Origin of the sequence: Microbispora sp. CSR-4 (assembly GCF_008033685.1) — a bacterium.
GTDB lineage: Bacteria > Actinomycetota > Actinomycetes > Streptosporangiales > Streptosporangiaceae > Microbispora.
Genome location: NZ_VJVX01000026.1, coordinates 1 through 55889, shown reverse-complemented (window position 1 = coordinate 55889; position 55889 = coordinate 1). Strand labels below are relative to the sequence as shown.

The window sequence follows — 55889 nt, the reverse complement described above, 5'->3', positions numbered from 1 at the left end:
AGGAGCCCGCGAAGACGGGGCTGGGCGAAGAGGACGGCGGCACGACGACCACGCTGCCGCCGCCCGCGCCCCCGATCGAAGAGCTGATCAAGGCTCCCGAGATCGAGGTCCCGCCGCCGTCGGCCGGCCGGATGGTGCGGCTGCGCGGCAGGCTCGCCCGTTCCCAGAACGTCCTCGGCCGGGGCCTGCTCGAACTGCTGTCGCGTGACCGGCTCGACGACGAGGTCTGGGACGAGATCGAGGAGACTCTGATCACCGCCGACGTCGGCGTGGCCCCCACCCGCGCGATGGTGGAGGAACTGCGGACGAAGGTGAAGGTGCTCGGCACGCGCACCCCCGAGGAGGTGCGCAAGCTGCTGCGGGAGGAACTGCTCACGCAGATCGCGCCGGACCTCGACCGCACCCTGCACACCCAGCCGCACGGCGAGCGGCCGGCCGTCGTCCTCGTCGTCGGGGTCAACGGCACCGGCAAGACCACGACCTCGGGCAAGCTCGCCCGGGTCCTGGTCGGCGACGGCAGGAAGGTCGTGCTCGGCGCCGCCGACACCTTCCGCGCGGCGGCCACCGACCAGCTCCAGACGTGGGGCGACCGCGTCGGCGCGGGCGTGGTGCGCGGCCCGGAGGGCGGCGACCCGGCGTCCGTGGCGTTCGACGCCGTGGCCAAGGGCATCGAGGACAAGGCGGACACCGTCATCATCGACACGGCGGGACGGCTGCACACCAAGACCGGCCTCATGGACGAGCTGGGCAAGGTCAAGCGGGTCATCGAGAAGAAGGCGGCGGTGGACGAGGTGCTCCTCGTCCTCGACGCGACCACCGGGCAGAACGGCATGCGCCAGGCGCAGGTCTTCGCCGAGGTGGTCAACGTCACCGGCATCGCGCTGACCAAGCTGGACGGCACGGCCAAGGGCGGCATCGTGATCTCGGTCCAGCGTGAGCTGGGCGTGCCGGTGAAGCTGGTGGGCCTCGGCGAGGGGCCGGACGACCTCGCGCCGTTCGACCCCGAGGTCTTCGTCGACGCCCTGCTCGGCGACTGACCCGGAGGCGGCGACCGACGCACGCGAGGCGGCGACTGACACACGAGGAGAAGCGCGGGCCGGGGATCCCCCGGCCCGCACTCATGTCGGCTCGGTCAGCTCCGCAGGAAGGCGCGTAGTTCTTCGATGTGGGGGGTGATGTCGATGCCCCGCTCCGACAGCCAGTGCGGGTCGCCGTACGTGTCGCGGTAACGCTCGGCGCCGTCGCAGATCAGCGTGACCACGCTGCCGCGCTCGCCCCGTTCCCGCATCTCCCTGATGATCTGCACCGCCGCCGCGATGTTGGTGCCGGTCGAGCCGCCGACCTCCCTGCGGGTGACCTCCCTGACCCAGTGCATGGCCGCGATCGACAGGGCGTCCGGCACCTGGGTCATCCGGTCGATGACCGTCGGCAGGAACGACGGCTCGACCCGCGGCCGGCCGATGCCCTCGATACGCGAACCGGCGCCGCCGTGCTCCTCACCCGAGACCCAGGACGGATAGAACGCCGAGCCCTCCGGGTCGGCCACGCACAGCCGCGTCTGGTGGCGGCGGTAGCGGATGTAGCGGCCGATCGTGGCGGAGGTGCCGCCGGTGCCCGCGCCGACCACGATCCACGCGGGCTCCGGGTGCCGTTCGAGCTCCATCTGCTGGAAGATGCTCTCGGCGATGTTGTTGTTGCCCCGCCAGTCCGTCGCCCGTTCGGCGTAGGTGAACTGGTCCATGTAGTGCCCGCCGGTCTCGGCGGCGAGCCGGTGCGACTCGTCGTAGATCGCTCTCGGGTCGTCCACCAGGTGGCACTTGCCGCCGTAGAACTCGATGATCTCCCGCTTCTCCGGCGAGGTGCTCGCCGGGATCACCGCGATGAACGGCAGGCCGAGCAGCCGGGCGAAGTACGCCTCGCTCACGGCCGTGGACCCGCTCGACGCCTCGATGATCGTGGTGGTGGGCCCGATCCAGCCGTTCGCCAGGCCGTACAGGAAAAGGGATCGGGCGAGACGATGCTTCAGTGAACCGGTGGGGTGCACCGACTCGTCTTTCAGATAGAGGTCGACACCCCAGTGCGAGGGGAGCGGGAACACATGCAGATGCGTGTCGCAGCTTCGGTTGGCGTCGGCCTCGACGGCCTGGATGGCGTCGGCCACCCATGCCCTCGTGACCGGATCGTGCCGATCCAGGTGGTTCATGCCCGCAACTCTGACATGTCGCGTGGCATGAACACCAAAGACGCCTATCGGGCTCCACTGGTCCGCATCCCGGGGTGGCCAGTGAGATCTGCCACATTTTACTCTGGATTGAAGCTGCGATGTTACGCTAATGAGACTTGTTCGGCTTGCGCGTGACCTGGCCGCGCGGGCCTGGTCTCCACAGCGATGACGCTGATCAGGCGGAACGACATTAACACCGTGCTTAGGCCCCAAGCGGCACGATGTTCCTTGGCACAACGATGAACGAGTGACCTCGCATGTGTTCCGGCCGGACGGGTAACGGGGGAGAAGTTCCGTAGGGGGAAGAGATGATCTCGACCGACGAGCAGCGGCAGGCATGGTTCGAGCGTGAGGTCGTGCCGGTCACGAGCCAGCTCTACGCGTCCGCCATGCGTCTGACGCGCAACCCCGCCGACGCCGAGGACCTGGTCCAGGAGACCGTCGCGAAGGCGTACACGTCATATCACCAGTTCCGTGAGGGCACGAACCTCAAGGCCTGGCTGCACCGCATCCTCACCAACAACTTCATCAACGACTACCGGAAGAAGCAGCGCTCGCCCAAGCTGTCGGCCGCCGAGGAGATCGAGGACTGGCAGCTCGCCGCGGCCGAGTCGCACATGTCGACCGGGCTGCGCTCGGCCGAGAGCGAGGCGCTCGACCAGATTCCGGACAACGTCGTGATGAACGCCCTGCGGGCCCTTCCGGAGGACTTCCGGGTGGCCGTCTATCTGGCCGACGTCGAGGGCTTCGCATACAAGGAGATCGCCGACCGGATGGGCACCCCGATCGGCACCGTCATGTCCAGGCTGCACCGGGGCCGCCGCCAGCTCCGGGGGATGCTGGAGGACTACGCCCGCGAGGAGGGCGTCGTACGCGTCCCCGAGCAGGCGTGCGCGGCCTGACCCCTGCCTGAGGCACCTGACGGGCCCCTGACCGGGCGCGGGAACATGGTCCCTCGCCCGCGTCATCGGCCCCCAGGGTTCAGACGGCGGTTAAGGCGGGGGGCCAAGGCGGCGGGGGTTCAGGCGGCGGCGATCAGCGCGATCGCGCCGAGCGCGAACCCGACCCCGGTGATCTGTACGGCACTCAGCCGCTCGCCGAGGACGTACCGCGCGAGCAGCAGCGTGCTCGCCGGATAGAGCGACACCAGAACGGCCACCAGGGTGAGCATCCCCCGCTGCGCCGCGAAGAGATAGAGCACGTTGGCGGCCATGTCGAGCACCCCGGCCGCGATCGTCACCGTGAGACTGCCGGGCACCGGGCGCAGGCTCCTGCGCGTCACGAGGGCCAGCAGCGCGACCAGCGCGATCGACGCGATCCTCGCGCCGAGCAGCGGCCACGTGCCGGAGTCGGCCGGGGCCAGCTTGAGCAGCACGAAGAATCCGCCGAAACCCGCCCCCGACACCAGGGCGGCGAGGATCGGCCCGGCCTTCGGGCCGCGGGCCCCGCCGTTGTCCGGCTCGCGGCTGACCAGCAGGACGGCGAACAGTCCGAGCACGACGCCCACGAGCGCCAGAGGGGAGGGCCGGTCGCCGGTGAGAAGCCCGAACACCACGGGGACCGCCATCGCGGTCGTGGCCGTGGTCGGGGCGATCACGGACATCATGCCGGTGGCCAGGCCGCGGTAGAACAGCACGATGCCGAAGGCGCCGGCGACTCCGGAGGCCATTCCCCAGGCCAGCGCGGCCGTGCTCGGGTGGCCCGGCAGCGCCGGCAGGAGGGCGGCGACCAGCAGCAGGCCGCCGAGCTGGGAGAGCACGACGACGGCCAGCACCTTCGACCGCCTGGTGGCGAGCCCTCCGAAGAAGTCTGCCGTGCCGAAGATCACCGCGCATGCCGTCGCGAGGGCCACCGCCGTCACAGATCCCCCAAGAGATTGCCTTGATAGTGCAATGGATTGTAGTAGCAGATCACTAGGCTGTACTCATGGCTGATCCTGCGACCATCACCGCGGCCATCGCCGCGAACGTACGCGGCCAGCGGGCCCATCGGGGGCTGACCCTCGACGAGCTCGCGGCCAGGTCGAACGTGAGCCGCGGCATGCTCATCCAGATCGAGCAGGGCCGCACCAACCCGAGCGTCAACACGCTCACCCGGATCGCCGACGCGCTGGGCGTGACCCTCGCGCGGCTGGTGGAGGTCGCCGACACCCCGGTCGTCCGGGTCGTGCACGAGTCGGAGGTGGTGACCTTCCGGCATCCCGGGGGAGGATCGGCGCGCCTGCTCGTGGGGACGGACGCGCCCGCGATCCTGGAGCTGTGGGACTGGCGGCTGGAGCCGGGCGAGCATCACGACGGCGACGCGCACCCCGCCGGCACCCGCGAGATGCTCACCGTGCTTGAGGGACGGCTCACGCTGACCGTGTACGGCAGGAGCCACGTCATGGGCCCCGGCGACGCCGTCGTGTTCAGCGCCGACCGGCCGCACCGCTACGCCAACGAGCACGGCGAACCGCTGCGGTTCGTGATGGTGGTCACCGAGCCACCCGTACCTCCGGACGGCGCAGCACCTCCGGACGGGGCCGGGGTCGCCGAGGACGCCCGTGAGCCCTCCTGATCTCGGAGAACCCGTACATGACTGACGAGTAAGGGCTGCGTGGTGACGCTTAGTAGCCGATGATTACAGAATGAATCCGCAAGCGCCGCTCCAAGGTTGGGTACATCCCTTTTTGTGCGTGTCTGCTGTGCAGGGGGCGGTGGCCGGTGAGTGAGTCGCGAGTCGCGGTGGAAAAACTTCGCGCGGAACTCGCCGCGCTCGGGGTGGCCGACGCCTACGAGATCGGCGACGAGGCTACTCTCTCCGTCTGGATAGGCCTGGTCGTGACCTTCCGTGAGGGCTTTTACCGTTGGCGCGAGGGTGCCGTGAAGTGCCGGCACCTGGGTACGGACCCAGCAGGATGCGCCATCCGGGTGGCTCGCAGATATGCCGAGCTCAAGGCGGATGTGCCGCCCTGGTGGGAGGAGCTGGAAAAGGTTCTGCGGGGGGGAGCGGCCGGAGGCTATCCGTAGCGTTCGTGGCCCCCCGCCTGCTCCGGGGGGTCGTATGCGGATCGGATCCGTGCTGCTGTCGTTGCTGTTGCTCGGCGGGTGTGGGCAGGTCAGGACCGTGCCGGTCTCGGGGGAACGGCACGGGGCCGCGGCACCGCATCCGCGCTTCGGCACACAGCGGCATCTCGACCCCGATCTGCTGCGCTTCCGGCTCGCGGGGACACAACGGGGAGCACCGGGGCCGCGCCTGCCCGCGGTGCCGCCGCCCCGGCACGTCGACTGCAAGCGGCACAAGTGCGTGGCGCTGACGTTCGACGACGGGCCGGGCGAACAGACCGGGCACGTCCTCGACCTGCTCGCGGCCCACCACGCCCGGGCCACGTTCTTCCTGCTCGGGCAGATGATCACCGATAAGACGCGGGACCTCGTGCGGCGGATGGCCGCCGAGGGCCACGAGATCGGCAACCACTCCTGGGACCACGCCTCACTGCCCGGATTGTCGTCCGACGCCCTGCGCCGGGAGCTCGACCGTACGCAGGAGGCCGTGCGGAAGGCGACCGGCGTGACGATGCGGCTCATGCGCCCGCCGTACGGCGCGACGAGCCAGGCGGTGGACCACGAGACCAAGCAGAGCGGGCTCGCGCAGATCCTGTGGGCAGTCGACACCCTCGACTGGCTCAACCGCAACCCCAAGGTGATCGCGCAGCGCAGCGTCGCGGCCAAACCGGGCGACATCGTGCTCATGCACGACATCCACCCGACAACCGTGGAGGCAGTGCCCCGGCTGCTCGACGAGCTCGACCGCAAGGGCTTCACGTACGTGACCGTCTCGGAGCTGCTCGGCGGCACCACGCCCGGAAAGAAGTACACGAACCGATGAAGGGCTACGACTTCGAGGGACCGGCCCTGGAGCTGGGCGCGCTCGTTCGCGGGGACGGGACCGCCGACGCCTCCGAGCGCATCCGCATCCCGGTGTGCATGATGAACCGGCACGGCCTGGTGGCCGGGGCGACCGGCACGGGGAAGACCAAGACGCTGCAGCTCATGGCCGAGCAGCTCGCCGGTCACGGCGTGCCGGTGTTCCTCGCGGACATCAAGGGCGACCTGTCCGGTCTGGCCTCGCCCGGCAAGCCGGGCGACCGCATCGCCCGCCGGGCCGCCGAGGTGGGCCAGGACTGGACACCCCAGGGCTGCGTGACGGAGTTCTTCTCCCTCGGCGGCGTGGGGGAAGGCATCCCGCTGCGCGCCACCATGAGCGCGTTCGGGCCGACGCTGCTGTCGCGGGTGCTCGAACTCAACGAGACCCAGGAGTCGTCGCTCGGGCTGATCTTCTACTTCGCCGACAAGCACGGGCTGCCGCTGCTGGACCTCAAGGACCTGATCGCGGTCATCCGCTATCTGACCGAGACGCCGGAGGCGTTGAGCGGCATCGGCGGGCTGTCGGCGTCCACCGCGGGCGTCATCCTCCGCGCCCTGGTGAACTTCCAGGCCCAGGGGGCGGAGGCGTTCTTCGGCGAACCCGAGTTCGACGTACGCGACCTGCTGCGGACCACGCCGGACGGCCGCGGCGTGATCTCCATCCTGGAGCTGCCGGCGGTGCAGGAGCGGCCGCAGCTGTTCTCCACGTTCCTGATGTGGCTGCTCGCGGACCTGTTCGAGACGCTGCCCGAGGTGGGCGACCCCGACAAGCCGTCGCTCGTGTTCTTCTTCGACGAGGCGCACCTGCTGTTCGAGGGCGCGTCCAAGGCGTTCCTCCGATCGATCACCCAGACCGTGCGGCTGATCCGGTCGAAGGGAGTCGGGGTCTTCTTCGTCACCCAGACGCCCAAGGACGTGCCGGCCGACGTCCTCGCCCAGCTCGGCTCGCGCGTGCAGCACGCCCTGCGCGCCTTCACCCCGCAGGACGCCAAGGCGCTGAAGGCGACCGTCTCGACGTTCCCCGAGTCCTCCTACGACCTCGAACGGCTGCTCACCGAGCTCGGCATCGGGGAGGCGGTCGTCACGGTCCTGTCCGAGACGGGTGCCCCGACGCCGGTCGCCTGGACCCGGCTGCGGGCGCCGCAGTCGCTCATGGCGCCGTCCGACCCGGCGGTCGTCCAACGGGTGATCGCCGCGTCCCCGCTCCTGGCCAAGTACGGCACCGCCGTGGACCGGCAGTCGGCGTACGAGATCCTCACCGCGCGACTGGCCTCCCAGCGGGAGCCCGAGCGGGAGGCGCCGGCCGAGAGACCGGCGGACCGGTCGGCGGACCGGCCGGTTGACAGGCCCTCCGAGGCGCGCCGGCAGTCGGTGCTCGAAGGGATGCTCGCCTCGAAGGAGTTCCGGTCGCTGGCCCGCACCGCCGCGACCGCCCTCGGCCGGGAGATCACCAGGACGATCTTCGGCACCGCGAGACGGCGGCGCTGAACGCGTCCGCGCTGTACGGGTCCTGATCCCCGACTCGGTCGTGGTCGTGGCCCCGGTCATGGCCGTGGTCCCGGTGCCTGTGCCGGTCTCGGTCCCGGTGCTTGTGCTGGTCGCGGTCCCTGTCCCGGTCCCTGTCCCGGTCCCTGTCCCGGTCCCTGTCCCGGTCATGGCCGTGGTCCCGGTGCTTGTGCTGGTCGCTCTCTCGGTGCTTGCCCCGGTGCCGGTCTCGATCGTGATCCCGGCCCCGGCCCCGGTGCCTGTGCCGGTCCCGGTCCCGGTCCCGGGACTGTCGGTGGGGCGTGCGAAGGTGGGTGGCATGGGTTTCAGCGGGTTCCCTGACGAGGCGCTCATCTTCTACGAGGGCCTCGTCGCCGACAATTCGAAGGCGTACTGGACGGCCCACAAGGGGTTCTACGAGACGGGTGTGCGCGGGCCGATGCTCGCGCTCATGGACGAGCTGGAGCCGGAGTTCGGACCGGCCCACCTGTTCCGGCCGTACCGCGACGTCCGGTTCTCCAAGGACAAGTCGCCATACAAGACGCATCAGGGGGCCTACTGCGGCGTGGGCGTGGAGGGCGTGGGCTACTACGTCCAGGTGGACGCCGACGGTCTCTACGTGGCGGCGGGCTGGTGGGGGTCGGGCGACCAGGTCGCACGTTTCCGCGAGGCCGTGGACGACGACACCGCCGGGCCCCTGCTGGAGGAGATCCTCGGGGCCCTGCCCGGCGATATCGAGGTCGGCGGCGACCGGCTCAAGACCCGTCCCCGCGGCGCGCCGGAGGACCATCCCCGGCTCGACCTTCTCCGGCACAAGACGCTGCACGCCGGGCGGCGGTTCGAGCCGGAGCCATGGCTGCACACCCCCGAGACCCTCGACCGGGTCCGTTCGACCTGGCGAGCGCTGGTCCCGCTGGTCGACTGGCTGCGCCGCCACATCTCCTGAGGCTGCCCGCGAGTGAGGCTGCCCGCGAGGCGGCGGACCCGGATCAGGCGTGGACCTTGACGACGCCGCAGCCGATCCGGGCACCGGCGTCGCCGGTCTTGCGCGTGGTCGCGTCCGGGCCCACGGCGCCGCCGGCATCGGGGCGGTGGAAGTACCGGTCCGGGATGTGCGCGAAGTTGTCCGGCGCGGCGTGCACCACGAACGCGCTGCCGTTGGCGTCGCCCAGCTGCTCCAGGGTGAACCGGTCGGTCACGAACGACGCGGAGGCGGTGCCGTCCGCGGCCGCCAGCAGCGGGGGCATGTCGCCGGCTCCGCCGCCGTGCTGCCCCGGGCCGAGGTGGCTTCCGGCGCTGGAGAAGGCGCTGCCCGTCGCCCGGTCGACGGAGTGCGCGTCGCACACCCCGGTGGAGTGGACGTGGAAGCCGTGGAACCCGGGAGTGAGCCCCCGCACGCTGACGCTGACCCGCGACTTCTTCGCGTCGTATCGCTCGACCCGGACGGTGCCGAGGGTCCGCCCGGTGACGTTCTTGATGACGGCGGTCGCGGACCCGCCCGCCGACTCGACCACCGGCTCGTTCGCCGACGCGCCCGCCGAGTCACCGGGGCCGGCCTGCGGGGCCGAGGCCGCCGTCATCCCGGCGGCCAGCACCGGTACGGCAGGGGCGGCAGCGGCGGTGAGTCCCAGGGCGAGCCCGGCGGCCAGGGCTATACGGGTTGTGCGGGGCATGGTCGCTCCTCCTCAGACACTCGTTGCCTGCGACAGCAGAGCACGCCCCGGCTGATCGGGGAGCGGCACACGACGTCATCCGTACCGGCCGTTTACCCGCTCTTGCCGTCAGAGCCCCGTGCCCCGTCGCCCGCCTCGAGGGCGCGCCGTCGCCGAAAGGGCGACGGGCCTGTGAGCCGTGCGGGCACAAGCGCTGCGGCACGTCCGGAATAGGCAAGCGGCGATGTCCGAGACAGGAAAGACGACCGACGCCGCGAAGGGTTCACTCTCCAACAACACACGTAAGGAGAGGGAAACATGCCCGAAACCCCCACGTCGGAGTTCTGGAAGAACCTCAAGCCGATCGAGAACTCGCAGAAGCCGGACGCGCTGCCGGAGGTCTACCTTTCCAAGGTCGCCACCGATGACGACCGTTACTACGTGCCGTTCAGCGAGACCGTCGGGTCGCGTCCTCTCTGGATCAACGTCAAGGACAACAGCTGGGCCGACATCCTCCGGGCGAAGGAGGCGGGGCTGGTCAACCGGCACTACCACCCGCACGAGGTGTTCGCCTACACCATCTCCGGAAAGTGGGGCTATCTGGAGCGCCCCTGGACCGCCACGGCGGGCGATTTCGTCTACGAGGCTCCGGGCGAGGGCCACACGCTGGTGGCCTACGACAGCGGCGAGCCGATGAAGACGTTCTTCATCGTCAAGGGGCCCCTCGTGTGGCTCGACGAGAACGGCGAAGCCCAGGGCATCTTCGACGTCCACGACTACATCGCGATGTGCCGTGAGCACTACGAGAAGGTGGGCATCGGCGCCGACTACGTCAACTCGCTGTTCCGCTGATCACCGGCCTGCCCCCCAACGAGGAACGCGATGACCCACATCACGACGTCCACCCCCCACGGAGTGGAACGCGAAGCGAGGCGGTACGAGAACCGCCTTCTCCTCCTTCTCTTCCTGGCCTTCGGGTTCGTCTTCTTCGACCGGCAGGCCCTGTCCTTCCTCGCCCCGTACATGGACGCGGACTTCGGGCTGTCCAACGGCGAGCTGGGCACGTTGTCCGGCGTGCTGGCACTCACCTGGGCGCTGGCCGGGATGGTGGCCGGCCGGTTGTCCGACAGGCTCGGCCGGCGCAAGCCGATCCTCATCGCCGCTGTGGTGCTCTTCTCGCTCTTCTCGTCGGCGTCGGGTCTGATGGCGGGCTTCGCCGGGTTGCTCGCCGCGCGTGCCCTCATGGGGACGGCCGAGGGGGCGGTGCTCCCGATGGCGCAGTCCCTGATGGTGGAGGCGTCCCGGGAAAGCCGGCGCGGGTTGAACATGGGCCTGCTGCAGGGCTCGTCCGCCGGTCTGCTCGGTGGGATCGTGGCCCCGGGCGTCGTGGTGTGGATCGCCGAGTCCTACGGCTGGCGCATCGCGTTCTACGTCACCATCATCCCCGGGTTGGTGATCGCCGCGCTGATCGCCAGGTTCGTCCGGGAGCGGCCGCCGCTCATCAGGACCGCGTCGGAGACCGCACGGGACGGCGCCGCCGGACAGTCCAAGCTTGCGCTGAAGGACGTGCTGAGGCTGCGCAACGTGGTGATCTGCATGCTGATCGCCTGCTGCTACCTGACGTGGTTCGTCACCCTCATCACGTTCACCCCCACGTACCTGACGGAGGTCAAGGGGTTCACGCCGGGCACCATGAGCGGCGTCATGACCTGCCTGGGCGTGGCCTGGGTGCTCTGGGGCTTCGCCACCCCCGGCATCTCCGACCGGATCGGCCGCAAGCCGGCACTCATCGGCTTCACCGCCCTCGCGGTGCTCTGCCCCATCGCGATCGTCTACGTCTCCAGCCCGGCGCTGCTCGGCCTGATCATGATCTTCACCTACACCGGGCTGGGGTGCTTCACACTGTTCATGGCCACGATCCCGGCAGAGACCGTGCCGCCCGGCACGCTGGCCACGGCCCTCGGCCTGATCATGGGCGTGGGCGAGCTGGCCGGTGGGTTCCTCGGCCCGATGATCTCCGGGTGGGCCTCCGACCTGTGGGGCCTGCAGACCGCGATGTTCATCGCGGCAGGCGGCGCGCTGATCGTCGTCCTGCTCTCGTTCGCCCTGCGGGAGACGGCTCCGGCCGTGCTGCGCCGCAGGCGGCGGAGGTGACCCGGTGAACGGCCCGGTGAACGGCCCGCTGGACGGCCTCGTGCGGGCTGCCGTCTGGTATGGGGCGCGGGACGTCCGGGTCGTCGACGTCGCCGTCCGCGCCCCCGGCACCGGGGAGGTCACCCTCGCGGTCGCCTACTGCGGCATCTGCGGTAGTGACCTGCACGAGTACGCCGACGGGCCGCACGCCATCCCGGTGACCCACCCCCATCCCGAGTCGGGGGTGACCGCGCCGCTCGTCCTCGGCCACGAGTTCTGCGGCACGATCACCGAGGTCGGCCCGGAAGTGCGGGGCCTGGCGCCCGGCGACCGGGTCGCGGTGGAGCCGCACTACCGCTGCGGCACCTGCCCTCGCTGCCGGAACGGCGAGTACAACATCTGCCGCCACTTCGGCTTCGCCGGGCTCATGGGCCACGGCGGAATGGCGGAGCGGGCGACCGTACCCGCCTACATGCTGCACCGCCTGCCCGACACGGTCCCTCTGGAGCAGGCGGCCGTGTTCGAACCGGCGGCCGTCGCCCTGCACGCGCTGCGCCGGTCGGGACTGCGGGCGGGCGAGACGGTCGCGGTGGTCGGCCTCGGCCCGATCGGCCTGCTCATCGTGATGCTGGCGGTGCGGGAGGGCGCCGGCCGGGTGATCGTCGCCGATCTCTCCCCCGCGCGGCTCGACCTGGCCCGCCGGCTCGGCGCGACCGACCTGGTGCGAGTGGCCGACCGCGATGCCCTGCCCGGCCTGATGCGGCGGGCGGCCGGAGGCGAGGGCGCGGACGTGGCGTTCGAGGTGGTCGGCTCCGAAGGCACCCTGCGCACCTGCCTGGAGGCGACCAGGAGCGGTGGCAGGGTCGTGCTGGCCGGGCTCGCCGGGACGGTGAGCATCGACGCGTTCGCGCTGGTCAACAGGGAGCAGTCGATCATCGCCACGGTCGGTTATCGGGACGTCTATCCCGACCTGATCCGGTTGGTCGAGGAGGGCGTGGACCTCACGGCGATCGTCACCTCCACCATCCCCCTCCGAGACGTCGTCAGTGACGGGTTCGAGGCCCTGCTGGGCGGCGGCGATCAGATCAAGGTTCTGGTGCGGCCAGGCGAAGGGAGCGCACGCACATGACCGATCAGTCCACGTCCAGCGGATTCCGCGGTGACCTGTTCGCCGGCCGTACGGCGTTCGTCACCGGCGGGACGTCGGGGATCGGGGCGGCGACGGCCACCCTGCTCGCCGAGCTCGGCGCCGACGTCGTGGCCCTCGGCCTGGCGCCCGAGGTCGCCGGCGAGCGGCCGGCCCATCCGCGCGTCCGCGTGATCGAGCACGACGTCCTCGACCGGGATGGTCTGGCCCGGCTCGTCCGTGCGGAGCCGGAGATCGGAATGCTGGTGAACTGCGCGGGCGTCAGCCACGACCGCGGGGAGTATGACCTGGACCGGTGGCGGCGCGTGATCGACGTCAACCTGACCGCCACCATGGTCGCCTGCGAGGCCGCCCGGCCGCACCTGGCGAAGACGGGCGGTTGTGTCGTGAACGTCTCCTCCATGTTCGCCTTCTTCGGCAGCAGGGACAGGCCGGCGTACAGCGCGAGCAAGGGAGGCGTCTCCCAGCTCACCCGGTCGCTCGCGGCGGAGTACGCGGCCGAGGGCGTCCGCGTGAACGCGGTCGCGCCGGGGTTCGTGGAGACCCCGCTCGCCCGGGGCCTGCTCGACGACCCGCGGGCCGCGGCGGAGGTCCTGGCCCGCATCCCTCTGGGACGGTACGGCAGGCCGGGCGACGTCGCCCAGGTGATCGCGTTCCTGTGCTCGCCCGCCGCGTCGTACATCACAGGGGCGGTGCTTCCGGTGGACGGGGGTTACCTTTGCGTCTGATTCCGGACATACTGCTGCGCTAAGGAAGGCGGGCCCGGCAAATGCCGACGCCAGCCGGGCCACGTGCAGCAGGGCTTGGTCTGTCAGGCAATCCAGGGCATGAAGCGGTGAGGAGATCTGTGATGCCCGCGAACGCGGTCTCCGTGATCTCCCGGGCGACGACGGAGAACGTCGCGCCCGCGGAGCGGATCGACTACTGGGAAGAGTACAACCGCAAGACGCTGGTGGGCCTTTCCTGCCGGTCCTACTCCGACCGGGGCCTGCTGGCCAGGCAGATCAATATGCGGCTCGGCGACGTACGGCTCGCGGACATCGCGGGCAACGCGCACGTGATCGAGCGGACCCCGCAGATGGCGAGGTCCACGCCGAAGGACTCGGTCTTCGCCAGCCTGCTGCTCAGGGGCGAGGCGGTCTTCCTGCACGAGAACGGCTGCGTGTCCGCGTCGGCCGGCGACCTACTGGTCTACGACACGCGCAAGCCGTACCTCTTCGGCTTCTCCTCGTCGATGCGGCAGATCCTGGTGGACATCCCGCACGACCTGTTCGCCGAGGCATGCCGGCCCGACGGCGTTCCGGTGCCGATGCTCTTCGGCCGGGGCGGCGCGCACGAGGGCGCGCTCGTGTCGAGCCTGCGCTCGCTGCTCGGCGAGCTCGTCGGGATGCGCGGCGGCGACGGCCCGGAGGAGACGCAGCGCGCCGTGCTCGGGCTGATCCGCCTGCTCACGCTGGAGCGTTCCGGTGGATCGACTCCCTCCGCGGCCCAGCTCGTCATCGCCAAGGAGCACATCGAGCGACACCTGCACGACCCGCGGCTGAACGCCGCGGAGGTCGCTCGCGTCCTCGGGATCTCGGTGCGGCAGCTCGCCCGGATCTTCGATGCGGCCGGCACGACCCCGGCCCGTTACATCCTGGAACGTCGGCTGCAGCGGGCCAGTGTCGAGCTCGGAGAGCCCCGGGCGGGGGAGACGCGGATCGCCGACGTCGCCTACCGGTGGGGGTTCTCCAGCCAGGCCCACTTCGCCCGGGTCTTCCGCAACCGTTTCGGGCGCACTCCGAGCGAGGTGCGGGAGGCCGCCCGGGAGCGTCTCGCCGGCTGACCGAGTCGGTGCACGAGGCCATCCTCACCGGCCGTTCACGCCTCTTGCCGGTGCCGCCCCGCCGGTCAGGCGGTGACGGGCGCGTCCCAGTCGATGTGGTGCCGGTGGACGGGGGCGAACATCTGCTCGGGGGTCGGCATGGCGGGCCTGTCGCCGACCTGCCCGGCCTTGGCCTTGTTCTTGGCCGCGGCGTCGCCGCCGATCATCTCCACCCGGGGGCGCCGGAGGCGCTCGAACGCCGCGAACGCCTCGGCCGGCGGCAGGTCGCGCAGACAGCGGGCCAGTTCGACGGCGCTCTCCGCAGCCAGCGAGGCGCCCTGGCCTGAGCTGGACGACGGGGCGTGGGCCGCGTCGCCGACGAGGACCATGCGGCCGCGGTGCCAGCGCGGCAGCGACGGCATGCGCTCCATCGGGCCGGTGATCATGAGGTCCGCCGGGTCGGTGCCCGCCAGCAGCTTCTCGCCCGGGACGTGACCGGCGTAGAGGTCGCGCAGGCGGGCCAGCCAGTCCGCGGCGGGCGTGCGGACGACCTCGGCGTAGGTGAGGGGCTCGGTGCGGGGCAGGCTCGCGAACCAGCAGATGCGGCCGTCGGGCAGCCGCCAGTAGCCGATGAAGGTGCGGCCGAAGGCGAAGTGCATGACGCCCTCATCGGCCCGGACACCGCCGTCGCCGGCGTAGCCGCCGAAGCTGAGGACCCCGCCATACTCGGGGCCGGGAGCGCCGGGGTCGATCAGCGTGCGGACCGTGGACCGGATGCCGTCGGCGCCGATCAGCACGTCGGCGGTGGCGGTGGTGCCGTCCGCGAACATGGCGGTCACCCCCTCAGGGGTCTCCTCGGCGGAGACGAGCGGCTTGCCGTACTCGATCCGCACGCCCGCCGTCACCGCGTGATCGGCCAGGGCACGGAAGAGGGCGGCGCGCGGCATCGCCAGCGTGGGCGGCAGGCCGGGGAACCCGCCGAACTCGGCGAGCCGGTTCCCGGCGCCGTCGGCCATCACGACGCCGGGGACCGGCTGTCCCACGGCCCGTACGGCCTCGTCCGCTCCCACGATCCGCAGCGCGTCGATCCCGTTCGGGGCCAGGCTGAGCATCGCCCCGACGCCGTCCGCTGCGCTGTCGTGGGCTTCGTACACCGTCGCCCGGATGCCCGCCTTGGCCAGAGCGAGCGCCGTCACCGGCCCGGCGATGCCGCCGCCGATCACCAACGCGCTGGTCACCTTGCTCATGCTCACCACTCCTCGTCCTTAGCGAGCCGTTGATCGCTCGCAAGGAGATAGTTGCATTAAAACTAGTTACTCGTCAACTAGTTCGTTTGAAGCTAGTATGTGGGTCATGAGCGCTTCCCTTCGCAGTTCCCCGCTCGCCCTGACCGTGCTGGCGCTGCTGCACCACGAGCCGATGCACCCGTACGCCGTGCAGCGGCTGATCAAGCAGTGGGGCAAGGACCAGGTCGTCAACGTGAGCCAGCGGGCCGGGCTCTACCGCACGATCGAGCGGTTGCACGCCGAGGGGCTGATCGCGGTCCGCGAGACCACCCGTGACCCGGCCTATCCGGAGCGGACCGTCTATGAACTCACCGATGCGGGACGGCGCGTCGCCCGCGAGTGGCTGGACCAGATGCTGGCCGTGCCGAAGCAGGAGTTCCCGCAGTTCCCCGCGGCACTGTCACACCTGATGATGATCCCGCCCGCGGACGCGCTGCGGCTGCTGGAACGCCGTGCCGAGCGGCTGGCGGAGACGAGGGCGGGCCTGGAGGCCGCCCTGGCGGCGCAGACGGACGACCTGCCCAGGGTGACCGCCATCGAGAGCGAGTATCTGCTCGCGGTCACCGAGGCGGAGGAGCGCTGGCTGCGGTCGATCGTGGACGACCTGCGCGCGGGCCGGCTGACCTGGCCCACCGGAGACTCCTGACCGCTCGTCCCGGCAGGTCCCGTGAGCCGGCCGCGAGCGGGGCCCGGACGCGCCGGGCCAGGCCGGTGCGGGGCGGCGTGAGATAGGCCAGGCCGGGCGTGGGGCGGCGCGGGTGCGGGTGGGGGCGGGCGGGAAAGCCGAAGCCCCCGCCGATCGGGCCGGCGGGGGCTTCGGATGGTGGAGCTCAGTTGCCGCGCTTGGCGCGGGCGGCGGCGCGGCCACGGCTGGCCGCGTCGAGGACGACCTTGCGGATGCGCACGGTCTCCGAGGTGATCTCGACGCACTCGTCGTCGCGGATGAACTCCAGGGCCTGCTCCAGGGACAGGACGCGCGGCGGGATCACCTTCTCGGTCTCCTCACTGGTGGAGGAGCGCATGTTGGTGAGCTTCTTCTCCTTGGTGATGTTCACGTCCATGTCGTCGGAGCGGGAGTTCTCCCCGATGATCATGCCCTCGTACACCTCGGTGCCGGGGGAGACGAACAGCGTGCCGCGCTCCTGCAGGTTGATCATGGCGAAGGCGGTGACCTGGCCCGCGCGGTCGGCCACCAGCGAGCCGTTGTTGCGGGTGCGCAGCTCGCCGAACCACGGCTCGTACGTCTCGAACACGTGGTGCACGAGACCGGTGCCGCGGGTCTCGGTGAGGAACTCGGTGCGGAAGCCGATCAGGCCGCGCGCCGGCACCAGGAACTCCATGCGGATCCAGCCGGTGCCGTGGTTGGTCATGTGCTCCATGCGGCCCTTGCGTACGGCCAGGAGCTGGGTGACGGCGCCCAGGTATTCCTCCGGGCAGTCGACCGTGAGGCGCTCGACCGGCTCGTGCACCTTGCCGTCGATGACCTTGGTCACGACCTGCGGCTTGCCGACCGTCAGTTCGTAGCCCTCGCGGCGCATCTGCTCCACGAGGATCGCCAGGGCCAGCTCGCCGCGGCCCTGCACCTCCCAGGAGTCCGGGCTCTCGGTGGGCAGGACGCGTAGCGAGACGTTGCCGACCAGCTCCTTGTCGAGGCGGTCCTTCACGAGGCGGGCGGTGACCTTTGCGCCCTTGACCTTGCCGACCAGCGGGCTGGTGTTGGTGCCGATCGTCATGGAGATCGCCGGCTCGTCGACCGTGATCAGCGGCAGCGGGCGGGGGTCGTCGGGGTCGGCCAGCGTCTCGCCGATCATGATGTCCGGGATGCCGGCGATCGCGATGATGTCGCCGGGCCCGGCCTCCTCGGCGGGCTTGCGCTCCAGCGCCTCGGTCATCAGCAGCTCGGAGATCTTGACGCGCTGCACGCTGCCGTCGGTGCGGCACCACGCGACCTGCTGGCCCTTGCGGATCGTGCCCTGGTGGACGCGGCACAGCGCGATCCGGCCCAGGTAACTGGAGGCGTCGAGGTTGGTGACGTGGGCCTGGAGCGGCGCGGACGGGTCGTAGACCGGCGCCGGGATCGTGTTCTTGATCGTCTCGAACAGCGGCTCCAGGTCGGGGGAGTCGGGCATCCCGCCGTCGGCGGGGCGCTCCAGCGAGGCGCGCCCGGCCTTGGCCGAGGCGTACACGATCGGGAAGTCGATCTGCTCCTCGGTCGCGTCGAGGTCGATGAACAGCTCGTAGACCTCGTCGACGACCTCGGCGATGCGGGCGTCCGGCCGGTCGACCTTGTTGATGCACAGGATCACCGGCATCTTCGCGGCGAGCGCCTTGCGCAGCACGAAGCGGGTCTGCGGCAGCGGGCCCTCGGAGGCGTCCACCAGCAGGACCACGCCGTCCACCATCGACAGGCCGCGCTCGACCTCGCCGCCGAAGTCGGCGTGGCCGGGCGTGTCGATGATGTTCAGGGTCATGCCGCCGTGCCTGACCGCGGTGTTCTTCGCGAGAATGGTGATCCCCTTCTCGCGCTCCAGGTCGTTGGAGTCCATGACCCGCTCGTCGACGTCCTGGTTGGCCCGGAACGCTCCGGACTGCCACAGCATCGCGTCGACCAGCGTGGTCTTGCCGTGGTCGACGTGCGCGATGATCGCGATGTTCCGCAGGTCGTCGCGGGTGTTCATAGGCATAGTGAAGTTCTCGCTCTGGTTCGTCGGGGTGTCGTCCGCGTCCCGGGACCGAAGCGAGACGCACATCCGCCGCATACACGGCCTACCCATTTTAGTTGATCCCCGTCGCCGCCACACGCCGCCGCCGTACGGGACCCTGGATGGCAACACCGCCGCCGCGAGCCGCATTCCATCGGCAACGCCCTGGGAACTTTCTAGATGGTGCTGTTCCTCAGCGTGGCTGGACGAGATCCCCGTCGCACAGGGGGTGAAGTGGTGGGAAATAAGGTCGGGGGCATGGCTCTCGCTGCTGCTTTCGGAGCGATGCTGCGCACGGCGGACGGTGTCCGCATCGACGCGGCGCACACGCCCAACAGTTCACTCGATCTCGGCATCGTCGTCGCGCACGGCTTCACCGGCACCTGGAGGGGGCCGGACACCCGGCGCATCGTGCACGTGCTGTCGCGGTTCGGCGGCGTGGTGTCGTTCGACTTCCGGGGGCACGGCCGCTCCGGCGGCCAGTCGACCGTGGGTGACCTGGAGGTCCTCGACGTGGACGCGGCGGTCAAGCACACCCGCGCGATCGGCTACAAGCGCGTCGCGACCGTCGGCTTCTCCATGGGCGCCGCCGTGGTCGTACGGCATGCCGCGCTGCACGGCGGCGTGGACGGGGTGGTGTCGGTGAGCGGCCCGGCCCGCTGGTACTACCGCGGCACCAAGCCCATGCGGCAGGTCCACTGGGCGATCGAACGCTGGCACGGCCGGCTGGCGGCCCGCTTGGTCAAGCGCACCAGGATCGCCGGCGGCGGGTGGGACCCCGTGCCGCTTCCGCCGTACGAGGCGGCGGCCCTCATCGCGCCCACGCCGCTGCTGATCGTGCACGGCGACAGCGACCCGTTCTTCCCCACCGAGCACGCCTACCAGCTGTACGAGCACGCGGCCGAGCCGAAGGAGCTGTGGATCGAGCCCGGCTACGGCCACGCGGAGGCCGCGGCCACCCCTGACCTCGTACGGAAAATTGGTCAGTGGATTTCTAGAACCAAATCCCCATAAGGGGCGTCTATAGGGGGTGTGCGGATCCTGGGTCGTCTCCGCCCGCACCGCCGATTGGGGGATCGGCGCACACCCTCACACGGTGTGGCCCAGCGTCGCGGGGGCGCGCTGGGCGGTTTCACCGGCCCGGTGCGGCACGCACGCCGCGCCGGGCCGGAGGGACGCGTCAGCCCAGGCGGGCGATGGACTTGGTCTCCAGGTAGGCGGCCAGGCCCTCGGGGCCGAGCTCCCGGCCGAGGCCGCTGGCCTTGAAGCCGCCGAACGGCGTGTTCGGGTCGAGCGTGTGCATCATGTTGACGCCGTAGGTGCCGGTGCGCACCCGGCGGGCGACGTCCATGCCGTGCTCGGTGTCGGCGGTCCAGACCGAGCCCGACAGGCCGTAGTCGCTGTCGTTGGCGATCCGCACGGCGTCCGCCTCGTCCTCGTACGGGATCACCGTGAGCACCGGGCCGAAGATCTCCTCGCGGGCGATGCGCATGTCGTTGGTGGCCCCGGCGAAGACGGTCGGGGCGACGTACCAGCCCCGGTCGTACGGCCGGTCGAGGCCGCCGACGACGGGCTTGGCGCCCTCCTCGATGCCCGCCCTGATGTAGCCCTCGACCCGTTCCTGCTGCCGCCTGGCCACCAGCGGCCCGATCCCGGTGGCAGGGTCGGCGGGGTCGCCCACCGGCTGGCCCGTGACCATCTCGGCGACGGCCTGGACCACCTCGTCGTACCGGTTGCGGGAGGCGAGGATGCGGGTCTGCGCGACGCACGCCTGGCCGTTGTTCATGAGTGAGGCCATCGACAGGAAGCCCATGGCCGAGGGCAGGTCGCAGTCGTCCAGGATGATCGCCGCCGACTTGCCGCCGAGTTCGAGCGTGCAGCGCTTGAGCTGCTCGCCGCAGATCGACGCGATCCTGCGACCCGCGGCGGTCGAGCCGGTGAAGGCGACCTTGTCGACGCCGGGGTGGGAGACCAGGTGCTCGCCCGCCTCGCGACCGGCCGCGACGATGTTGACGACCCCGGCGGGGATGCCGGACTCCTGGATCATCTCGGCGAGCAGGTAGGAGTCGAGCGGCGTCTCGGGGGCCGGTTTGACCACCACGGTGCAGCCCGCGACGAGGGCCGGGGCCAGCTTGGTCATGAGCACGAACTGGGGGACGTTCCAGGGAACGACGGCCGCCACCACGCCGACCGGCTCGCGGCGGACGACGATCGGGCCGAACAGGCCGGGCCGCTCCTCCTCTACGGGGAACGTCGCGCCGAGACCGGCGTAATACTTGAGCATGCCCAGCGGCTGCGGGGCCTGGGCGAGCTGGGAGAACGTGATGGGGGAGCCCATCTCGGTGGTGATGATCCCGGCCATCTCGGCCTGGCGGGCCTCGTAGATCTCCGCCAGCCGGCCCACGACCGCCGCACGCTCGGCCATCGTCATCCGCGGCCAGGGCCCGTTGTCGAAGGCGTCCCTGGCGGCCGCGACGGCCCGGTCCATGTCGGCGGCGGTGCCGTCCGGGACCCGGCCCACGACCTCCTCGGTGTGGGGGGAGATCACCTCGATCGTGTCGGTGCCCGCGGGGGCCACCCAGTCGCCCCCGATGAACAGCGTGTCGTGCTGCAGCATGGCCTGCCTCCTGCTCGGGCGCGTCTTCGCGCACTCAGTGAGACCGAACCATGTTCTGCTCGGCCTTGGCAAGAGCCGCCGGGGCCCGGCCCGCGCCGGGTGGCACGGGCCGGGCCGCGGGTTCTACCGATGCGGCTTGCCGAGCAGGTGCGTCAGGGCGCGGCGGACCAGGTCCGTCCGCATCGCCTGGGTCGTCGCACCCTCCGCGCCGAAGCCGAAGTAGACCGTGTCCTTCGTGGTCCTTCGTGGTCCTTCGTGGTCCTTCGTGGTGATGCCGGCACCGTCGTCGAGCATGCTGTCGCTGCGCGCCCAGTCGTTCAGCGCGGGCTCCGGCCCGCCCGCGTACGCCGTCAGGCCGACCGGCCACTGCTGCCAGCCGTTTGTCGCAAAACGAGAAACTTGGCGAGTGTCCGCTTTGGGCCCAAGAGTTTCACCTGTTCCGGTAGCAGACGTAAAGATCGTCTCCTATAGTTTCAGGCCGAATCCGAGTGGAGGTCGCGTGCGGCGCTGGGCCAGGCTTGCGGTGGTCGCCACCGCGTTGCTCATCGCACCGTCCGTCTCGGGCGCCATCTCGGGTGAGCTCACCGCCGAGGCCGAGCCGGACCAGCAGGCCAAGCTCCGCAAGCTCACCCAGGAGGCCGCCGCGCTCCAGAAGGAGTATCGCGGCGAGATCCTCAGCCTGGACGACGCGAAGAGGGCCGCGCAGAAGGCGTCCAGCAACGTCAAGAAGCTGAAGTCGGACCTGCTCGCGGCCCAGCGGCAGGTGGCCGCGTTCGCCCAGACCTCGTACATGAGCGGGGGCGCGGACGCCTCCCGGATCTTCTCCCTGTCGGCCGACCCCAGCTCGCTGGCGACGCTGGCCTATCTGGGCACCGCCAGGACCGAGCGGCTCAACGGCGTCAAGGATCTCGTCGCCAAGCAGAAGAAGGCCGCCGCCGCGGCCGCCAAGGAGATCGACAAGCTGCAGGACCACATCAAGGAGCTCAAGGCGAAGCGCGGCGAGATCGAGCGGATGTTGCTGAAGTACGGCTTCCAGACGCCCGACGCCGGCACCGGCCTGACGCAGCGCATGATCTCGACGCGCAACGCGATCATGTCCCAGTTCCCGATGCCGTTCGGCGTCGGCTGCCTGCGGGCCGGCGACCCGGGAGAGCACGGCAAGGGCAGGGCCTGCGACTTCATGATGAGCAGCGGCGGCCGCATGCCCGACGCCGTGGCCAAGGAGCGCGGCGACGCCCTCGCCCAGTGGTGCATCCAGCACGCGAGCGAGTACGGGATCATGTACATCATCTGGCAGCAGCGCTACTACGACATGCGCACGCGGACCGGCTGGCGGATGATGTCCGACCGCGGCGGCATCACCGCCAACCACTACGACCACGTTCACGTGTCGGTGCTCTGAGCCTCCAGGAACTTCCGCAGCCAGTGGTAGGACGCCTTCGGGGTGCGCTCCTGGGTCTCGAAGTCGACGTGGACCAGCCCGAACCGCTGGTGATAGCCCTCGGCCCACTCGAAGTTGTCCAGCAGCGACCAGACGAAGTAGCCCCGCAGGTCCACGTCCGCCCGGCGCATGGCCGTGATGTGGCCGTCGAGGTAGGCGATCCGCTCCTGGTCGTCCAGGCCGTCGTACGAGCAGCCGTTCTCGGTGATGTAGACGGGCGGCAGCGCTTCGCCGTACCTGGCCTTGAGGGAGTCGAGCAGTTCGCGCAGGCCGTCGGGGACGACGGGCCAGCCGAACGCGGTGGTGGGAACGCCGGAGATCTCCTCGAACCGGAACGGCAGGCCGTCGCCGCCCGGACCTCCGATCCGGGTGGGGTTGTAGTAGTTGATCCCCAGCCCGTCGAGGGGCTGGCCGATCGTCTCCAGGTCGCCGGGCCGTACGGGGATCTCGACGCCGAACGCCGTCAGGTCGGGGTAGGCGCCGGTGAGGACCGGGTCGTTGAACAGCCGGTTGTGCAGGATGTCGTACGTCTCGGCGGCGGCGAGGTCCTCCGGTGAGTCCGAGGCGGGCCAGACCGGGGTGCAGTTGTTGGTGATCAGCACCTGCTCCGCCCCGGCCGCCCGCAGGGCCTGCGTGGCCAGGCCGTGCCCGAGCAACTGGTGGTGGGCCACCGGCAGCGCGTCGAACATGAGCGCCCTGCCCGGGGCGTGGATGCCCAGGCCGTATCCCTCCACCATGTGGACGAACGGCTCGTTGAGCGTGATCCACATCCGTACGCGGTCGGTCAGCCGTTCGGCCACGACGGCGGCGTAGTCGGCGAAACGGCGGGAGGTGTCACGGCTGAGCCAGCCGCCCTCGTCCTCCAGCGCCTGCGGCAGGTCCCAGTGGAAGAGCGTCGGCACGGGGGTGATGCCGCGCTCGCACAGCGCGTCGACCAGGCGGTCGTAGAAGTCGAGACCGGCCTGGTTGACCGGCCCGGCGCCGGTGGGCATCACCCGCGGCCAGGCGATGGAGAAGCGGTAGGCGTTGACGCCGAGGCCGGCCATCAGCGCCACGTCCTCGGCGTAGCGGTGATAGTGGTCGCAGGCCACGTCTCCCGTGTGCCCGTCGCGGACCTTTCCCGGCGTGTGCGAGAAGGTGTCCCAGACGGAGGGCCCTCTGCCGTCCTCGTTCACCGCGCCTTCGATCTGGTAGGACGCGGTGGCCGTGCCCCAGAGGAACATAGTGCCGCCTCTCTCAGCTAATATGAGGGAAACTCATGTTAGCTCGGTTGGTCGAAAAGCGGGAGAGAATGGCGGAATGACGACAGGGGGAGCGCTACGCCGACGGCCCGCGCAGCGCCGCAGTCAGGAGCGGGTCGAGCGCATGCTGGACGAGTGCGCCCTGCTGCTCGACGAGGTGGGGTACGCCGCCCTGACCACCAAGGAGGTCGCCCGCCGGGCCGAGGTGCCGATCGGGACCTTCTACCAGTTCTTCACCGACAAGCAGAGCCTGGTCCGCGCGCTCGCGCTGCGGAACCTTGAGGCGTACCTCGACCGGATCGCGTCCCGGCTGGCCGCCGTGCCGCTGTCCGACTGGACCGACACCGTTGACCTGGTCGTGGACGAGTTCGTCCGCATGAAGCGGACCACGCCGGGCTTCGGGGTGGTGGACTTCGGCGAGGTGCTCGCCGCTCCCGGCGGCCCCGCCCTGCCCGGCACCCAGCGGATGCTCGACGAGGCGCTGGAGAACAACGTGATCGTGGCCGACCGGCTGCGCTCCCTCATCGTCGACCGGCTCGGCGTGGCGCCGGGCGACGGCCTGTCGCGCGCCTTCGTCGTCGCCGTGGAGGCGGCCGACGCCGTGCTCAAACTGGCCTTCCGCGTCCACCCCGACGGCGACCCCGACCTCATCGCCGAGTGCAAACGCCTCGTCCGCCGCTACCTCTCCGACCACCTGGCCTGAGACGCTTCGGCCTTCGCCTGTATCGCCGGTATGCCGGTGCCCGCTGCGCGCGTCGTCCGAATGTGTGCGTCCTCCCCGCCGCAACCCGGTACGGCGGGAAGGACGCACAGGCCGGGGTGTCAGGCGGGCCGGACGGGGAAGGGGGTGCGGGTGCCGGGGCCGGTGTTCTGCTGGTGGAAGCTCATGGTGACGCGTCCGGTCCAGCCGGGCGGGGCGAGGTCGGGCAGGTTGACGGTGAAGTCGGAGAAGTCGGTGACGTGGATGACCTGGTCGGCCTGCCGCTTGGTGCCCCAGGGCATGGGAGCGGATCGGGTGCTGTTGTAGAGGCCGCCGTGCAGCAGCACCCCCTTGGTGTAGCCGGAGGCGGTCTCGAAGTCGATGCGCACGCCGTGCAGGCTGTTGGCGTCGAGGTTCTGGAAGGTGCCGGTGCTCTCCGCGCGGATGCGCAACGTGCCGGGGAGGTCGGTCGCCACGACGCCGGCGGCGGTGTCGGCCCAGGTCTCGGTGCCCATGCCGATCTCGGCGGTCCAGGTGCGGCGGTCGAAGCTCGCGTAGCTCTTCTTGCCGTGGTTCGGCATGTACTGCAGGTCGCGGATGACGGTGCCGACGTCAACCGGGTCGAGGGACGAGGTGCCGGTGCCGTCCTCGGCCTCCAGGTAGACGATGCCGTGGTCGGGGATGGTGCCCGTCCAGGTCAGGCCGGCGGTGGAGACGCCGAGCTGCTGCTCGACGGGGGTGAGGGTCTCGCTGGCGGGGTTGTCCTCGTAGCTCGCGTGGTCGGCGTCGATGCGGTAGACGCGGAAGTCGCCCTCAGCGAAGGGGATGTTGGTCAACGAGGCGGTGACGTCCTGGGTGGTGCCGGAGGTGTTCCAGAGCAGCACGCCGGACTTGTGGGAGTCGGAGGAGGCCAGGCCGTCGACGGCGCCGTCGATGGTGAGCTGCTTGCGGGCCACGGGCATGCCGGCGTACAGCTTGAAAGCGTTGTACGAGGCCCGCACGTGCCCCTCGCGGTCGAGCAGCCCGATGACGTCGCAGGTCGTGGGGCAGACCGGGTCCTGGAACTGCGCCCATTCGACGTGCGTGATCCACGGCTTGGCCAGCAGCGCCTTGAAGCTCTTCAGCAGCTCGGCGGCCCCGCGGTGGGTGATGACGTCGGTGGGCACGGTGAAGTCGTGTGACCAGTTGTACTCGTTGAGGTTGTCGTCGACGGTGGCCATCCGGTATGCGGTCAGGCCGGAGTCGGTGGCTCCCTGGTAGTTGTTCTCCAGGCTGCCGTCGGTGGCGTCGGTGTAGGCGTGGAAGGAGAAGCCGTCCAAGGGCAGGTTGTCGGCGAGGACGCGGTTGACGAACTCGGTCTTCCACCCCACGCAGCACAGCGCCGGGCCCTCGACGTAGGCGTCCGGGTCGGCGGCGCGTATGGCGCGGGAGGCGTCGCGGTACAGGTCGAGGTACTGCTGCTGGGTGCCGGTCCAGAACACGCCGGGCAGGTCGGGTTCGTTCCAGATCTCGTACGAGCCGGCGCGCCGCCCGGTCTTCTTCCAGTGGGCGACGAGGGCGGGGACGATCTTCGTGGCCCACACGGAGGGGTCCTTGGGCGGGTCGTTCCAGTTGCCGCCGGGCGGTTTGAGGATGCCGGGCGTGTACGTGAGCGCGGGCACCGGCTGCGCGCCGGCGGTCTTGATGAGGTCGGCGAGCCGGTCGATCTGCGCGAAGTGGTAGCGCGGGTAGGCGGGCGAGCCGGTGACCAAGGGGGTCCAGCCGTGCTGCTCGTTGCCCCACATGGTCTCCCAGCGCACCCGCGCCGGCCGCAGCGCCGCCATCTTGGCGGCGTCGCGCTTCCAACGGGCCGGCGACACGTACCCGCTGTTGAACAGGCCGAACTTGCTCTTGACGAGGGGGTAGTCGACGGGGGTGGCGAAGTCGGCGGTGACGGTGGCGTCGGCTGCGTGGACGGGCCGGGCGGCGAGCGCCGTGCTGATCAGCAGGGTGGTCGCGACGGTGGCGAGGGTTCTCAACGGTCTTTTCATGGGTGCGGTCACCTCCGGCCGCGGATGATGCGGGCGATGGACTCGGGGTCGGCCTTGGGCTTGCGGTCCTCGGTCAGCAGTCCGTTGCGTTCCTGTCCGGTGTCGGTGAGCTGGGTGAAGCAGAACCCCGCCAGGTCGCCGGCCTCGTGCACGGCGTCCAGCAGCGTGCCGAGCCGTTCGAGGAGCTGCTCGGGCGTGTCGGCGACGCCGTAGCCGGTCCAGGTGGTGGGGTCGTCGGGGGCGTGGGTGAAGCCGCCGAACTCGCTGAGCACCACCGGCACGGCGGGCGCGTCGCCGGTGAGGGTGAGCGCACGGCCGCCCGGCCGTCCGGTGGCGACGGTGTCCTCCAGGCGGGCGGCGTAGCGGTCGCGGATGGCCTCGGGGTCGTGGGTGTAGTCGTGGACGCCGAGCAGGTCGCCGCTGACGTACTCCCAGCCGTCGTTGCCGATCACCGGCCGGCTCGGGTCGAGCGCTTTGAGCAGGTGGTACAGGCCGCGTACGGCGTCGCGCTGCGCGGCCGAATGCGCCACCTGCGGCACGCCCCAGCTCTCGTTGAACGCGACCCAGGCCACGACGCACGGGTGGCCGGCGTCCCGTTCGACGATCTCGATCCACTCGCGCGTGATGCGGGCCAGCGAGCGCGGGCTGAACGAGTACGAGGCCGCCGCGTCGGCCCACACCAGCACGCCGAGCCGGTCGCACCAGTAGAGGAAGCGCGGGTCCTCGGCCTTCTGATGGACGCGGATGCCGTTGAAGCCGAGCTGCTTGATCAGCTCGACCTCGGTGCGCAGCGCCGCCGCGTCCGGGGCGGCCAGGTGCGACTGCGGCCAGTACCCCTGCGACAGGGCCATGCGCAGCTTGTACGGCAGGCCGTTCAGCAGGAACGACCGGGCGTCGGTGCCGACCGTCCTGAACCCGACGTAGCTGTGCACGACGTCCTCGGAGGATTCGCCGTGGACGGTGATCGTCGCCTGGCACAGGGTCGGCCGCTCGGGCGTCCACTGCAGGTGGTGCGGTTCGGCGTCGTGGTCGCCGTCCTGCACGACCAGGCGCGTACGCAGCCGGTAGCCGGTGACGGTGGACGTCTCCTCGGCCAGCACGCGGCCGTCGAGCTCCAGCCGTACCGTCACCTGGACAGGTCCGGTGGTGCGGCGGGCCAGCCGCAGATCCAGATCGACCTCGCCGGGGGTGCCGCCGGGCGTCCAGCGCAGGTGCTCGACGTGGTCGGCGGGCACCTCCTCCAGCCAGACGGGCTGCCAGATGCCGGTGGTGCGCTCGTACCAGATGACGTGCGGGCGCTCCTGCCAGTCCTGCTTGCCGCGCGGCTGCTCCAGGTCGTGCGGGTCGTCGAAGGCGCGTACGACGATCACCTGCCGGCCGTCGGCGGACAGCGCGTCGGTGATGTCGGCGCCGAACGGGGTCTGGCCGCCTTCGTGGAAGGCGACGTGCTCGCCGTTCACCCACACGTCGGCGCGGTAGTCGACCGCGCCGAAGCGCAGCACCCCCCGCCGGCCCGCCTCCGGCGGTGCCACCTCGACGGTGCGGCGGTACCACAGCACCGGGGGGTAGCCGGTGTCGCCGATGCCGCTGGCCGGGGACTCCGGCGGGAAGGGCACCGTGATCGTCTGGTCGAACACGTCATCGCGGCGCTGCCAGTGTTCGGCGAGGCCGACGTCGCCGTCGTCGTAGGCGAACCGCCAGTCGCCGCCGAGGTCCTGCCAGTCGGCGCGGGCCAGCAGCGGGCGCGGATGCTGGTCGTGCAAGGGCGTGGGCACGGTACTCCTTAAGGTCCCCGATGATGCGCTGGTGAGGGTGGTCAGGTGAGGGTGACGGTGGCGAAGGCGTGCTCGGGCGCGTCGCGCAGCGCGACCGTGACGCGCGCCCGGCCGAGCTCGGCGGCGAGGCCGGTGAGGTCCACCGTCTGCGGGGCCTGCTCGTCCAGGTAGACCTCGCGGCTCTGCCCGAGGCCGCCGTCGATGCGGACGACGAGCCGTCCGCCGGTGAGGGGCGCGCCGGACGCGTCGGTGAGCCGCCCGGTGACGGTGATCGTCTCGCCGCAGCCCTCCAGGTCGGCGGTGATGACGGGCACGGCGTGCGGGTCGGTCGCGGTGCCGAGGCGGAAGGTGGTGGTGGCCTCGTCCAGGTCGGCCCACGCGCTCGTGGTGCGGGCGGTGTAGCGGTGGCGGACCCGGCGGACGGCGCCTGCGGGGGCGGGCGGGGCGGTCCGCGCGGCGGTGTCGGTCGCCTCCAGCAGGGCGACGCCGCCGCGGGGCAGCTCCAGATCCCAGAAGCGCTCGGCGGGCAGGTGCTCGGCCTCGGCGCCGTCGTTGCCGTCGTCGATCCTGCGCAGCGCGACGCTCTCGTACGTGCCCTCGCCCAGGTCGAGGCGGACCCGCACGGCGCGGGGCGAGCGGTTCCACACGGCCACGCTCAGCCGGCCGGGCTCGACGCCGGCCAGCCCGCCGACCTCGGGCGGGCCGTCGATCTCGATCACACAGCGATCGGTCGGCATGTTCTGGTAGAACTCGTACGCGCTGAGCACCGGCTTGCGCTCGCCGTCGATGGTGACCATGCCCGAGTAGTTGTCCTGGCCGCTGTCGAGGAACTGCGCCCAGTTCACCTTCGTCAGCCCCGGCGCGGCGAGGAGCGTGGCGAAGTCGGCGAGCAGGGCCGCCGCCATGTGGTGGCCGTCCTGGGTGCCGCCGCGCGGATAGTGCACCGGGTAGGAGTTGTACTCGTTGAGGTGCACCTCCACGTCCGCCAGGTCGGGGCGCTCCTCCAGGTGGCGCAGCACCTTCTCCAGGGCCACATGCACGCTGTGGGTGCCGTAGTGGTGGAAGGAGAAGAAGTCCAGCGGCAGCTTCTCCGACCGTACGGTGTCGAGGAAGGCCGGGATCCAGTGCTCGTTCGGCAGCACCATGGCCAGGGCCGGGCCGCCCACCGGGGTGTCGGGGTCGGCTTCGCGGATCGCGGGCGCGGCCGTGCGGTAGAGCTGCAGGTAGTCGTCCAGGTCGCCGCCGTAGAAGACGGCCTCGCCGGTCTTCTCGTCGCGCAGGTCGGGCTCGTTGTAGACCTCGTGGTAGCCGACCTTGACGCCGCGCTCGCGGGCGCCGGCGACGTAGGCGCGGACCATCTCCGCCCAGCCGGCGTCGTCGGCGAGGTCGCGCCAGTCGCCGCCCTCGGGCTGGTAGGGGGCCGGCACGTAGCAGTACGACCAGTAGGGGCGGATGCCGAGGCCGTTGAGGAACGTTCCGATCTCGTCCAGCTCGGAGAAGTCGTAGACGAAGCCGTCCGGCGTGGGCGTGCTGATCGGGCGCTCGTAGCCGATCCATTGGGCGCCCCAGCCGATGTCGATGCGGACCGACTCGGGATGCGCGGCGCGCAGCGCGGCCTCGTCGCGGCGGTAGGTCGGGGCGTGCACGATGCCGCTGTTGAAGACGGCGAACTTCGACTTCGACAGCGGGTGGTCGGCGCGGCGGGCCGGGTGCACGCGGACGGTCGCGGTCGTGGCGGGGATCTTCACGTACGGGGGTCCCTTTCCGGGAGAAGAGCGAGAGTCAGTTGGCCATGCCGCTGAAGGCGATGCCGCGCACCACCCAGCGCTGGACGAAGACGTAGCCGATGACGATCGGCAGGGAGACGAGGGTGACGCCGGCCATGATCTCGCCGTACTGGCTGTTGTAGCGGCCGATGAGGCTCTGCAGCGCCTGGGTGAGCACCCACTGGTTCTGGTCCTGCAGGTAGATGCTGTTGACGAAGAAGCTGTTCCAGAGCTGGACGAACGTCAGCAGCCCCATCGCCAGGTACGCCGGCCCGGCCAGCGGCGCCATCACCGAGAAGAACGTGCGCCAGCGGCCCGCGCCGTCGATCGCGGCGGCGTCCTCCAGCTCGCGCGGCAGCGTGAGGAAGAACTGCCGGAAGAAGAACGTGGGCAGCGCGCCGCCGAACAGCATCGGCACGATGATCGGCAGCGGGGTGTCGAGCCAGTTCAGGTTGCGGAAGATGACGTACTGCGGGATGAGCGTCACCTGCGGCGGCACCATCAGCGTCAGCAGGATCACCATCAGCAGCGCCCGCTGGCCCGGGAAGGTGAAGCGGGCCAGCGCGTACCCGGCGAGCGAACTCGACAGCAGCGTGCCGGCCGTGCCGACCACGGCGATCAGCACCGTGTTGCCGACGTACCGCCCGAAGTCCGGCAGGATCGTGAACAGGTTCACGTAGTGCTCGAAGGTGATCGGGTGCGGGATGAGCTGGTCGGCGTCGAACATGTGGGCGTCCGTACGCAGCGACATCGACGCCGCCCACAGCACCGGCAGGATGTAGAGCACCACCAGCACCGTCATTCCGACGTGGTAGAAGCCGGTCCTGGCCCGCTTGCGCGCCTGGTGGAAGCCGGGCGCGGGCTGCGCGGCCAGGCTCGGCGCGCCCACCTTGATCGTGTCGGTGACCGTCATCCCTGGCCGCCCTTCTTGGCGGCGCCCTCACCGGCGTAGAAGACCCACCGCTTGCTGAACGCCCACTGGACGAGCGTGAGCACGAAGGTCAGCAGGGCCAGCACCCAGGCGATCGCCGCGGCGTAACCGAGCCCGGACAGGCGCTCGTTGTAGTTGAACATCTGGTTGTACATGTAGAGCACCACCGTGCGCGTGGAGTCGTCGGGCCCGCCGGCCATGCCGATGCTGCCGCCCGAGGTGGTCATGGCGACCACCGGGTCGAACAGCTGCAGGGCGCCGATCAGCGAGGTGACCACGAGGAACAGCACCGTCGGTGAGATCATCGGCAGCATCACGTGGCGGAAGCGCTGCCAGGCGTTCGCGCCGTCGATCTTCGCCGCCTCCGGCAGGGCCTCGGGCACCCCGTGCAGGGAGGCGATGTAGAGCGTCATGCCGTAGCCGAGCCCCTGCCAGGTGGTGACCAGCGCGATGGCGGGCATCGCCGTCGCCGGGTCGAGCAGCCACTGCGGCCCGTCCACGCCGAACAGCTCGATCGCGGCGTTGATCGGCCCGGACTCGGTGTTGAACATCCAGCGCCAGACGATGCCGACCGCGATCTGCGACAGCACGTACGGCAGGAACAGCAGCGCCCGGTAGAACGCCACCCCGCGCCGCGGCCGGTAGGTGAGCAGCGCGGCCACCAGCGACATCAGCAGGAAGCTGAGGGTGCCGGTGAAGATGAACTTGATCGTGTTCCACAGCACCTTCGGCACGCGCTCGTCCTCGAGCAGGTGCGTCCAGTTCTCCAGCCCGATCCAGGTGGGCTCGGGGGCGACCAGGTCCCAGTGGGTGAACGAGTAGTACAGCGACACGCCGAGCGGGACGCCGACGAAGGCCACCAGACCGAAGATCTGGGGCAGCAGGAACAGCAGCGCGGTGCCCGCCTCACGGCGCCGCGCCCGGGAGCGCGGCGCCTGTGCGGACGATGGTGCGGTTTCGCCCATCACGGTCGTCCCGTCGTCAGGAGGCGAGGATCTTGTCGATCTTGGCGCAGGTGCCCTTGAGCGCCTCGGCCGCGGGCTTCTTGCCGGTGATGATGTCGTTCAGCGCCGGGCCGAGCCCGTCCTGACCGAGCACCGTGGCGAGCACGCCCTGCGGGTCGATGTTCGTACGGGCCAGCGGCCAGGCCGCGGGGTCGAGCTGCGCCTCCTTGAGGTGCTCGGGCTCGCCGGGCGCCTTCAGGAACGCGGGCCCCTCGGCGACCTTCTTGTACGCCGGGATCAGCCCCATCTGCTTGCCGGCGCCCTCGGTCGCCATGTACTTGATGAACTTCCAGGCGTTGTCCAGGTTCGGGGACTTGGCGTACGCGGCCCAGCTGTGCACCTGGATCATCGTCGCGTTGCCCTCGAGGCCCTTCGGCAGGGCGGCCATGTCGTACTTGAGCGACGGGTTCTGCTGCGCGGCGATCGTGACCTGCTCGTGCGAGCCCTGCTGCATCGCCACGTGCCCCTGGATCCAGCGCAGGTAGCCGGGCGTCTCCTGCTCCATCTGCGGGGTGACGGAGCTGTGGTCCTTCCACATCATGTCCTGCAGCAGCTGCATGGCCTGCGCGGTGCCGGGCTTCTCCAGGTCGCACTGGTCCCGCTTGTCGCCGCCGAGCACGCCGCCGCCGTACGCCCACAGCACCGGCCAGTAGCCCGGCTCGGACGGGATGGCGAAGCGGTTGTAGTAGCCCCACTGGACGACGTTCTTGGGATCGAAGTCCGGGCTGTCGGCGTTGTTGCCGTTGGCGTCCAGGGTGAGCTTGCGCGACCATTCGCGCAGGTCGTCGTAGGTGTAGTCGCCGTCGGCCGGCGGCTCTTTCAGCCCTGCCTTGGCGAACATCTCCTTGTTGTAGAACAGCGACTGGACGTTGTAGCCCATCGGCAGGCCGTAGAAGCGCCCGTCCTTCGCGGCCTTGTCCGACTGGATGACGACGGGGACGAAGTCCTCCTCCTTCACGCCGTCGGCGGCCATGCGGTCGGTCAGGTCGGCGAGCACGCCGTCGTTGGCCATCTGGTTGAAGTTCCAGGTGCCGGTGACGAGCACGTCCGCCATGTTGCGGCCGGCGATGAGCGTCTTGCACACGGCGTAGTCGGCGCCGCAGTCGGTCCTGTTGAACTTCAGCGTGATGCCCGGGTTGGCCTGCTCGAAGCCCTTGGCGGCGGCCTTGATGCTGTCGATGTCCTCGTTGACGCCCCACACCGCGATGGTCAGCGTGTTGGACTTCTCCCCCGAGGACGCCGCGGTGTTGGAGCAGGCGGTCACGGCGGTTATCGCCGACATGGTAAGGCAGATCGGTATCAGCCGTCGAGAGATGCGCATGGAGCCCTCCGGGAGGCCGCGATCGGGGTTTCTGAAGTGTTTCGCGGCTATTGCGAGCGTTTTTACCACGTGGCCTGCCACGTGGTAAAGGCTACACTTGTGCCGTTACGTAACATCGGAAGCGGACAGAGGCGGGGATGACGGTCACCCAAGCGGACGTGGCGGCCCGAGCGGGAGTCGCCCGCAAGACGGTCTCCAACGTGATCAACAACTACCCTCACGTCAGCGACGACGTGCGGGCCCGCGTCCTCGCCGCCATCGAGGAGCTCGACTATCGCCCCAACCACGCGGCCCGCAGCCTGCGCAGCGGACACAGCCGCATCATCGGCCTGGCCGTCCCCGAGCTCGACGTCGCCTACTTCTCCGAGCTGGCCCGTCTCGTCGTCGAGGTGGCCCAGAAACGCGGCCTCACCGTGATGATCATGCAGACGCTCGGCGACCGCGACCGCGAACTCGCCGTCGTCAACGGCACCTCCACCCAGTTCGTGGAAGGCCTCATCTACAGCCCCGTCGCCCTCGGCGGCGCCGACCTCGAAGGCCGCCGCGACCGCACCCCGATCGTGCTGCTCGGCGAACGTTCAAGCCAGGGCCTCGTCGACCACGTCGGCATCGACAACGTCGCCGCCGCCCGCACCGCCACCGAACACCTCATCGAGATCGGCCGCCGCCGCATCGCCTTCATCGGCTCCCAGCGCGCGGCCACCTCCGAAATCGCCCAGCTCCGCACCGCCGGCTACCGCCAGGCTTTGGAGGCCGCCGGCCTCAAGGTCGAATCCCGCCTCATCGTGCCCACTGCCGGATACCACCGCAAAGACGGCATGCTCGCCACCCGCAAGCTTTTGCAGCGGACCGGCCCGCTCCCGGACGCCCTCTTCTGCGCCACCGACCTCCTCGCCCAGGGCGCCATCCGGGCCCTCCTCGAACACGGGCTGCGCGTACCTGAGGATGTGGCCGTCGTCGGCTTCGACGACATCGACGAAGGCCGCTACAGCACCCCCACCCTGACCACCATCTCCCCTGACAAACGCCAGATCGCCGAGACCGCGGTGGATCGGCTGCTGGCTCGGGCGCAGAGCAAGACCGACCTGCCCGTCAACGACACTGTCACCGGGTCCACGCTGGTCGTGCGGGAGAGCACGGTCGGGCGAGCTTCGTCCGGCTGAACGCGTTCGGCGTACCGGCGGGTGTCACGACGGTGCCCGCCGGATGACCATTCGTCTTAGCTGCTCCCCATACGGAGCGCCCGGCGCTGGGTTGCCCACGGCAGACGTCACCCGTCGAGGCGAGGGTGTACGGCTGTCGCTTTGATCGACCCAAGCGCAAAGAGGCGGCACGTGCCAGGGCTCTCACTTGGCTGGTGCGGGAACTGCCGTATGAGGTTCGCTCTGTCGTGCTCGCCGAGCGCGAGGCAAACCAGGACTGGCATGATCGTCGGGTTCTGGGCGGTCTGGCGCGCCGACCGCCGCGGTTTGAATACGGACATGCCGCAGTCGCGAAGGAGTCTCTTCTCTGGGTGGCGGACGTAGTGGTGAGTGGTGTGGCGAGAGCGCTCGCGCGAGACGAGGACCCCTGGGCTGTCGGCCTGGGAGTGGTCCTCTCACATGTGGGCTGCGAGCCCGCATGACGTCTGGATACGCGAAAGCCGGGCCACCACCTGCGGAGGTTGACCCGGCTTCACTTCGTAACCCCGAGTGGATTACGCATCACTCATCGTATGCGATGTTGGCTGCCTGCCAAGTCGCGATCCGTCATTCAGAGCCAAGGCGATGTCTCACTGCAGCGGGATCAAGCCCGTGCTCCGGCCGCGGTCGCCGGATCCCCCAGCGGCGTCAGGAGATAGGTGAGCCCTTGAGGATGACCGTGACGGCAGGGATGGGCATGACTCCTAGCCGGTCAGTTTTGCGACACCGGTGCGGCGGTCAGCGGTGCTGCCAGGGCCGGGTGAACCCGCCCTGGCTCGATTGTGGTGATCGTGTGGGTCGCGACGCCGTTCTCGACGAACGGGTCCTCGGCGCTGATTCGATCGATGGTCTCGCGGTCCACGCCGTGCGCCAGGATGGCTCCGCCCTGCGAGGACGGCACCATCGGCCCCGAGACGAGGAAGACGCCGTCCGCGTGGTGCCGTTCGAGATATGCGACGTGATCGCGAACGAAGGGAGCGGCGTCTTCCTCGGAGCCGGTGTAGGAGACGATCACCACGTGCGGCATGCCGTAATTCAAGCAGCCCGGCCGGCCAGGAGGTGGGCGGTGATGGTCGCCAGGCGCTCGCCCTGGTAGCGGGCGGCCGCGAGGGTCTCCTCCGAGGGAGCGCCCGCGCCGCCCGGGTGGGCGGTGCCGTACGGGTTGCCGCCCGCGGGGTAGACCACCGGGTCGGTGTAGCCGGGCGAGACGATGATCGAACCCCAGTGGTGGAAGGTGTTGTAGAGGGCGAGGATCGTCGACTCGTTGCCGCCGTTGGCGTTGTGGGCGCTGGCGAACCCGGTGGCGGGCTTGTTGGCCATGACGCCCTGCTGCCAGATCGGGCCCGTGGTGTCGATGAACTGCTTGAGCTGCGCGGCGATGTTGCCATAACGGGTCGGCGAGCCCAAGGCGTAGGCGTCCGCCCAGACCAGGTCGTCCAGCGTGGCGACCTCCACGTGCTTGGTGGCCTCGACGTGTTCGCGCCAGGCCGGGTTGGCGTCGATGGCGGCGTCGGGGGCCAGCTCGGGGACCCGGCGCAACCGGACCTCGGCGCCGGCCTTCTCCGCACCCTCGGCGATCGCCGTGGCGAGCTGGTGGACGTTGCCGGTGGCCGAGTAGTAGATGACGGCGATCTTGACACTCATGGTGACGTATCCTTCGAAGCGACGATCAAACGGATAGCTATCCGGTTCCATGGCAGTAAATCGGATAACAATCCGGTTCGCAACCCGGGGATTGGATCTCCCGTCCGGTAGCCTCGGGACATGCCCCGCATCGAGCTTCCCGTCACCGGACAGGTCGCGCCGGAGCGCGCGGACGCCGCCCGGAACCGGCGGAAGATCCTCGACGCGACCGCTCGCCTGATCGCGGAGCAGGGTCCGGCGGCCGTCACCATGAACGCCGTGGCGCACGCCGCGGGCATGGGCGTCGGCACCGTCTATCGCCGGTTCGGCGACGTCAGCAGCCTCCTGTTCGCCGTGCTCGACGACGGCGAGCAGCGCTTCCAGCAGGCGTTCATGACCGGTCCGCCGCCTCTAGGCCCCGGCGCCCCGCCCGCCGAGCGGCTCCGCGCATTCCTCCACACGGCTGCCGACCGGATCATCGAGCAGGGCGAGATCATGGCGGCCGCGGAGAAAGCCTCACCAGGGGCCCGCTATCAGAGCGGCGCCTACCGCACCATGCACACGCACGTGTCCATGCTGCTGCGCGAGATGAAACCCGAGGCGGACCCCGCGGTCCTTGCCCATCTGCTGCTCGCGCCGTTCGCACCGAGCCTGTTCGCGCACCTCACCACGGAGCTCGGAGTGGCGAAGGAACAGATCAAGGCCGGCATCGACAGCCTGCTCGATCTGGGGCCGCAGAGGACTGCCGCCCGCGCTGTCGAGACGACCGAGGCGTGACGAACCAGAGGCCCGTGCCGTACATGGCCGGCCCGAGCACGATGAAGGCGGCGGCCACCGGATAGCGCGGCCCGGGCGGCATGTACGCGACACCGGACAGCGTGGCCCGGGCCGCTTGTACGCGGGCGCTTCGCGGGTGCCCTTCACAGGGGCGCTTCGCGGACCCTTTCGCGGGTGTGACTCGCAGGCATCCGGAGCAGGCATGCATGCCCTTCGGAGGCGCCCTTCGTGGGTGCCTCTCGCAGGCATCCGGGGGCAGGCGTACGCGGGCCCGGCGTCAGGCGGGGGCGTCGAGGCGGGCGATCTGCTCGTCGTCGAGCTTGACGTCGGCGAGCAGCTCCTCAAGCTGGGCGACCGAGCTGACGCCGACGATCGGGATGATGCCCTGCGCCCGCAGCCAGGCCAGCACGACCTGGTTGCGCGTCGCGCCGAGCTCCCCGGCCACCTCGTCCAGCACGGCCAGCCGCCGCGTGGTGCCCGGGTGGTCGTAGTGCTCGGGCAGCGGCTTGCCGGCGTACGCGCCCGCGAGCAGTGAGGTGTAGACCCACAGCGTCAGGTCGCCCTCGGAGCGCACGTAGTCGAGCAGCTCCTCGGTGACCTGGGTGTGCCCGCCCTCGGGCAGCCGCACCCCGGGCCGGGGACGGAGGTAGGAGTGGCGCAGCTGCACGTGGCTGTAACGCGTGGCCCCACGGGCCGCCGCCAGTGAGCGGGCCCGCTCCAGCCGCCACACCGCGTGGTTGCTCGCGCCCACCTCCTTGGCCTTGCCGGCGAGCACGAGCTCGTCGAAGGCGGCGATAGTCTCCTCAAGCGGCGCGGACCTGTCGTCGATGTGGGCCCAGTAAACATCGACGTGATCGATGCCGAGACGTCGCAGGCTGCCGTCGATCGCGGCCCGGATCACGCCGGCGGACAGGCCCTCGGCGGCGTCGAGCGTACGGGCGCCTGGCACGGACGGGCGGGCGCCGCACTTGGTGCTGATCACCACCTGGTCCCGGTTGCGCCGGGAGGCGAGCCACCGGCCGATGGTGGTCTCGCTCTCGTCACCGGTCGCGCCCTCAAGCCAGAACGGGTAGTTGTTGGCCGTGTCGAGGATCGTTCCGCCGCCTTCGACGAAGCGGTCGAGGATGGCGAACGACGTCGCCTCGTCCACGGTGGTCCCGAAGGGGATCGTCCCCAGAGCGATTCTCATGCCGACCACCTTGCCGCCTGGAGCGCACTCCAGCACAAGCGGCTTTCACCGGCGGCGGGTGAGGGCCTTGCGACCGCGCGCCACGATCGTCTCGACGTCCGTCAGGTCGCTCATGTCGTGGGCCCTGGCCAGCGCCTCCTTCGCGGCGTCGTAGGCGTCGAGGACCGCGTTCCAGTCCACTTCGCCGGTCCGGTCCGACACGCTGTCGATCTCCTCGCCCAGCCGGGTGACGTTCTCCTCCTGGACGCGCCTGGCCTCCTCGAACCGGACCGCTCTCTCGGCGGCCTGCTCCCTGGCCGCTCTCCTCCGCCGCACCTTCGCCGTGGTCACCCCGGCGGCGATCCAGAAGACGGTCAGTCCGGCGATGCCGAAGAAGATCAGCCAGCCGACGGACATGCGGCTGGAGGACCCTGACAGGTCGATGTCCTCGGCGAAGTCCTGGTTCAGCCCGGTGACCTCGGCGCCCTCGAAGGTGGCGCCCCGCAGCTCAGCGTCGCTGAGATCGGCGTCGGTCAACACGGCATTGCGGAAGACTGCGTCCCGATATGTGCCGTGGTGGAGGTATGCCCGGTCCATCCTGGCGCCGGTGAAGTCGGCCTGGTCGGCCGTGACGCTGGTCATCTCCGCGTCACGGAGGTCGGCGCCGGCCAGCCTGGCCCGGGTCAGGGTGGCGCTGCCGAGCGCCGCGCCCGACAGGTCGGCCCCCGACAGGTTCGCCCCCGCGAGGTCGGCGCTGCTCAGCTTGGCCCGCCACAGCCGCGCACCCCGCAGGTCCGCGCCCTTCGCGGAGCGGAGGCTCGCCCCGGCGGCGGAGACGTCACGGAGGATCGCCCGGTCGAGCGTGACCCCCGTCAGGTCGACGCCGTCGAGCTTGGCGCCGGTCAGGTCGGCGCAGCTCAGGTCGTCGGGGAAGTCCGCCACCGAGGTCAGGTCCCAGCCACGGTAGTCCTGCCCGCTGCCGGGCTTGCACGCCCGGTCCGGCGCCGGCAGGAACCGGGGGACTCCCTTGCTCCCGGTGAGCCGGGCGTCCCTGACGTCCCGCAGGTCGGCCCCGGTGAGGTCGGCCCCCCGGAAGTCCGCCCCGGTCATCACCGACTCGTACAACTGCGCGCCGCTGAGATCCGCCTGCCGCAGGACGGTCCTGATGAAGGTGGCGCCGTAGAGCCTGGCCTTCGGCGCCTTGACCCGGGTGAGGTCGGCCCGGCGCATGTCCGCGCCGTAGGCGGCGGCGTCGGTCAGATCGACGCCGACCAGCTTCGCGTCGTCGAACTGCGCGTCGTACGTCTTGGCTCGCGCCATCGTGGCCCCGCTCAGGTCGGCCCCCTCGAAGTGCGCGTAGTAGGGCGAGGAGTCGTCCATCGTCGCCCCGCGCAGGTCGCTGCCGCGCAGGTCCGCGTAGTAGAGCTCGGCCTCGGACAGGTCGGCCTTGCGCAGCCTGGCCCCGGCCATCTGCGCGTACCCGAGGTGGGCCCCCTTGAGCGAGGCACCGGTCAGATCGGCCCCGACGAGCGGGACCCGGACGGTCAGGCCGTCGAGCCTGGCGCCCCGCAGGTCCGCGCAGGACAGGTCGGCGGGCAGCGTCATCCGGGTGAGGTCCCGGCCGGCGAGATGCGGGCCGCTGCCCGGACGGCAGGGGGGGCGGTCTGCGGGCGTCGCCGCGGCGGCCGGGACCGCCGGGACCGCCGGGACCGACAGCAGAACCGCGGCGGAGAGGGACACCGAAGCGGCGATCGAGCGGGGGATGCCGGGCATTTCTCACTGGCTCCATCGGGGACGCCGCCCGGACGCTCCCCGGGGAGACGCGGGCACCGGATCGTAGGTGGCACGACCCGTTATAAATCCCCGGCTTGCGATCCACTTGCGAAGCGCCTACAGAACACGCGATGTGCCAGGATCAAAGGCGTGGCCGAGTACACACCTGGACAGGTCGTCGAGGAGACCGGTTTCAGCCTCGACACCCTTCGTTACTACGAGCGGATCGGGCTGCTGGAGCCGATCGGCCGTAACGCGGCGGGCCAGCGGCGGTTCAGCGACGACGACGTGAGCTGGCTCGGCATGGTCCGCTGTCTGCGCGACACCGGCATGCCGATCGCCGAGATGCTGCGCTTCGCCCAGCTCGTACGGCAGGGCGAGCACACCATCGCGGACCGGATCGCACTGCTGGAGGAGCACGACCGGAAGGTCGAGGCCCAGATCGCCGACCTGAGCCAGAAGCAGGGCGCGATCCAGCGGAAGATCCAGTACTACAAGGACGTGCTCACCATGCGTGACATGCTCCCCGACCGCGAACGGGCCTCCTGACGACCCCCGCGCCACCGCCCGCGCCTGCCTGGCCCGCGCGTCACCGCCCGCGCTGACCGGCCCGCGCCCGCGTGGCGCGCGTCTGCCTGGCGCGCTGACCGGCCCGCGCGTCACCGCCCGCGTCTGCCTGGCCCCCGCGCCACCGCCCGCGCCTGCCTGATGCGCGCGTGACCATCCGTGCCCGACCATCCGCGCGGACCGGCCCGCGCCCGCACCCGCTCGGGCCGCGTCTGCCGGGTCTGCTCGTCGTGAGCGGGCCCGGCAGGGCGGATCGAGCAGGTGACTCGAGCTGGTGACTCGGGCTGGTGACTCGGGCTGGTGACTCGGGCTGGTGGCCCGAGCCGGTGGCCCGAGCCGGTGGTTCGGGCCGGTGGCTCGGGCCTGGTGGCTCAGGCCGAGCGGTAGGCCTCGGCCTGGAGGTTGTAGAGGTCGGCGTAAAGGCCGTCGAGGGCCATCAGCTCCTCATGCGTGCCGTGTTCGCGGACCTTGCCGTGGTCGAGCACGTAGATGCGGTCGGCGTAGCGGACGCTGGCGAGGCGGTGGGTGATGAGCAGCACGGTCCGGCCGTCGGCGTGCTGCCTGATCCGCTCGAACAGCGCGTGCTCCGCCCTGGCGTCGAGGGCGGCCGTCGGCTCGTCGCAGATCAGCAGGGGCGCGTCCCGGTAGAACCCGCGGGCCACCGCGATCCGCTGCCACTGCCCGCCCGACAGCTCGTGGCCGTTCTTGAACCGCCGGTCGAGCAGCGTGCGATAGCCGTACGGGAGCTCGGCGATGACCTGGTCGGCGCCGGCGACCTCGGCGGCGCGGGTCACCTCGGCCTCGCCCTTCTCCATGCCCATCGTGATGTTGTGGCGGGCGGTCAGCGGCCACCGGGTGTGGTCCTGGGCGATGACCGCGATCCTGCGGCGCAGGCTGTCGGGATCGACCTCGGCGAGGTCGACGTCGTCCCACCGGACGCGCCCGCCGTCCGGCTCGTAGAGGCCCGCGAGGATCTTGGCGAGGGTCGTCTTGCCCGAGCCGTTCTCGCCGACGAGGGCCACGACCTCCCCGCGCTCGATGCGGACCGACACCCCGCGCAGGGCGGGGGCCGGCGCGGCGGGATAGGAGAAGGTGACCTCCTCGACCGTGATGCGGCCGAAGTCTTCGGGGGCCGTTCCGTCGCGGAGCGGCCGGATGCGGCGCTCGGCGTGTGCGGCGAAGTCCAGGAAGTCGGTGAAGTAGAGGCCCTCCTCGTAGAGCCGGTTCGTCGCGTACATGAAGTTCGACAGCGAGGTCTGCCCGGACCTGATGGCCAGCACCGCCGTGCCGGCCACCGCGAGGGGCACCGCGCCCGCCGCGAGCAGCAGGCCGAGCGCGACGTAGACCAGGCCCTGCCCGAGACCGCCCAGCGCCTCCCCGAGGACGCGGGCGACGGTCTGCCGCCGCGCGAGGTCGAGCATGACCCGCTGCTCGCCCCGGGCGACCGCGTCGAACATCCGCAGCAGGAAGCCGCGCATGGTGAACGTGCGGACCTCGGCCGCGGTGTCCTTGTCCGCCAGCAGTTCCTCGATGATCCACTTGCGTCGCCTGGCCGGGACGAGCACCAGGGCGGTCGTGTAGCGCATCCGCGCGGCCCGTACGGCCGCCCAGGCGGCGGGGACGACGGCGAGCAGGAGCAGCGGCAGCAGCACGGGGTGCAGCACGCCCAGCACGCCCGCCGCGGCCACGATGCCGACCAGTCCCGTCAGCGTGTCGATCGCGGTGCTCACGACCACCTCGGCCACCTGCATGCCGCGCATGCGGGCCCGCTGCAGCGCGTCGTGGAACTCGGGATCGTCGAAGCAGACGAGGTCGACCTGGCTGGTCAGCGTGTAGAGGCGCTCTTCGGTGATCCTGCTGACCTGCGGTTCGAGCCGGGACTGGGCCCAGCCCGCGGCGGCCTGCAGGGTCGTGCGCGCGACGGCAGCCAGGCCCACGAGCAGCAGGCTGGGCAGCGCGGCCCGGATCCGGTCCGGAGTCGGGCCCGACTGGAAGAGCGCGGTCAGCACGCCCGTCGTGGCGAGCAGGCCGAAGGCGGTGAAGACGCCGCCGAGTGTGCTCAGCGTGACCGTGGCCACGGTGTCGCGGGGACTCGCCTCCCAGGCGATGCCCAGCGCCTGCCGGATCAGCCGGGGCAGCCGCCGGGCGACCGTGAGGAAGCCGAGCCCCGCCATCGTGCCGTAGTGTCGCGCCCATTGCGGAGATTCGACGTCCGCCATGTCCGGCAGGTCGTCCTCCGACAGATGATCAGATCCCCCCTGGTGTGTGACCGTCATGCCTGCAGTGTGAGCGCGCGAGCCGACAATTTCGCGGGCCACGGTCGCGCCGATCGCTTTGACGCACGTCCCTAACACCACGCCATGGCCCGGTATGCAGAGACGTTATCTGCACAAACTTGACGACGTGCCGGTGAAAGTGGGTTGATTGGGGCCTGCTGACAACGTTGTCAGCCATATGTGTCTTCGGGGGCCCGAAATCCTCGTGAATAGGCTGAAGGGAATGTTGCGATGAGACGACGGTGGATGGCGGCCGTCGCGGTCTCTGTTGCAGGTCTGCTCACTCTTTCCGCCTGTGGCGGCGGTGACAAGCAGGAGGGCGGAGGCGGCCAGGCCGCGAAGAAGGTCGAGGTCTTCTCGTGGTGGACGGGTCCCGGTGAGGCCGACGGCCTCAAGGCGATGCGTGAGATCTTCGCCAAGCAGAACCCGAACTTCGAGTTCTTCGACGCCGCCGTGGCGGGTGGCTCGGGCGACCAGGCCCGTGCGCTGCTGTCGAGCAAGCTGCAGGCCAACCAGCCCCCGGACACCTTCCAGGGCCACGCCGGCGCCGAGCTCCAGGGCTACATCAAGAGCGGCAAGCTTGAGTCGCTGAACTTCCTGTACGACGAGCTGAAGCTCAAGGAAGTCTTCCCGCAGCAGCTCATCGACCAGATCTCGGTGCAGGGCCAGGTCTACTCCGTGCCGGTGAACATCCACCGGTCGAACGTGCTGTGGTTCAACCCCTCGGTCCTCAAGGACGCCGGCATCGACGGCGCTCCGAAGACCATCGAGGAGTTCATCACCGACCTCGACAAGGTCAAGAAGGCCGGGAAGATCCCGCTGTCGATCGGCTCGCAGTGGACCCTGGTGCACCTGCTCGAGTCCGTGTTGCTCGGCTCGCTCGGCACCGACGCCTACAACGCGCTGTGGACCGCCAACGCCGACTGGTCCAACGCGAACGTGACCAAGGCGCTGGAGAACTTCAAGACCATCCTGTCGTACGCGGGCAGCCCGCAGGACGACTGGCAGCCGGCGGCCAAGCAGGTCGCCGACGGCGAGGCGGCCTTCAACATCATGGGCGACTGGGCCTACGGCTACTTCCACAACCCGCCTGAGGGCGGCCTCGGCAAGGAGTCGCACAAGGACTTCGACTGGGCCGCGTCGCCGGGCACGGACGGCACCTTCATGTGGCTGTCCGACAGCTTCACCCTGCCGAAGGGCGCGCCCAACCGCGACGGCGCTATCGCGTGGCTGAAGGTGGCCGCAAGCAAGGAGGGCCAGGACGCCTTCAACCCGCTGAAGGGCTCGATCCCGGCCCGCAAGGACGCCGACCAGTCCCTCTACAAGGACTACCTGTCGTGGGACCTGGAGCAGTGGGCGAACGACAAGCTGGCCGGCTCGATCCAGCACGGCGTGGTCGCCAACGACCAGTGGCGGCAGGCCATCACCGACGCGGTCGGCCTGTTCCAGCAGGACAACGACGTCGCCAAGTTCCAGCAGGCGCTGGTCGCGGCGGCCAAGAACAGCGGCCAGTGAGCTGATCTCCTCGTACGGCCCACGCTGGGTCCACATCGGCGTGGGCCGTACTTGACTTCTGAGAGGTACAAGTGACGCGGGTGCGCAGATGGCTGCCCGGGCTACTCCTGGTGTCGCCGTCGATCATCCTCATCGCGGTCTTCGTGTACGGCCTGCTGGGCTGGAACTTCAAGCTCGCCATGACCGACAAGCACGACGAGATCGCGGAGATTCCCGGCAACTTCGTCGGGCTGGAGAACTTCACCGGCATCTGGAGCGAGGAGCGCTGGGGCCTTTCGGTCCGGCACGCGATCGTCTTCACCCTGGTCTTCGTCGGCGGCGCCCTCGTCCTCGGCTGGTTCCTCGCCTTCCTGATGGAGAAGGGCATCCGGGCGGAGAGCGGCTTCCGCGCCGTCTACCTGTTCCCGATGGCCGTTTCCTTCATCGCCACCGGCGTGGTCTGGCGGTGGCTGATGAACAGCGCGACGGGTGAGCATGCGGTCGGGCTCAACCGGCTGTTCCACTATGTGGGGCTCGATTTCCTGCAATGGCAGTGGTTCCGTGATCCCGACTGGGGAATGGCCGCCATGGCGATTCCGGCGATCTGGCAGATGTCCGGATACATCATGGCTTTGTTCCTCGCCGGATTCCGGGGCGTGCCGGAAGAACTGCGCGAGGCCGCCCGGGTGGACGGCTGCAGTGAGTGGGGGGTCTACCGCCACGTGGTGCTGCCGATGCTGCGCCCGGTGACGCTGTCCGCGCTGATCATCCTCGGACACATCTCGCTGAAGGTCTTCGACCTCGTCGTCGCGGTGTCGGGCAAGCAGATCATCACCGACGTGCCCGCGACGTTCATGTGGACGGCCGTCTACGACTCGCACGACCCGGCCAAGGGTGCGACGATCGCGTCCTACATCGTGCTGTCCGTCGCCGTCTTCGTCGTTCCCTACCTGATCTGGGACGCGCGTAAGGGGAAGCGCTCATGACCGCGCACGTCGCCGAGAGGGCCCCGCGTACGGCGCCCGCCGCCCCGGCCCGCGACAAGGGCCGGGCGGGCAGATGGGTGCGGCTCGTCCTGCTCCTGTTGTTCGTCCTGGTCTTCCTGATCCCGGTCTACGTGCTGCTGGTCACGAGCTTCAAGCCGCTGACCGAGGCCGACCCCACCCAGGCGTGGAACCTCCCCAAGGTGTGGACGACCGAGGCGTGGAGCGTCGCCTGGGAGAAGCTCGAACCCGGCATCGTCAACAGCTTCCTGCTCGCGGTGCCCGGTTCGCTGATCTCCGCCGCCCTCGGGGCGCTGAACGGGTATGTGCTGTCGAAATGGCGCTTCCCCGGCGCCGACGTGCTGTTCACGCTGTTCCTGTTCGGCATGTTCATCCCCTACCAGGGCGTGATGATCCCGCTGGTGCAGCTCATGGTGAACGTGGGCGACGCCCTCGGCATCCAGTTGTACGGCGGCATCCCGGGCCTGGTCCTCGCCCACGTGGTGTACGGCATCCCGATCTGCACGCTGATCTTCCGCAACTACTACGTCACGATCCCGGATGAGCTCATCGAGGCGTCCCGCGTCGACGGCGCGGGGATGCTGCGGACGCTCTGGTCGATCGTGCTGCCGGTCTCCGGCCCGGCGTTCGCCGTGGTGATCATCTGGCAGTTCACCTCGATGTGGAACGACTTCCTGTTCGCGGTCTTCCTCACCGGGCCGAGCTCCTGGCCGACCACGGTCATGCTCAACAACATCGCGGGCGCGGTGACCACGCCGTACAGCCAGCAGATGGCGGCGGCGATCCTGGCGTCCATCCCCACGATGATCATCTACGTGCTGCTCGGCAGGTTCTTCATGCGCGGCCTCATGGCGGGCGCGCTCAAGGGCTGAGTCCCAAGGGTACGGATTCACGGGTCGAGGCGGCCGGCCACCAGCGCGCCCCGAGAGGGGTGCGCCGATAGAGGACCTGCCGCCCGACCCGGGCGCCGGCGACCGGCCTGGTGGCGGGCGGGATGCTCCTGCTGCCGCTCGCCGACCGGTGGCGACCGCGGGCCCTCATGGTCGCAGGCGACCTCCTGAGGGTGCCACGTGTCTGGTGCTCAGCGCCGGCGACCTGCGTGGTGATCGGCGGGGCGATCTACGGGGCGACTTGCGCGGCTCCCTGCGTGGTGATCGGCGGGGTGATCCGGGCGGTGATCCGCGTGGTGGTCCGTCGGGGCGGGTCAGCCCGCCGCCCGGAGAGGGGGGCGCTCGCCCGAGCCCCGCGGAACCAGCCGCGTAGCCAGCTCGATCCTGCTGGTCGGCTCCTCGTTCCCGGCCAGGCGCATGAACAGCAGGTCGGCGGCCGTACGGCCGAGCCGGGCGGGATCCTGGGCCACCACGGTGATGCCAAGCAGGTCGGCCAGTTCGAAGTCGTCGAACCCCACCAGGGCGAGGCCGCCCGCGGCGCCCGCGTCGGCGGCTTCGGTGAGCGCCGCCAGCGCACGCAGGATCGCCACCGTGGTCCGGCCGTTGCCGGCGAACAACGCGGTCGGCGGGTCGGACGCCGTGAGCAGCCGCGTCAGGTCGGCCCGCATCCGCGCCGGGTCCGGCGGCCCCATGACCACCAGTCCCTCGTCGTACGGCAGGCCTGCGGCGGCCAGCGCCTGCCGGTAGCCGCGCAGCCGTTCGACGGCGGTGAAGATCCCGGGGGCGTCGCCGAGGAAGGCGATGCGGCGGTGGCCGTGCGTGATCAGATGCGCCGTGCCCGTACGGGCCCCGCCCACGTTGTCGCACAGGACGGTGTCCGCCTCGCATCCCGCGCCCGGCGGCCGATCGGCGAAGACCGCCTTGATCCCGGCGTCGAACTCGGGTGCCAGGTAGCCGTGGTCGTTCCCCGCAGGCACGATGATCAGCCCGTCCACGCGGCGGGCGCAGAAGGCGAGCACGAGATCGCGCTCCCGGTCCGCGTCCTCCTGGGACGAGCCGGTGAACAGCAGATAGCCGTGGTGCAGCGCGGCGTCCTCGACGGCGCGGTTGAGGCTGGAATAGAAGGCGTCGGCCACGTCTTCGATGACCAGGCCGATGCTCGCCGTACGGCCCCGGCGCAGGATGCGCGCGCTGTCGTTGCGGCGGTAGCCGAGGCGCTCGATCGCCGCCAGCACGCGGCTCGCGGTAACGGCGTTGACGCCGGGCTCGTTGTTGACGACGCGGGAGACGGTCTTGAGCGCCACGCCGGCCGCGGCGGCCACGTCGTTCATGGTCGGACGGCCGCGTCTCGTCTCTACCACGGAGGGATCATCTCCCATTTCACGGCACTAGACAACGTTGTCAGTGTTCTGGTGAGAGTTGGTCGCTTTTGTGGAGATCTGAGGGCGCTTTGCGGGGTGTCTTGGGCGCGCGGAGGTGTGTTCACCTGATGTGTCCCCGGGATGCCCCGTTGGACTGCTGCTGGGCTGTGCCCTTGCCGTGCCCCTGGTGTGCCCTGTCATGGGCTGCCGGGCAGTGCCGTGCTGTGCTCCTGGTGTGCCCTGCCATGGGCTGCCGGGCTGCGTGCGCCTCCGGTGGCGCGCAGGTCGGCCTCGATCCTGGCGGCGGTGGCGAGCAGCGGGGGGAGCAGGTCGCGGCGGGCGGACTCCACGGTGGTGCGGCTGGCGTGCGAGGAGATGTTGACCGCCGCCACCACCCGGCCGCCGTGGTCCCTGATCGGCGCGGCGATGGAGCGCAGCCCTTCTTCCAGTTCCTGGTCCACCATCGCCCAGCCCTGGGTCCGTACGAGGTCGAGCGCCGCGCGCAGGGCGACCGGCGAGGTGGTGGTGTGGGAGGTCAGCCGTTCCAGCCCGGCGCGGGTGAGATAGGCGTCGAGCTCCTCAGGGGGGAGCCCCGCGAGCAGCACCCGGCCCATCGAGGTGCAGTAGGCGGGGAAGCGGGTGCCGATCGCGATCGTCACCCGCATGATCCGGGCCGTCGGCACGCGGGCCACATAGACGATGTCGGTGTCGTCCAGCACGGAGACCGAGGCCGACTCGTGCACCTCGGCGACGAGCCGTTCCAGGTGCGGCAGCGCGACCTCGGGCAGGGAGAGGCTCGACAGGTAGGCGTAGCCCAGCTCAAGCACCCGGGGCGACAGCGAGAAGAGCCGCCCGTCGGTGCGCACGTAGCCCAGGTCCGCGAGCGTCAGCAGGAACCTGCGCGCGGCGGCGCGGGTGAGACCGGTCTTGCGGGCCACGTCGCTGAGCGTCAGCTCCGGGCTCGCGGCGTCGAACGCCCGGATCACGGCCAGACCCCGGGCCAGCGACTGGACGTGCTCCTCCGCCATGACCGCCCACCTCCCGACCGCACCCTAGCGCCGGCCGACGGCGGCCGGGATAACGGGTCGCGGGATGGACCCGGGGGATGAGCCCGGGGACGAGCCCGGGGGACGAGCCGTGGGACAGGTGTGGGACGGGCGGAAAGCGGGTGGGGCGCGACACCGGCCGGTAGGGTTTGGCGAATGATGAGCGGGATCAAGGCCAATCGGGGCAATCTGCTGCTGGTAGGCGGTTTCGTCCTGGCGGCGCTCAACCTGAGGCCCGCTCTCGCGGGTGTGTCGCCGCTCCTCCCTGCCATCATGCGGGACCTCGGTCTCAGCCCCGCAGGTGGCGGCGCCATCACCACGGTGATGGTCGTATGCCTCGGTCTGCTCGCCCCGGTCGCGCCCGCGCTGGCCACCCGTATCGGGCTGGACCGCACGCTGCTGGCCGGTCTGCTCGTCCTCGCCGCCGGTGTCGCGCTGCGCAGCGCGGACGGTGTGCCCGCCCTGTATTGCGGTGCCGCCCTGGCGGGCACGGCCATCGCCGTCATGAACGTCGTCATGCCCGGCCTCGTCAAGCAGCACTTCCCCGGCAGGGTCGGGCTCTTCACCGGCCTGTACGTCTCGGTCATGGTCAGTGGGGCCGCGATGGCCTCGGCGGCGATGGTCCCGCTCGCTGGACAGGTCGGCTGGCGGGTGGCGGCGGGGTCGCCGGCCCTGCTCGCGCTGGTGGCGGCGGCTCTGTGGTGGGTGGCACGCGGGAGGACGGCCCGGCAGAACCCGGCGAGCGCGGCCGGCCAGGACCCGGCGACGACGACGGCGGTGACCGCCCATCCTCGTCCGGGCGGCCCCGGCCATCGGCCGTACGCGACCCTGCTCCGGGCGCCGGCGACGTGGGCGGTGATGGCGTTCATGGGCCTTCAGTCGCTGACCTTCTACATCGTGCTGGCCTGGCTGCCCACCGTGTTCCAGGCCGCCGGCCTGCCCGCGGACGAGGCGGGATATCTGCTGGGCCTGACGAACCTCGTGCAGATCGCCGCCGCGCTGCTCGTCCCCCTGCACGCGGGCCGGGCCCGATCCCAGGCGCCGCACGTGGCCGTGGCCGCGCTGCTGACCGTCGGCGGATATCTGGGCGTGCTGCTCGCGCCCACCACCACGCCGTGGCTGTGGATGGTCGTCCTCGGGCTCGGCCAGGGGGCGTCGATCGCGCTCGCCCTGCTGATCATCACGTTGCGGGCGCCCGACCCGGCCTCGGTGACCGCGCTGTCGGCGGTCGCCCAGTCGAGCGGCTATGTGCTGGCCGCGGTCGGGCCGCTCGCGTTCGGCCTGCTGCACGAGCTGTCCCGTGGCTGGACCGTGCCCCTGCTCGCCGGGCTGGGGGCCTGCGTCCTCCAGTTGGCGTCGGGTGTGCTCGCCGCCCGCCCTGTGCCTCTGCAGACGGGGCAGCCGGAACGGGCGGCGTAGTCAGCGCGGCAGCCGTTCGAGGTCGATGGCGATGGGGAAGGGGGAGTCCACCGAGAGGCGGCCGTGGTGGACCCCGGTCATCTGATATCCGGTGCGGTCGGCGTCGAGCTCGAAGGAGTAGACGAACGGCCGGAAGCCGGTGCTCTCGACCCGCCAGAAGTGGGGGATGCCGGCGGCCGCGTAGTGCCGCGGCCGCATGTCGCGGTCGGATCCGGCCGCGTCGGGGCCGACGACCTCGATGACCAGGCGCACCTCTTCGGCGAGGTAACAGGTCCGCCGGTCGTCGGAGGCGGCGAGGTCGTCCACCAGCGACACGTCGGGACGGGCGCGCCGATCGGGCCCCAGCAGGACGTCCATCCGGCTGACCGCCACCAGGTCACCCGGGACCTGCGCGTTCAGCGCCGTGCGCAGGCCGTACGTCATGCGCTCGCGGAACCGGGTCTGGGGGCCCGAGGAGAGGAGGCCGGCGTCGGGGTGATCGGCGCCAGAGTGATCGGCATCAGGACGATCGGCGTCGGGGTGGCCGGTGTCGTCCTCGCCGGCCCGCCGCTCGTCGGCGAGGGGGCGGAGCCGGGAGAGCCGATCGGAGACGCCTCCGGCCCCGCCTCCCGGGCGGGGCTGGAGCCAGTCATCGAGCACGCTGGTCATGGCAGAAGCCTAGCGTCACCGTCTGTGATGAACGAATTACTCGCGTGACACTAAGCCGGGTCGAGCGGGCGCAATTCGTCGGCGTACCCGACCGAAAGACGCCGCATGGTCCCGTCCTCGGTGATGGAGTACTGCCCCATGCGCCACAGTGGTGGCGAGTACGCGTGGATCGAGACGGAGCCCGGCGCCTCACCGGTCAGCCGGTGGATGTGGTCGGGCCCGAACGAGAAGGCGTCGCCCTCCACGACCCGCGTCTCCAGGTGGACGCCGCCGATGCGCGGGTTGCACTCCTTCAGCTCGCCGGCCACCACCTTGACCGCGCCGGAGGAGACGTCGTGGTCGTGCCAGCCGGTGTCGTCCCCGGGCCGCCAGCACAGCAGCCACACGTCCACGTACGAGTCACGGTGCAGCGAGACGTAGTGGCGTCCCCCGTCCTCCGCGCCTTCGAAGCTGAGGTGGTGACGCCACAGCTCGGGCCGGGTGGCCAGGTCCTCGACCAGGGCGAGCAGCTCGCGGCGGTCGAGCGCGCGGGCGGGCAGGTCGTCGAAGGGGGCTGCGGGATCGGCGGGGGGGGCGCACAGTGCGCCTTCCTGGATCGTGGGCGTGCTCATTGGTGCGACTCCTTCCGGGACAGCAGGCGGCCGGGGTTGGCCACGCGTACGGCATGATCGATGGCTCGTTGTGCGGGGTCGCCGGGGTCCGGCCACGCCGATTCGGCGTACGGCTGGTCGCTTCCGGCGACGAGGACGTCGATCCCGAGCTCGCGGATGACCGCGTCGGCGGCCCGGGGGCCGTAGGACGACGTCTCGAGGAACAGATCGGGGTCCACCAGGCCGCGACCGGCGGCGCCCCGGGCCAGCTGGCGCTCCCGATGCAGCGGGGCCAGCCCGGCCAGCAGCGCGAAGCACACCTTCAGCCGGGGATGCCGGGGCCGGCCGAACGCCTCGAACGCGTACCAGGCGGCGTGCATCTGCTGCACGTACGGCACGACGGCGGCCCACCAGGCGGGGCCGGACGCGGCGGTGGCGGGGCCGGGGTGGACGAACAACGGCAGGCCGCGCTCTTCCAGCACGTCGAGCAGCGGGGCGACCTGGGCCAGCCCCCGGGCGTCGCCGAGCGCGGTCGCCGGAAGCTGCAGCCCGGCCATGGCGTCATCGAGGTCGAGGGTGTGCGAGAGCCGTAAAGGATCGGGGTCGGTCACCGGGGCGGCGGCCCAGGCCCCGAACGGCGCGGGCAGCGCGCGGGCGTCGGCGTGGTAGGCGTCGATGAGCGGCCACGCCTCCTCGGGCGGCAGGTGCTCGATCCCGAGCGGGCTCGACAGGGAGACGAGGGCCAGATCGAGGTGGGCGTTGCGCTTGCGCCGGAGCTCCACGTCGTGGTCGGCCGGATCCACCTCGTACGGCGGTTCGCCGTCGAGGACGAGCGTCCATCCGTCCAGGAACGGCGGGCGGGTGCGGCGGCGCAGCGCGTCCACCAGGGACGGCGTCCACAGGTGCTGGTGCACGTCCACGCTCATCGGCCGGTCCTTTCGGGAAGTACCAATTCCCTACTCAGAATACATGCTTTGCGCATGGATGTGACCCAGGGGCGGGTGACGCACCCGCCCCTGAGCTGGTCAGTCGTCGCCGAGGATCATGTTGAGGACCCAACTGATCACGCCGACGACGATGGCGCCCCAGAAGGCGGCCAGGAACCCGTCGACATTGAAGGGGAGGTGGAGCTGCTCGGCGAGCCAGCTCGTGAGCAGCAGCAGGGCGGCGTTCACCACCAGGGCGAACAGGCCGAGCGTGAGCACGTAGAACGCGCAGCCGATCGTCTTGATGATCGGCTTGATGACGGCGTTGACGAGGCCGAAGATCAGCGCGACCGCGAGGAGGGTGCCGATCTGCTTGGCGGTGGAGCCGGCGCTGACGGTGATGCCGTCCACCAGCTTGGTGGACGCCCACAGGGCCGCGGCCACCACGATGATCTTGAGTAGGACCTTCACCTCAAGAATCCTTCCACGGCGCGGCAAAGAGTGCGCGGTTCACGTGTGGCCGGAATGGGCGATCCGCGCCGATGGCGGGAAGGAGCTGCGCCGATGCCGGGAGGTGGCAAAAAGCCTGTCCGGGTTTGGCGGTCTTTCTTCCGCTTCGGGGGTATGAGCGGCAAACCTGGGGGAAACCGACGAGTTGGGGGTGAGGTCGGATGGACGTGGAAGAGCTCGAGTCGCTCCCCGCGAAGGAGCTTCACGACCGTGCCGTGCGCTACGCCGTACGGCACGGCGACCTGGGATTCCTGTGGGATCTGCTGAAGGTCATCCCGGCGGCCGAGGCCGCCAGCGGCAACAGTGACGAGACCGCGAACGACCTCAGCAGAGTCTCGGCGTTGCTCAGCGACGCGATCGGGGCGGGTGAGGGCGAGCTCGGCGACGCGCTCCGGCCGGTGTACGTCGAGTATCTGTCCAAACACCCCGACGCCTGAGTATCAGGACAAACGCTAAGCAACTTCTCATCTCCGCACGTCACAATGATGGCGTGGTCAAGACACAGGTGCTGGTCGTCGATGACGAACCCGAGGTCCGTGACGCGATCGCGCGAGCGCTGCGCGTGGAGGGGTACGGCGTGGCGACCGCCGGGGACGGTATGGGCGCCCTCGACGCCATCGACGGAGCGGCGCCCGACCTCGTGGTGCTCGACGTGCTCATGCCGGGCATGAACGGCATCGAGGTCTGCCGCGCCCTCCGCGGCGACGGCAACCGGCTGCCCGTCCTCATGCTGACGGCCCTGGACGGCATCGGCGACAAGGTGGCCGGTCTCGACGCGGGCGCCGACGACTACCTGGTGAAGCCGTTCGCGCTGGAGGAGCTGTTCGCCCGGGTGCGCGCCCTGCTGCGCCGCACCGCACCACCCCCGGAGGCCGGGTTCGCCGACCTGGTCCTGCTGCCCGACAGCAGGCAGGCCCGCCGCGGCCGGCGGCTCATCGACCTGACCAGGACCGAATATGCCCTGCTCGACCTCCTGATCCGCAACGGCGGCCAGGTGCTGACCCGGCAGCTCATCCTCGAACGCATCTGGGGCTACAACTTCCGGCCCGGGTCCAACCCGCTGGAGGTCTACATCGGTTACCTGCGTAAGAAGACCGAGGCGGGGGGCGAGCCGCGGCTGATCCACACCGTCCACGGCCTCGGGTACGCGCTCAGGGAGCCCGCCGCCGGGGAGGCTCCATGAAGCTTGGCTGGCGGCTCGCGATGGCCTCCGCGCTGGCCGGCGCGGTGAGCGTGATCGTCGTGATCGTGGCCGCCTACGTCATCACCTGCCGCCGGGTCGACTGGGCGATCGACCATTACGGGACGTACGAGAGCTACGGAGGCTACGGCGACCCGCCTCCCAACGGCGTGCTTGCCGCCCTCGCCGACGTGGACGACCTGGGCTGGCCGTTCTTCGCCGTGGCACTCGGCGGCCTGGTGCTGTCGGGGGCGCTCGGCTGGCTGGCCGCCCGCGCGGCACTGCGTCCGGTCAACGCGCTCAAGGACGCGGCGGGACGGGTGGCGACCACCCGCGACCTGACCACCAGGATCGACGTGACGGGGGACGACGAGCTCAGCAGCCTCGCCCGCAGCTTCAACACCATGCTCGACGCCCTGGAACGCTCCGCGAAGTCGCAGAAGCGCCTCGTCGCCGACGCCTCCCACGAGCTGCGCACCCCGCTCACCGCGCTGCGGACCAACATCGAGCTGCTGATGAGAGGCGACCTGCCGCAGGAGGTACACGACGAGGTGAGCCGGGCCGTGATGAGCGGCCTGGAGGAGCTCACGGCGCTCGTCTCCGACGTGGTCGAGCTGGCCCGCGACGAGGAGCCCGCCGTACTCGTGGAGAACGTCCGCCTCGACGAGCTCGTGGAGCGGGAGGTCGCCAGGGCGGCCAGGCACTGGCCGTCGACCGCATACTCGGTCTCGGCGGAGCCGACGGTGGTGCGGGGCGTGCCCGACCGGCTCGCCCGGGCCGTCGCCAACCTGCTCGACAACGCGGCCAAGTACAGCCCGTCCGGCGGCCTGGTCGAGGTGTCGCTGCGGGGCGGCGTGCTGACGGTGCGCGACCACGGCCCCGGCATCTCCCCGGATGACCTGCCGCACATCTTCGACCGCTTCTACCGCGCGCCCTCCGCGCGGGCGCTGCCCGGATCGGGGCTGGGCCTGGCCATCGTGGGCCAGGTCGTGGACAGCCACGGCGGCAGCGTGTCGGCCAGTGCCGCCCCCGGCGGCGGGACGCTCGTACGGCTGGCGCTGCCAGTAGGGTGAGGTCATGGGCTCTGTACGCGTCGAGCGGACCGACAACGGGTTCGTCGCCCGCAACGAGCGCGGCGCCGAGATCACGATGGGCTCCGGTGACGGCCTGTTCAGCCCGGTGGAGCTGCTGCTGGCCGCCGTCGGCGGGTGCAACATCATGACCGTCGAGCCGCTCACCGCCAAGCGCGGCCACCGGCTCGTACGGCTGGCCGTCGAGGTCTCCGCCGAGAAGGAGAGCCCGACGCTGCTGCGCTCGGTCACCGTGACGTACGACGTGGAGCTGCCCCCGGGGGACTCCGGCGAGGTCTTCGAGGCCGTCGCCCGGCGGGTCCACGAGCGCCACTGCACGGTGAGCCGGTCGCTGCAGAAAGGCACCGAGGTCAAACTGGACCTCGGGAGGTAGCACGGGCGGCCAAGGCCTGCCCGGATGTAGGCCGGAAATCAACCTGCCTATGACGAGTTCATGACAGGGCCCCTTGTAGTGTTGAAGCAAGTCCTCAGGGAGAGGACGACAGACTTTCTCGATAAAGGACGCGGATGGGGGAACCGTGTCCGGAAAGCGGGGGACCCGCCGGTGCCTTTGGGGAGGGCATTCCTGGCGGAACCGCTTTAATCCGGAGCCGGGCAGTTGGGGGACTGCCCGGCTCCGGCATTTCCAGTGTTCTCTACCCGTTCTCCTCCCGTCCGACCCCTCGCCGGCCGTCGCCGCTGTGGACGTGGCCGTCCCCTCGCCGGCCATCGCCGCTGTGGACGTGGCCGTCCCCTTGCCACTCCTCCCGCCGTCGCCGTCCCTTTGCCGTCGTCGCCGTTGCCGCCCTCCCACGATCCCCCTTGCCATCCCTCCCTCCCCTTGCCCCCGCCGTGGCCGTCGTCCCGCGGTCCCCTTGCCGCCGTCGCCGTTGCTGCCGTGGCTTTGGCCGTTCCCTTGCCACTCCCTCCCGCCGTCGCCGTCCCGCCCTCCCGCCATCGTTGTCGCGTCGCCGCGAGCGGGCCGTTGGCCCGGCCACGCTGGGCGAGTCCGGACCCCCTTGCCGTCCCTCGCGTGTGGGGCAGGAACGTCAATGGATAGCACGCCAGCCGGGTCGTGAGCCGTACAGGCTGGACAGCGGGCCTCGTGAGCAATGCTTAGAACCTGTGGATCTTCAGGGAAGGGGTGTACCTTCCCGATGATCATGTAGGTCTCATGCATGACCGACGCGCCAACGTCGGTCGGGAAGGCACACCCGTGCTC

General features: G+C 70.5%; 52 protein-coding genes (1 of these 52 running past the window's edge). 27 read left to right on the top strand and 25 right to left on the bottom strand.

What is annotated here, in order from left to right; translation table 11 throughout:
- Positions 1-1037, top strand: the 3' portion of a protein-coding gene (ftsY, locus tag FLV34_RS20120) for a signal recognition particle-docking protein FtsY (protein ID WP_142646033.1). 145 nt of this gene lie to the left of the window's left edge; the window shows 1037 of its 1182 coding nt (coding positions 146-1182); its start codon lies off the left edge, out of view; it ends in the stop codon at positions 1035-1037.
- Between the two features lie 95 nt (positions 1038-1132).
- Here the strand turns inward: ftsY and FLV34_RS20115 are convergent, their stop codons facing one another.
- A complete protein-coding gene (locus tag FLV34_RS20115) occupies positions 1133-2203 on the bottom strand; it encodes a PLP-dependent cysteine synthase family protein (RefSeq protein ID WP_142646031.1) in 1071 nt (356 codons plus the stop codon).
- Positions 2204-2532: 329 nt separating this feature from the next.
- On the opposite strand from FLV34_RS20115, the gene FLV34_RS20110 reads away from it, so the two are divergent.
- On the top strand, positions 2533-3126 hold the full coding sequence (locus FLV34_RS20110; RefSeq protein WP_142646029.1) for a sigma-70 family RNA polymerase sigma factor: 594 nt from the start codon (positions 2533-2535) through the stop codon (positions 3124-3126).
- Between the two features lie 119 nt (positions 3127-3245).
- Here FLV34_RS20110 and FLV34_RS20105 read toward each other — a convergent pair whose 3' ends face one another.
- A complete protein-coding gene (locus FLV34_RS20105; RefSeq protein WP_142646027.1) occupies positions 3246-4085 on the bottom strand; it encodes a DMT family transporter in 840 nt (279 codons plus the stop codon).
- A 65-nt stretch (positions 4086-4150) separates the two neighbouring features.
- On the opposite strand from FLV34_RS20105, the gene FLV34_RS20100 reads away from it, so the two are divergent.
- The 5 genes from FLV34_RS20100 (at position 4151) to FLV34_RS20080 (ending at position 8560) form a co-directional block, all read left to right on the top strand.
- Complete coding sequence (locus FLV34_RS20100) at positions 4151-4780, top strand: helix-turn-helix domain-containing protein (RefSeq protein WP_142646025.1); 630 nt, start codon at positions 4151-4153, stop codon at positions 4778-4780.
- Positions 4781-4926: 146 nt separating this feature from the next.
- Positions 4927-5232 carry a hypothetical protein gene (locus FLV34_RS20095; RefSeq protein WP_079312678.1) on the top strand — a complete coding sequence of 102 codons (306 nt, stop codon included), beginning with the start codon at positions 4927-4929 and terminating at the stop codon, positions 5230-5232.
- Positions 5233-5266: 34 nt separating this feature from the next.
- Entirely contained in the window at positions 5267-6091 is an 825-nt protein-coding gene (locus FLV34_RS20090; RefSeq protein ID WP_142646023.1) for a polysaccharide deacetylase family protein, read from the top strand.
- Positions 6088-7617 (top strand): helicase HerA-like domain-containing protein, encoded by a 1530-nt coding sequence (locus FLV34_RS20085; RefSeq protein ID WP_147943783.1) that lies wholly within the window; start codon positions 6088-6090, stop codon positions 7615-7617. The genes FLV34_RS20090 and FLV34_RS20085 overlap by 4 nt, the downstream gene beginning before the upstream one ends.
- 316 nt (positions 7618-7933) lie before the next feature.
- The gene (locus FLV34_RS20080) at positions 7934-8560 is read left to right on the top strand and encodes a DUF2461 domain-containing protein (RefSeq protein ID WP_142646019.1); all 627 of its coding nucleotides are present in this window, start codon (positions 7934-7936) and stop codon (positions 8558-8560) included.
- 43 nt (positions 8561-8603) lie between these two features.
- Here the strand turns inward: FLV34_RS20080 and FLV34_RS20075 are convergent, their stop codons facing one another.
- A complete protein-coding gene (locus FLV34_RS20075; RefSeq protein WP_142646018.1) occupies positions 8604-9287 on the bottom strand; it encodes a superoxide dismutase family protein in 684 nt (227 codons plus the stop codon).
- A 297-nt stretch (positions 9288-9584) separates the two neighbouring features.
- On the opposite strand from FLV34_RS20075, the gene FLV34_RS20070 reads away from it, so the two are divergent.
- The 5 genes from FLV34_RS20070 to FLV34_RS20050 all read left to right on the top strand — a co-directional run bounded on the left by FLV34_RS20070 (position 9585) and on the right by FLV34_RS20050 (position 14371).
- The gene (locus FLV34_RS20070) at positions 9585-10118 is read left to right on the top strand and encodes a 2,4'-dihydroxyacetophenone dioxygenase family protein (protein ID WP_142646017.1); all 534 of its coding nucleotides are present in this window, start codon (positions 9585-9587) and stop codon (positions 10116-10118) included.
- 30 nt (positions 10119-10148) lie between these two features.
- Positions 10149-11420, top strand: a complete 1272-nt coding sequence (locus FLV34_RS20065; protein ID WP_142646016.1) for an MFS transporter — start codon at positions 10149-10151, stop codon at positions 11418-11420.
- A gap of 4 nt (positions 11421-11424) precedes the next feature.
- Positions 11425-12528, top strand: a complete 1104-nt coding sequence (locus tag FLV34_RS20060) for a 2,3-butanediol dehydrogenase (RefSeq protein ID WP_205829937.1) — start codon at positions 11425-11427, stop codon at positions 12526-12528.
- Entirely contained in the window at positions 12525-13274 is a 750-nt protein-coding gene (locus FLV34_RS20055; protein WP_142646015.1) for an SDR family NAD(P)-dependent oxidoreductase, read from the top strand. Before FLV34_RS20060 ends, FLV34_RS20055 begins: the two co-directional genes overlap by 4 nt.
- 122 nt (positions 13275-13396) lie before the next feature.
- Positions 13397-14371, top strand: a complete 975-nt coding sequence (locus FLV34_RS20050) for a helix-turn-helix domain-containing protein (RefSeq protein WP_142646014.1) — start codon at positions 13397-13399, stop codon at positions 14369-14371.
- 65 nt (positions 14372-14436) lie between these two features.
- On the opposite strand, the gene FLV34_RS20045 is transcribed toward FLV34_RS20050, so the two are convergent.
- The gene (locus tag FLV34_RS20045; protein WP_147943782.1) at positions 14437-15597 is read right to left on the bottom strand and encodes an FAD-dependent monooxygenase; all 1161 of its coding nucleotides are present in this window, start codon (positions 15595-15597) and stop codon (positions 14437-14439) included.
- A 106-nt stretch (positions 15598-15703) separates the two neighbouring features.
- Between FLV34_RS20045 and FLV34_RS20040 the strand changes: the two genes are divergently transcribed.
- A complete protein-coding gene (locus tag FLV34_RS20040) occupies positions 15704-16282 on the top strand; it encodes a PadR family transcriptional regulator (protein WP_142646012.1) in 579 nt (192 codons plus the stop codon).
- Positions 16283-16466: 184 nt separating this feature from the next.
- Here the strand turns inward: FLV34_RS20040 and typA are convergent, their stop codons facing one another.
- Entirely contained in the window at positions 16467-18320 is a 1854-nt protein-coding gene (gene typA / locus FLV34_RS20035; RefSeq protein WP_142646011.1) for a translational GTPase TypA, read from the bottom strand.
- Positions 18321-18596: 276 nt separating this feature from the next.
- On the opposite strand from typA, the gene FLV34_RS20030 reads away from it, so the two are divergent.
- The gene (locus FLV34_RS20030) at positions 18597-19352 is read left to right on the top strand and encodes an alpha/beta hydrolase (RefSeq protein WP_261985843.1); all 756 of its coding nucleotides are present in this window, start codon (positions 18597-18599) and stop codon (positions 19350-19352) included.
- 166 nt (positions 19353-19518) lie between these two features.
- Here the strand turns inward: FLV34_RS20030 and FLV34_RS20025 are convergent, their stop codons facing one another.
- Both FLV34_RS20025 and FLV34_RS40585 read right to left on the bottom strand, forming a co-directional pair.
- Positions 19519-20955, bottom strand: coding sequence for an aldehyde dehydrogenase (locus tag FLV34_RS20025; protein ID WP_147943781.1), 1437 nt, complete (start codon positions 20953-20955; stop codon positions 19519-19521).
- A gap of 123 nt (positions 20956-21078) precedes the next feature.
- Positions 21079-21249 (bottom strand): hypothetical protein, encoded by a 171-nt coding sequence (locus tag FLV34_RS40585; RefSeq protein ID WP_187280674.1) that lies wholly within the window; start codon positions 21247-21249, stop codon positions 21079-21081.
- A 205-nt stretch (positions 21250-21454) separates the two neighbouring features.
- Here FLV34_RS40585 and FLV34_RS20020 point away from each other — a divergent pair, with 205 nt between their 5' ends.
- Entirely contained in the window at positions 21455-22357 is a 903-nt protein-coding gene (locus FLV34_RS20020; protein ID WP_142646010.1) for a hypothetical protein, read from the top strand.
- On the opposite strand, the gene FLV34_RS20015 is transcribed toward FLV34_RS20020, so the two are convergent.
- Positions 22339-23619, bottom strand: coding sequence for a GH1 family beta-glucosidase (locus FLV34_RS20015; RefSeq protein WP_147943780.1), 1281 nt, complete (start codon positions 23617-23619; stop codon positions 22339-22341). The two genes, FLV34_RS20020 and FLV34_RS20015, sit on opposite strands and share 19 nt — an antisense overlap.
- A 76-nt stretch (positions 23620-23695) precedes the next feature.
- Here FLV34_RS20015 and FLV34_RS20010 point away from each other — a divergent pair, with 76 nt between their 5' ends.
- The gene (locus tag FLV34_RS20010; protein ID WP_142646008.1) at positions 23696-24340 is read left to right on the top strand and encodes a TetR/AcrR family transcriptional regulator; all 645 of its coding nucleotides are present in this window, start codon (positions 23696-23698) and stop codon (positions 24338-24340) included.
- Between the two features lie 119 nt (positions 24341-24459).
- Here the strand turns inward: FLV34_RS20010 and FLV34_RS20005 are convergent, their stop codons facing one another.
- From FLV34_RS20005 to FLV34_RS19980, 6 genes are read right to left on the bottom strand one after another with little or no spacing between them, the layout of a single operon-like run.
- A complete protein-coding gene (locus FLV34_RS20005) occupies positions 24460-26367 on the bottom strand; it encodes a hypothetical protein (protein WP_147943779.1) in 1908 nt (635 codons plus the stop codon).
- Between the two features lie 8 nt (positions 26368-26375).
- The gene (locus FLV34_RS20000) at positions 26376-28142 is read right to left on the bottom strand and encodes a sugar-binding domain-containing protein (protein ID WP_147943778.1); all 1767 of its coding nucleotides are present in this window, start codon (positions 28140-28142) and stop codon (positions 26376-26378) included.
- A 41-nt stretch (positions 28143-28183) separates the two neighbouring features.
- Entirely contained in the window at positions 28184-29890 is a 1707-nt protein-coding gene (locus tag FLV34_RS19995) for a hypothetical protein (protein ID WP_147943777.1), read from the bottom strand.
- Positions 29891-29924: 34 nt separating this feature from the next.
- Entirely contained in the window at positions 29925-30821 is an 897-nt protein-coding gene (locus FLV34_RS19990; protein ID WP_147943776.1) for a carbohydrate ABC transporter permease, read from the bottom strand.
- On the bottom strand, positions 30818-31804 hold the full coding sequence (locus FLV34_RS19985; protein ID WP_142646003.1) for a carbohydrate ABC transporter permease: 987 nt from the start codon (positions 31802-31804) through the stop codon (positions 30818-30820). The genes FLV34_RS19990 and FLV34_RS19985 overlap by 4 nt, the downstream gene beginning before the upstream one ends.
- Before the next feature lie 16 nt (positions 31805-31820).
- Positions 31821-33125, bottom strand: a complete 1305-nt coding sequence (locus FLV34_RS19980) for a sugar ABC transporter substrate-binding protein (RefSeq protein WP_187280673.1) — start codon at positions 33123-33125, stop codon at positions 31821-31823.
- Between the two features lie 176 nt (positions 33126-33301).
- Here FLV34_RS19980 and FLV34_RS19975 point away from each other — a divergent pair, with 176 nt between their 5' ends.
- On the top strand, positions 33302-34327 hold the full coding sequence (locus FLV34_RS19975) for a LacI family DNA-binding transcriptional regulator (RefSeq protein ID WP_142646001.1): 1026 nt from the start codon (positions 33302-33304) through the stop codon (positions 34325-34327).
- A 730-nt stretch (positions 34328-35057) separates the two neighbouring features.
- Here FLV34_RS19975 and FLV34_RS19970 read toward each other — a convergent pair.
- Together FLV34_RS19970 and wrbA are read right to left on the bottom strand one after the other, a co-directional pair.
- Positions 35058-35372, bottom strand: a complete 315-nt coding sequence (locus FLV34_RS19970; protein WP_147943774.1) for a YciI family protein — start codon at positions 35370-35372, stop codon at positions 35058-35060.
- An 8-nt stretch (positions 35373-35380) separates the two neighbouring features.
- Positions 35381-35989, bottom strand: coding sequence for an NAD(P)H:quinone oxidoreductase (gene wrbA / locus FLV34_RS19965; RefSeq protein WP_147943773.1), 609 nt, complete (start codon positions 35987-35989; stop codon positions 35381-35383).
- A gap of 120 nt (positions 35990-36109) precedes the next feature.
- Here wrbA and FLV34_RS19960 point away from each other — a divergent pair, with 120 nt between their 5' ends.
- A complete protein-coding gene (locus FLV34_RS19960) occupies positions 36110-36745 on the top strand; it encodes a TetR/AcrR family transcriptional regulator (RefSeq protein ID WP_142645999.1) in 636 nt (211 codons plus the stop codon).
- A 277-nt stretch (positions 36746-37022) separates the two neighbouring features.
- Here the strand turns inward: FLV34_RS19960 and FLV34_RS19955 are convergent, their stop codons facing one another.
- Together FLV34_RS19955 and FLV34_RS19950 are read right to left on the bottom strand one after the other, a co-directional pair.
- Positions 37023-37934 (bottom strand): aldo/keto reductase, encoded by a 912-nt coding sequence (locus FLV34_RS19955; RefSeq protein WP_142645998.1) that lies wholly within the window; start codon positions 37932-37934, stop codon positions 37023-37025.
- Positions 37935-37979: 45 nt separating this feature from the next.
- Positions 37980-39686 carry a pentapeptide repeat-containing protein gene (locus tag FLV34_RS19950; protein WP_261985842.1) on the bottom strand — a complete coding sequence of 569 codons (1707 nt, stop codon included), beginning with the start codon at positions 39684-39686 and terminating at the stop codon, positions 37980-37982.
- A gap of 150 nt (positions 39687-39836) precedes the next feature.
- On the opposite strand from FLV34_RS19950, the gene FLV34_RS42565 reads away from it, so the two are divergent.
- Entirely contained in the window at positions 39837-40235 is a 399-nt protein-coding gene (locus FLV34_RS42565; RefSeq protein ID WP_260617145.1) for a MerR family transcriptional regulator, read from the top strand.
- A gap of 389 nt (positions 40236-40624) precedes the next feature.
- On the opposite strand, the gene FLV34_RS19940 is transcribed toward FLV34_RS42565, so the two are convergent.
- A complete protein-coding gene (locus FLV34_RS19940; RefSeq protein WP_147943770.1) occupies positions 40625-42529 on the bottom strand; it encodes an ABC transporter ATP-binding protein in 1905 nt (634 codons plus the stop codon).
- A gap of 231 nt (positions 42530-42760) precedes the next feature.
- Here FLV34_RS19940 and FLV34_RS19935 point away from each other — a divergent pair, with 231 nt between their 5' ends.
- The 3 genes from FLV34_RS19935 to FLV34_RS19925 all read left to right on the top strand — a co-directional run bounded on the left by FLV34_RS19935 (position 42761) and on the right by FLV34_RS19925 (position 45899).
- On the top strand, positions 42761-44044 hold the full coding sequence (locus tag FLV34_RS19935) for an ABC transporter substrate-binding protein (protein ID WP_142645994.1): 1284 nt from the start codon (positions 42761-42763) through the stop codon (positions 44042-44044).
- A gap of 80 nt (positions 44045-44124) precedes the next feature.
- Complete coding sequence (locus tag FLV34_RS19930; protein WP_315985204.1) at positions 44125-45009, top strand: sugar ABC transporter permease; 885 nt, start codon at positions 44125-44127, stop codon at positions 45007-45009.
- Complete coding sequence (locus tag FLV34_RS19925; protein ID WP_142645992.1) at positions 45006-45899, top strand: carbohydrate ABC transporter permease; 894 nt, start codon at positions 45006-45008, stop codon at positions 45897-45899. Before FLV34_RS19930 ends, FLV34_RS19925 begins: the two co-directional genes overlap by 4 nt.
- Before the next feature lie 332 nt (positions 45900-46231).
- Here FLV34_RS19925 and FLV34_RS19915 read toward each other — a convergent pair whose 3' ends face one another.
- A complete protein-coding gene (locus FLV34_RS19915) occupies positions 46232-47278 on the bottom strand; it encodes a LacI family DNA-binding transcriptional regulator (protein ID WP_261985841.1) in 1047 nt (348 codons plus the stop codon).
- 197 nt (positions 47279-47475) lie between these two features.
- Positions 47476-48306, bottom strand: a complete 831-nt coding sequence (locus FLV34_RS19910; RefSeq protein WP_147943768.1) for an IclR family transcriptional regulator — start codon at positions 48304-48306, stop codon at positions 47476-47478.
- A gap of 174 nt (positions 48307-48480) precedes the next feature.
- Between FLV34_RS19910 and FLV34_RS19905 the strand changes: the two genes are divergently transcribed.
- Positions 48481-49743 carry an MFS transporter gene (locus tag FLV34_RS19905; protein ID WP_261985840.1) on the top strand — a complete coding sequence of 421 codons (1263 nt, stop codon included), beginning with the start codon at positions 48481-48483 and terminating at the stop codon, positions 49741-49743.
- On the opposite strand, the gene FLV34_RS19900 is transcribed toward FLV34_RS19905, so the two are convergent.
- The 4 genes from FLV34_RS19900 to FLV34_RS19885 form a co-directional block, all read right to left on the bottom strand.
- A complete protein-coding gene (locus FLV34_RS19900; RefSeq protein ID WP_147943767.1) occupies positions 49744-50391 on the bottom strand; it encodes a Uma2 family endonuclease in 648 nt (215 codons plus the stop codon).
- Between the two features lie 50 nt (positions 50392-50441).
- Entirely contained in the window at positions 50442-51002 is a 561-nt protein-coding gene (locus tag FLV34_RS19895) for a cysteine dioxygenase family protein (RefSeq protein ID WP_147943766.1), read from the bottom strand.
- Complete coding sequence (locus tag FLV34_RS19890) at positions 50999-51907, bottom strand: amidohydrolase family protein (protein ID WP_142645987.1); 909 nt, start codon at positions 51905-51907, stop codon at positions 50999-51001. The genes FLV34_RS19895 and FLV34_RS19890 overlap by 4 nt, the downstream gene beginning before the upstream one ends.
- 99 nt (positions 51908-52006) lie before the next feature.
- On the bottom strand, positions 52007-52378 hold the full coding sequence (locus tag FLV34_RS19885) for a phage holin family protein (protein ID WP_142645986.1): 372 nt from the start codon (positions 52376-52378) through the stop codon (positions 52007-52009).
- Between the two features lie 200 nt (positions 52379-52578).
- Here FLV34_RS19885 and FLV34_RS19880 point away from each other — a divergent pair, with 200 nt between their 5' ends.
- From FLV34_RS19880 to FLV34_RS19865, 4 genes are read left to right on the top strand one after another with little or no spacing between them, the layout of a single operon-like run.
- Positions 52579-52854 carry a hypothetical protein gene (locus FLV34_RS19880; RefSeq protein ID WP_030505988.1) on the top strand — a complete coding sequence of 92 codons (276 nt, stop codon included), beginning with the start codon at positions 52579-52581 and terminating at the stop codon, positions 52852-52854.
- Positions 52855-52907: 53 nt separating this feature from the next.
- A complete protein-coding gene (locus FLV34_RS19875; RefSeq protein ID WP_142645985.1) occupies positions 52908-53600 on the top strand; it encodes a response regulator transcription factor in 693 nt (230 codons plus the stop codon).
- Positions 53597-54670, top strand: coding sequence for a HAMP domain-containing sensor histidine kinase (locus FLV34_RS19870; RefSeq protein ID WP_147943765.1), 1074 nt, complete (start codon positions 53597-53599; stop codon positions 54668-54670). The genes FLV34_RS19875 and FLV34_RS19870 overlap by 4 nt, the downstream gene beginning before the upstream one ends.
- Before the next feature lie 4 nt (positions 54671-54674).
- Positions 54675-55061 carry an OsmC family protein gene (locus FLV34_RS19865; protein WP_142645983.1) on the top strand — a complete coding sequence of 129 codons (387 nt, stop codon included), beginning with the start codon at positions 54675-54677 and terminating at the stop codon, positions 55059-55061.
- Positions 55062-55889: the final 828 nt, after the last annotated feature.

What these genes read in the sequence shown, in the direction of transcription:
- FLV34_RS19980 (WP_187280673.1), bottom strand. Translation starts at nt 33,125, where the DNA reads ATGTCGGCGATAACCGCCGTGACCGCCTGCTCCAACACCGCGGCGTCC.
- wrbA (WP_147943773.1), bottom strand. Translation starts at nt 35,989, where the DNA reads ATGAGTGTCAAGATCGCCGTCATCTACTACTCGGCCACCGGCAACGTC.
- FLV34_RS19940 (WP_147943770.1), bottom strand. Translation starts at nt 42,529, where the DNA reads ATGACGGTCACACACCAGGGGGGATCTGATCATCTGTCGGAGGACGAC.
- FLV34_RS19905 (WP_261985840.1), top strand. Translation starts at nt 48,481, where the DNA reads ATGATGAGCGGGATCAAGGCCAATCGGGGCAATCTGCTGCTGGTAGGC.
- FLV34_RS19935 (WP_142645994.1), top strand. Translation starts at nt 42,761, where the DNA reads ATGAGACGACGGTGGATGGCGGCCGTCGCGGTCTCTGTTGCAGGTCTG.
- FLV34_RS20025 (WP_147943781.1), bottom strand. Translation starts at nt 20,955, where the DNA reads ATGCTGCAGCACGACACGCTGTTCATCGGGGGCGACTGGGTGGCCCCC.
- FLV34_RS20100 (WP_142646025.1), top strand. Translation starts at nt 4,151, where the DNA reads ATGGCTGATCCTGCGACCATCACCGCGGCCATCGCCGCGAACGTACGC.
- FLV34_RS19970 (WP_147943774.1), bottom strand. Translation starts at nt 35,372, where the DNA reads ATGCCGCACGTGGTGATCGTCTCCTACACCGGCTCCGAGGAAGACGCC.
- FLV34_RS20015 (WP_147943780.1), bottom strand. Translation starts at nt 23,619, where the DNA reads ATGTTCCTCTGGGGCACGGCCACCGCGTCCTACCAGATCGAAGGCGCG.
- FLV34_RS19975 (WP_142646001.1), top strand. Translation starts at nt 33,302, where the DNA reads ATGACGGTCACCCAAGCGGACGTGGCGGCCCGAGCGGGAGTCGCCCGC.
- FLV34_RS19895 (WP_147943766.1), bottom strand. Translation starts at nt 51,002, where the DNA reads ATGAGCACGCCCACGATCCAGGAAGGCGCACTGTGCGCCCCCCCCGCC.
- FLV34_RS20075 (WP_142646018.1), bottom strand. Translation starts at nt 9,287, where the DNA reads ATGCCCCGCACAACCCGTATAGCCCTGGCCGCCGGGCTCGCCCTGGGA.
- FLV34_RS20005 (WP_147943779.1), bottom strand. Translation starts at nt 26,367, where the DNA reads ATGAAAAGACCGTTGAGAACCCTCGCCACCGTCGCGACCACCCTGCTG.
- FLV34_RS20085 (WP_147943783.1), top strand. Translation starts at nt 6,088, where the DNA reads ATGAAGGGCTACGACTTCGAGGGACCGGCCCTGGAGCTGGGCGCGCTC.
- FLV34_RS40585 (WP_187280674.1), bottom strand. Translation starts at nt 21,249, where the DNA reads ATGCTCGACGACGGTGCCGGCATCACCACGAAGGACCACGAAGGACCA.
- FLV34_RS19900 (WP_147943767.1), bottom strand. Translation starts at nt 50,391, where the DNA reads ATGACCAGCGTGCTCGATGACTGGCTCCAGCCCCGCCCGGGAGGCGGG.
- typA (WP_142646011.1), bottom strand. Translation starts at nt 18,320, where the DNA reads ATGCCTATGAACACCCGCGACGACCTGCGGAACATCGCGATCATCGCG.
- FLV34_RS20050 (WP_142646014.1), top strand. Translation starts at nt 13,397, where the DNA reads ATGCCCGCGAACGCGGTCTCCGTGATCTCCCGGGCGACGACGGAGAAC.
- FLV34_RS20040 (WP_142646012.1), top strand. Translation starts at nt 15,704, where the DNA reads ATGAGCGCTTCCCTTCGCAGTTCCCCGCTCGCCCTGACCGTGCTGGCG.
- FLV34_RS20030 (WP_261985843.1), top strand. Translation starts at nt 18,597, where the DNA reads ATGGCTCTCGCTGCTGCTTTCGGAGCGATGCTGCGCACGGCGGACGGT.
- FLV34_RS20080 (WP_142646019.1), top strand. Translation starts at nt 7,934, where the DNA reads ATGGGTTTCAGCGGGTTCCCTGACGAGGCGCTCATCTTCTACGAGGGC.
- FLV34_RS19960 (WP_142645999.1), top strand. Translation starts at nt 36,110, where the DNA reads ATGCCCCGCATCGAGCTTCCCGTCACCGGACAGGTCGCGCCGGAGCGC.
- FLV34_RS20110 (WP_142646029.1), top strand. Translation starts at nt 2,533, where the DNA reads ATGATCTCGACCGACGAGCAGCGGCAGGCATGGTTCGAGCGTGAGGTC.
- FLV34_RS19910 (WP_147943768.1), bottom strand. Translation starts at nt 48,306, where the DNA reads ATGGCGGAGGAGCACGTCCAGTCGCTGGCCCGGGGTCTGGCCGTGATC.
- FLV34_RS19925 (WP_142645992.1), top strand. Translation starts at nt 45,006, where the DNA reads ATGACCGCGCACGTCGCCGAGAGGGCCCCGCGTACGGCGCCCGCCGCC.
- FLV34_RS20045 (WP_147943782.1), bottom strand. Translation starts at nt 15,597, where the DNA reads ATGAGCAAGGTGACCAGCGCGTTGGTGATCGGCGGCGGCATCGCCGGG.
- FLV34_RS20090 (WP_142646023.1), top strand. Translation starts at nt 5,267, where the DNA reads ATGCGGATCGGATCCGTGCTGCTGTCGTTGCTGTTGCTCGGCGGGTGT.
- FLV34_RS20055 (WP_142646015.1), top strand. Translation starts at nt 12,525, where the DNA reads ATGACCGATCAGTCCACGTCCAGCGGATTCCGCGGTGACCTGTTCGCC.
- FLV34_RS19890 (WP_142645987.1), bottom strand. Translation starts at nt 51,907, where the DNA reads ATGAGCGTGGACGTGCACCAGCACCTGTGGACGCCGTCCCTGGTGGAC.
- FLV34_RS19865 (WP_142645983.1), top strand. Translation starts at nt 54,675, where the DNA reads ATGGGCTCTGTACGCGTCGAGCGGACCGACAACGGGTTCGTCGCCCGC.
- FLV34_RS19950 (WP_261985842.1), bottom strand. Translation starts at nt 39,686, where the DNA reads ATGCCCGGCATCCCCCGCTCGATCGCCGCTTCGGTGTCCCTCTCCGCC.
- FLV34_RS20115 (WP_142646031.1), bottom strand. Translation starts at nt 2,203, where the DNA reads ATGAACCACCTGGATCGGCACGATCCGGTCACGAGGGCATGGGTGGCC.
- FLV34_RS20065 (WP_142646016.1), top strand. Translation starts at nt 10,149, where the DNA reads ATGACCCACATCACGACGTCCACCCCCCACGGAGTGGAACGCGAAGCG.
- FLV34_RS19985 (WP_142646003.1), bottom strand. Translation starts at nt 31,804, where the DNA reads ATGGGCGAAACCGCACCATCGTCCGCACAGGCGCCGCGCTCCCGGGCG.
- FLV34_RS19880 (WP_030505988.1), top strand. Translation starts at nt 52,579, where the DNA reads ATGGACGTGGAAGAGCTCGAGTCGCTCCCCGCGAAGGAGCTTCACGAC.
- FLV34_RS20070 (WP_142646017.1), top strand. Translation starts at nt 9,585, where the DNA reads ATGCCCGAAACCCCCACGTCGGAGTTCTGGAAGAACCTCAAGCCGATC.
- FLV34_RS20010 (WP_142646008.1), top strand. Translation starts at nt 23,696, where the DNA reads ATGACGACAGGGGGAGCGCTACGCCGACGGCCCGCGCAGCGCCGCAGT.
- FLV34_RS19990 (WP_147943776.1), bottom strand. Translation starts at nt 30,821, where the DNA reads ATGACGGTCACCGACACGATCAAGGTGGGCGCGCCGAGCCTGGCCGCG.
- FLV34_RS19870 (WP_147943765.1), top strand. Translation starts at nt 53,597, where the DNA reads ATGAAGCTTGGCTGGCGGCTCGCGATGGCCTCCGCGCTGGCCGGCGCG.
- FLV34_RS19955 (WP_142645998.1), bottom strand. Translation starts at nt 37,934, where the DNA reads ATGAGAATCGCTCTGGGGACGATCCCCTTCGGGACCACCGTGGACGAG.